At 71.4% G+C, this 57,671-nt stretch carries 49 protein-coding genes, 1 tRNA gene, 1 other RNA gene and 1 pseudogene (2 of these 52 running past the window's edge); 25 read left to right on the top strand and 27 right to left on the bottom strand.

Annotated features, from left to right (window positions below):
• From BKA18_RS20025 to BKA18_RS20015, 3 genes are all read left to right on the top strand, one after another.
• Positions 1-3,145 carry the 3' portion of an nSTAND1 domain-containing NTPase gene (locus tag BKA18_RS20025; RefSeq protein ID WP_366044081.1) on the top strand. It extends 845 nt beyond the left edge of the window, so the window shows 3,145 of its 3,990 coding nt (coding positions 846-3,990); its start codon lies off the left edge, out of view; its stop codon occupies positions 3,143-3,145.
• Between the two features lie 411 nt (positions 3,146-3,556).
• Complete coding sequence (locus BKA18_RS20020) at positions 3,557-4,345, top strand: GntR family transcriptional regulator (protein ID WP_366044080.1); 789 nt, start codon at positions 3,557-3,559, stop codon at positions 4,343-4,345.
• A 5-nt stretch (positions 4,346-4,350) separates the two neighbouring features.
• On the top strand, positions 4,351-5,109 hold the full coding sequence (locus BKA18_RS20015; RefSeq protein ID WP_366044078.1) for a glycosyltransferase family 2 protein: 759 nt from the start codon (positions 4,351-4,353) through the stop codon (positions 5,107-5,109).
• Positions 5,110-5,185: 76 nt separating this feature from the next.
• Here the strand turns inward: BKA18_RS20015 and BKA18_RS20010 are convergent, their stop codons facing one another.
• The gene (locus BKA18_RS20010) at positions 5,186-6,106 is read right to left on the bottom strand and encodes an FkbM family methyltransferase (protein ID WP_366044226.1); all 921 of its coding nucleotides are present in this window, start codon (positions 6,104-6,106) and stop codon (positions 5,186-5,188) included.
• A 231-nt stretch (positions 6,107-6,337) separates the two neighbouring features.
• On the opposite strand from BKA18_RS20010, the gene BKA18_RS20005 reads away from it, so the two are divergent.
• On the top strand, positions 6,338-6,865 hold the full coding sequence (locus tag BKA18_RS20005) for a hypothetical protein (protein WP_366044077.1): 528 nt from the start codon (positions 6,338-6,340) through the stop codon (positions 6,863-6,865).
• A 93-nt stretch (positions 6,866-6,958) separates the two neighbouring features.
• Here the strand turns inward: BKA18_RS20005 and BKA18_RS20000 are convergent, their stop codons facing one another.
• Positions 6,959-8,176, bottom strand: a complete 1,218-nt coding sequence (locus BKA18_RS20000; RefSeq protein ID WP_006604184.1) for an amidohydrolase family protein — start codon at positions 8,174-8,176, stop codon at positions 6,959-6,961.
• A 193-nt stretch (positions 8,177-8,369) separates the two neighbouring features.
• Here BKA18_RS20000 and BKA18_RS19995 point away from each other — a divergent pair, with 193 nt between their 5' ends.
• A complete protein-coding gene (locus tag BKA18_RS19995) occupies positions 8,370-8,822 on the top strand; it encodes a DoxX family membrane protein (RefSeq protein ID WP_366044076.1) in 453 nt (150 codons plus the stop codon).
• A gap of 89 nt (positions 8,823-8,911) precedes the next feature.
• On the opposite strand, the gene BKA18_RS19990 is transcribed toward BKA18_RS19995, so the two are convergent.
• The 5 genes and pseudogenes from BKA18_RS19990 to BKA18_RS19970 form a co-directional block, all read right to left on the bottom strand.
• On the bottom strand, positions 8,912-10,174 hold the full coding sequence (locus BKA18_RS19990; RefSeq protein WP_366044075.1) for a sensor histidine kinase: 1,263 nt from the start codon (positions 10,172-10,174) through the stop codon (positions 8,912-8,914).
• 49 nt (positions 10,175-10,223) lie between these two features.
• The gene (locus tag BKA18_RS19985) at positions 10,224-10,376 is read right to left on the bottom strand and encodes a hypothetical protein (RefSeq protein WP_366044074.1); all 153 of its coding nucleotides are present in this window, start codon (positions 10,374-10,376) and stop codon (positions 10,224-10,226) included.
• A 10-nt stretch (positions 10,377-10,386) separates the two neighbouring features.
• Positions 10,387-10,707, bottom strand: coding sequence for a hypothetical protein (locus tag BKA18_RS19980; protein ID WP_366044073.1), 321 nt, complete (start codon positions 10,705-10,707; stop codon positions 10,387-10,389).
• A 238-nt stretch (positions 10,708-10,945) separates the two neighbouring features.
• The gene (locus tag BKA18_RS19975) at positions 10,946-11,596 is read right to left on the bottom strand and encodes a response regulator (RefSeq protein WP_366044072.1); all 651 of its coding nucleotides are present in this window, start codon (positions 11,594-11,596) and stop codon (positions 10,946-10,948) included.
• A 242-nt stretch (positions 11,597-11,838) separates the two neighbouring features.
• Positions 11,839-12,141 (bottom strand): annotated as a pseudogene (locus tag BKA18_RS19970) (class I SAM-dependent methyltransferase); the annotation flags it as partial.
• A gap of 240 nt (positions 12,142-12,381) precedes the next feature.
• Here BKA18_RS19970 and BKA18_RS19965 point away from each other — a divergent pair.
• A complete protein-coding gene (locus BKA18_RS19965) occupies positions 12,382-14,187 on the top strand; it encodes a S9 family peptidase (RefSeq protein WP_366044225.1) in 1,806 nt (601 codons plus the stop codon).
• Between the two features lie 96 nt (positions 14,188-14,283).
• Here the strand turns inward: BKA18_RS19965 and BKA18_RS19960 are convergent, their stop codons facing one another.
• Positions 14,284-15,258: a cation diffusion facilitator family transporter gene (locus tag BKA18_RS19960; RefSeq protein WP_429638451.1), complete on the bottom strand. Its 975-nt coding sequence runs from the start codon at positions 15,256-15,258 to the stop codon at positions 14,284-14,286.
• 39 nt (positions 15,259-15,297) lie between these two features.
• Between BKA18_RS19960 and BKA18_RS19955 the strand changes: the two genes are divergently transcribed.
• Positions 15,298-15,558 (top strand): hypothetical protein, encoded by a 261-nt coding sequence (locus BKA18_RS19955; protein WP_366044235.1) that lies wholly within the window; start codon positions 15,298-15,300, stop codon positions 15,556-15,558.
• A gap of 58 nt (positions 15,559-15,616) precedes the next feature.
• Here BKA18_RS19955 and BKA18_RS19950 read toward each other — a convergent pair whose 3' ends face one another.
• The 10 genes from BKA18_RS19950 to ffs form a co-directional block, all read right to left on the bottom strand.
• Entirely contained in the window at positions 15,617-16,549 is a 933-nt protein-coding gene (locus BKA18_RS19950) for an SURF1 family protein (RefSeq protein ID WP_366044070.1), read from the bottom strand.
• A gap of 121 nt (positions 16,550-16,670) precedes the next feature.
• Positions 16,671-18,137, bottom strand: coding sequence for a hypothetical protein (locus tag BKA18_RS19945; RefSeq protein ID WP_366044069.1), 1,467 nt, complete (start codon positions 18,135-18,137; stop codon positions 16,671-16,673).
• A gap of 254 nt (positions 18,138-18,391) precedes the next feature.
• A complete protein-coding gene (locus BKA18_RS19940; RefSeq protein ID WP_063827992.1) occupies positions 18,392-18,967 on the bottom strand; it encodes a SigE family RNA polymerase sigma factor in 576 nt (191 codons plus the stop codon).
• A gap of 495 nt (positions 18,968-19,462) precedes the next feature.
• Positions 19,463-20,593 carry an aspartate-semialdehyde dehydrogenase gene (locus tag BKA18_RS19935; protein WP_006604193.1) on the bottom strand — a complete coding sequence of 377 codons (1,131 nt, stop codon included), beginning with the start codon at positions 20,591-20,593 and terminating at the stop codon, positions 19,463-19,465.
• On the bottom strand, positions 20,590-21,861 hold the full coding sequence (locus tag BKA18_RS19930; protein ID WP_006604194.1) for an aspartate kinase: 1,272 nt from the start codon (positions 21,859-21,861) through the stop codon (positions 20,590-20,592). Before BKA18_RS19930 ends, BKA18_RS19935 begins: the two co-directional genes overlap by 4 nt.
• Before the next feature lie 429 nt (positions 21,862-22,290).
• Entirely contained in the window at positions 22,291-22,953 is a 663-nt protein-coding gene (locus BKA18_RS19925; protein ID WP_006604195.1) for a DUF5063 domain-containing protein, read from the bottom strand.
• Positions 22,946-23,545: a recombination mediator RecR gene (gene recR, locus BKA18_RS19920; protein WP_006604196.1), complete on the bottom strand. Its 600-nt coding sequence runs from the start codon at positions 23,543-23,545 to the stop codon at positions 22,946-22,948. Before recR ends, BKA18_RS19925 begins: the two co-directional genes overlap by 8 nt.
• Before the next feature lie 51 nt (positions 23,546-23,596).
• On the bottom strand, positions 23,597-23,947 hold the full coding sequence (locus tag BKA18_RS19915; RefSeq protein WP_078568662.1) for a YbaB/EbfC family nucleoid-associated protein: 351 nt from the start codon (positions 23,945-23,947) through the stop codon (positions 23,597-23,599).
• Positions 23,948-24,106: 159 nt separating this feature from the next.
• On the bottom strand, positions 24,107-26,599 hold the full coding sequence (locus BKA18_RS19910; protein WP_366044068.1) for a DNA polymerase III subunit gamma and tau: 2,493 nt from the start codon (positions 26,597-26,599) through the stop codon (positions 24,107-24,109).
• Between the two features lie 45 nt (positions 26,600-26,644).
• An RNA gene (ffs, locus tag BKA18_RS19905) (signal recognition particle sRNA small type) lies at positions 26,645-26,743 on the bottom strand.
• 131 nt (positions 26,744-26,874) lie between these two features.
• Between ffs and BKA18_RS19900 the strand changes: the two genes are divergently transcribed.
• The 3 genes from BKA18_RS19900 to BKA18_RS19890 all read left to right on the top strand — a co-directional run bounded on the left by BKA18_RS19900 (position 26,875) and on the right by BKA18_RS19890 (position 30,193).
• Positions 26,875-26,962, top strand: a tRNA-Ser gene (locus BKA18_RS19900).
• A gap of 337 nt (positions 26,963-27,299) precedes the next feature.
• Entirely contained in the window at positions 27,300-27,839 is a 540-nt protein-coding gene (locus BKA18_RS19895; protein ID WP_366044067.1) for a hypothetical protein, read from the top strand.
• Positions 27,840-27,946: 107 nt separating this feature from the next.
• Entirely contained in the window at positions 27,947-30,193 is a 2,247-nt protein-coding gene (locus BKA18_RS19890) for an NACHT domain-containing protein (RefSeq protein ID WP_366044066.1), read from the top strand.
• Between the two features lie 305 nt (positions 30,194-30,498).
• Here BKA18_RS19890 and BKA18_RS19885 read toward each other — a convergent pair whose 3' ends face one another.
• The gene (locus BKA18_RS19885) at positions 30,499-31,401 is read right to left on the bottom strand and encodes a hypothetical protein (RefSeq protein ID WP_366044065.1); all 903 of its coding nucleotides are present in this window, start codon (positions 31,399-31,401) and stop codon (positions 30,499-30,501) included.
• Positions 31,402-32,536: 1,135 nt separating this feature from the next.
• Here BKA18_RS19885 and BKA18_RS19880 point away from each other — a divergent pair.
• The 6 genes from BKA18_RS19880 to BKA18_RS19855 all read left to right on the top strand — a co-directional run bounded on the left by BKA18_RS19880 (position 32,537) and on the right by BKA18_RS19855 (position 38,044).
• Positions 32,537-33,835 carry an erythromycin esterase family protein gene (locus tag BKA18_RS19880; protein WP_366044064.1) on the top strand — a complete coding sequence of 433 codons (1,299 nt, stop codon included), beginning with the start codon at positions 32,537-32,539 and terminating at the stop codon, positions 33,833-33,835.
• A 632-nt stretch (positions 33,836-34,467) separates the two neighbouring features.
• Positions 34,468-34,602: a lasso RiPP family leader peptide-containing protein gene (locus BKA18_RS19875; protein WP_107452766.1), complete on the top strand. Its 135-nt coding sequence runs from the start codon at positions 34,468-34,470 to the stop codon at positions 34,600-34,602.
• A gap of 178 nt (positions 34,603-34,780) precedes the next feature.
• On the top strand, positions 34,781-36,604 hold the full coding sequence (locus tag BKA18_RS19870) for a lasso peptide isopeptide bond-forming cyclase (protein ID WP_366044224.1): 1,824 nt from the start codon (positions 34,781-34,783) through the stop codon (positions 36,602-36,604).
• 5 nt (positions 36,605-36,609) lie between these two features.
• Positions 36,610-36,864, top strand: a complete 255-nt coding sequence (locus BKA18_RS19865; protein ID WP_366044063.1) for a lasso peptide biosynthesis PqqD family chaperone — start codon at positions 36,610-36,612, stop codon at positions 36,862-36,864.
• On the top strand, positions 36,861-37,292 hold the full coding sequence (locus BKA18_RS19860; protein ID WP_366044062.1) for a lasso peptide biosynthesis B2 protein: 432 nt from the start codon (positions 36,861-36,863) through the stop codon (positions 37,290-37,292). The genes BKA18_RS19865 and BKA18_RS19860 overlap by 4 nt, the downstream gene beginning before the upstream one ends.
• A gap of 122 nt (positions 37,293-37,414) precedes the next feature.
• Positions 37,415-38,044, top strand: a complete 630-nt coding sequence (locus tag BKA18_RS19855; RefSeq protein ID WP_366044061.1) for a hypothetical protein — start codon at positions 37,415-37,417, stop codon at positions 38,042-38,044.
• Between the two features lie 58 nt (positions 38,045-38,102).
• On the opposite strand, the gene BKA18_RS19850 is transcribed toward BKA18_RS19855, so the two are convergent.
• From BKA18_RS19850 to BKA18_RS19840, 3 genes are all read right to left on the bottom strand, one after another.
• A complete protein-coding gene (locus BKA18_RS19850) occupies positions 38,103-39,758 on the bottom strand; it encodes an APC family permease (protein WP_366044060.1) in 1,656 nt (551 codons plus the stop codon).
• Positions 39,759-39,928: 170 nt separating this feature from the next.
• Positions 39,929-41,737 (bottom strand): ABC transporter ATP-binding protein, encoded by a 1,809-nt coding sequence (locus tag BKA18_RS19845; protein ID WP_429638446.1) that lies wholly within the window; start codon positions 41,735-41,737, stop codon positions 39,929-39,931.
• A 638-nt stretch (positions 41,738-42,375) separates the two neighbouring features.
• A complete protein-coding gene (locus tag BKA18_RS19840) occupies positions 42,376-43,857 on the bottom strand; it encodes an MFS transporter (protein ID WP_366044058.1) in 1,482 nt (493 codons plus the stop codon).
• Positions 43,858-44,125: 268 nt separating this feature from the next.
• Between BKA18_RS19840 and BKA18_RS19835 the strand changes: the two genes are divergently transcribed.
• Positions 44,126-45,139 carry an Lrp/AsnC family transcriptional regulator gene (locus tag BKA18_RS19835; protein WP_366044057.1) on the top strand — a complete coding sequence of 338 codons (1,014 nt, stop codon included), beginning with the start codon at positions 44,126-44,128 and terminating at the stop codon, positions 45,137-45,139.
• Positions 45,140-45,414: 275 nt separating this feature from the next.
• Entirely contained in the window at positions 45,415-45,912 is a 498-nt protein-coding gene (locus tag BKA18_RS19830) for a GNAT family N-acetyltransferase (protein ID WP_366044056.1), read from the top strand.
• A gap of 87 nt (positions 45,913-45,999) precedes the next feature.
• Here BKA18_RS19830 and BKA18_RS19825 read toward each other — a convergent pair whose 3' ends face one another.
• Complete coding sequence (locus BKA18_RS19825; RefSeq protein ID WP_366044055.1) at positions 46,000-46,896, bottom strand: MBL fold metallo-hydrolase; 897 nt, start codon at positions 46,894-46,896, stop codon at positions 46,000-46,002.
• A 328-nt stretch (positions 46,897-47,224) separates the two neighbouring features.
• Between BKA18_RS19825 and BKA18_RS19820 the strand changes: the two genes are divergently transcribed.
• The 3 genes from BKA18_RS19820 (at position 47,225) to BKA18_RS19810 (ending at position 49,538) form a co-directional block, all read left to right on the top strand.
• On the top strand, positions 47,225-47,431 hold the full coding sequence (locus tag BKA18_RS19820) for a hypothetical protein (RefSeq protein WP_366044054.1): 207 nt from the start codon (positions 47,225-47,227) through the stop codon (positions 47,429-47,431).
• Positions 47,418-48,848 carry an amidase gene (locus tag BKA18_RS19815; RefSeq protein WP_366044053.1) on the top strand — a complete coding sequence of 477 codons (1,431 nt, stop codon included), beginning with the start codon at positions 47,418-47,420 and terminating at the stop codon, positions 48,846-48,848. Before BKA18_RS19820 ends, BKA18_RS19815 begins: the two co-directional genes overlap by 14 nt.
• 117 nt (positions 48,849-48,965) lie before the next feature.
• Positions 48,966-49,538 carry a TetR/AcrR family transcriptional regulator gene (locus BKA18_RS19810; protein ID WP_366044052.1) on the top strand — a complete coding sequence of 191 codons (573 nt, stop codon included), beginning with the start codon at positions 48,966-48,968 and terminating at the stop codon, positions 49,536-49,538.
• Positions 49,539-49,640: 102 nt separating this feature from the next.
• Here BKA18_RS19810 and BKA18_RS19805 read toward each other — a convergent pair whose 3' ends face one another.
• Positions 49,641-50,345, bottom strand: a complete 705-nt coding sequence (locus BKA18_RS19805) for a chitin-binding protein (protein ID WP_366044051.1) — start codon at positions 50,343-50,345, stop codon at positions 49,641-49,643.
• 237 nt (positions 50,346-50,582) lie between these two features.
• Between BKA18_RS19805 and BKA18_RS19800 the strand changes: the two genes are divergently transcribed.
• The gene (locus BKA18_RS19800) at positions 50,583-51,140 is read left to right on the top strand and encodes an HAD domain-containing protein (RefSeq protein WP_366044050.1); all 558 of its coding nucleotides are present in this window, start codon (positions 50,583-50,585) and stop codon (positions 51,138-51,140) included.
• A gap of 57 nt (positions 51,141-51,197) precedes the next feature.
• Here the strand turns inward: BKA18_RS19800 and BKA18_RS19795 are convergent, their stop codons facing one another.
• The 3 genes from BKA18_RS19795 to BKA18_RS19785 form a co-directional block, all read right to left on the bottom strand.
• On the bottom strand, positions 51,198-53,441 hold the full coding sequence (locus BKA18_RS19795) for a family 2 encapsulin nanocompartment cargo protein terpene cyclase (RefSeq protein WP_366044049.1): 2,244 nt from the start codon (positions 53,439-53,441) through the stop codon (positions 51,198-51,200).
• A 158-nt stretch (positions 53,442-53,599) separates the two neighbouring features.
• Positions 53,600-54,448 (bottom strand): ATP-grasp domain-containing protein, encoded by an 849-nt coding sequence (locus BKA18_RS19790; RefSeq protein ID WP_366044048.1) that lies wholly within the window; start codon positions 54,446-54,448, stop codon positions 53,600-53,602.
• Positions 54,445-55,413, bottom strand: a complete 969-nt coding sequence (locus BKA18_RS19785; RefSeq protein ID WP_366044047.1) for an ATP-grasp domain-containing protein — start codon at positions 55,411-55,413, stop codon at positions 54,445-54,447. The genes BKA18_RS19790 and BKA18_RS19785 overlap by 4 nt, the downstream gene beginning before the upstream one ends.
• Positions 55,414-55,674: 261 nt before the next feature.
• Between BKA18_RS19785 and BKA18_RS19780 the strand changes: the two genes are divergently transcribed.
• The 3 genes from BKA18_RS19780 to rocD all read left to right on the top strand — a co-directional run.
• Entirely contained in the window at positions 55,675-56,184 is a 510-nt protein-coding gene (locus BKA18_RS19780) for an Lrp/AsnC family transcriptional regulator (protein ID WP_366044046.1), read from the top strand.
• Positions 56,185-56,306: 122 nt separating this feature from the next.
• Complete coding sequence (gene ddaH, locus BKA18_RS19775) at positions 56,307-57,122, top strand: dimethylargininase (RefSeq protein ID WP_234371700.1); 816 nt, start codon at positions 56,307-56,309, stop codon at positions 57,120-57,122.
• A protein-coding gene (rocD, locus tag BKA18_RS19770; RefSeq protein WP_366044045.1) for an ornithine--oxo-acid transaminase crosses the window boundary here: on the top strand, positions 57,122-57,671 show its beginning. The gene runs 686 nt beyond the window's last position; 550 of the gene's 1,236 nt are visible here — the first part of the coding sequence; the start codon lies at positions 57,122-57,124; its stop codon lies off the right edge, out of view. Before ddaH ends, rocD begins: the two co-directional genes overlap by 1 nt.

Genomic DNA, 57,671 nt, shown 5'->3' with positions numbered 1-57,671 from the left:
CTTCACCCTCTGCTCCGACGAGTCGGAACGGCGCACGTTCCTCCAGCTCCTCCATGCCGCGTGCACGCCGGCCTCTTCCGGTGACCCGGCCCCCGTGCTCGTCCTCCTCGGCATCCGCGCGGACTTCTACGAGCAGTGCCTCGGGTATCCCGAACTGGCCGACGCGCTGCAACACCGGCACATGGTGCTCGGGCCGCTGACGACCACGGAGCTGCGCGACGCGGTGACCGGCCCGGCCAAGGCAGTGGGTCTGGAACTCGAACCGGGGCTGGCGGAGCTGATCGTCCGGGAAGTGAGCGCCGACGGCCCCGGTGGGACGCACGACGCGGGGGTGCTGCCGCTCCTCTCCCACGCCCTGCTCGCCACCTGGCAGCGGCGGAAGGCCGGAAGGCTGACGCTGGCCGGCTACCGCGCGGCGGGCGGGATCCAGGGAGCGGTGGCGGCGACCGCCGAGCGGGCCTGGTCCGGCCTCGACCCGACAGCACGCACGGCCGCGCGGCTGCTTCTGCTCAGACTGGTCCGGCTGGGCGAGGACACCCAGGCCACCCGTAGGCGGGGGACGCGGCGCCAGCTGGCGGAGGAGTCGACGGACCCCCTCAAGACGGAGGAATCGCTCGAAGCGCTGGTGCACGCCCGGTTGGTGACGCTCGACGCGGAGGCCGTGGAGATCACCCATGAGGCGCTGCTGCATGCCTGGCCACGCCTGCGCGACTGGATCGACGAGGACCGGAACGGCAACCTGCTGCGCCAGCGGCTGGAGGAGGACGGCAGGGCGTGGGAGGACTCGGACCACGATCCGTCGCTGCTCTACCGGGGTTCGCGGCTGGAACAGGCCCGCACCTGGGCGCAGTCTGCCGGTGACACGTTTCTGACCCGAAGCGCGGTGGCGTTCCTGGCCGCTTCGGTCCGGCTGCGCAAGCGCACGGTCTGGATCAGCCGTGCCGCGGTGTCGGCGCTGGCCGTCCTGGCGATACTGGCCGCCGGTTCGGCGGTGGTCGCCTGGCAGCAGCGGGACGACGCGGTGTTCGGGCAGGTGCTCGCCGAGGCCGATCGCGTCCAGCTCACGGATCCGTCGTTGTCCGCCCAGCTCGACCTGGTGGCACACGGTCTGCGGCCGGACGACGAGGGCACCAACAACCGGTTGATCTCGACGGTGAACGCGCCGCTGGCCACGCCGCTGCTGGGCCACACCGGCGCCGTCTACCTCACCACGTTCAGCCCGAACGGACGGCTCCTGGCCACCGCGAGCTACGACCGCACCGTGCGGCTGTGGGACGTGACGGACCCGACGCGCCCCCAGCCCCTGGGCAAGCCCCTCACCGGCCACACCAGCTGGGTGAGCAGCGCGGTCTTCAGCCCGGACGGACACACCCTCGCCAGCGCTTCGGACGACGGCACGATCCGGCTGTGGGACCTGCGGGACCCCGGCCACCCGCAGCCGATCGGTGCGCCCTTGACCGGCCACCACGGCTCGATCTATCTGGTCGCCTTCAGCCCGGACGGACGCACCCTGGCGTCTGCCGACGAAGATCACAGCGTCGGCCTGTGGAACGTGGGCGACCCGCACCGGCCGAGGCCACTCGGTGACCTGACCGGCCACACCGCCGCCGTGCGCTGCCTGGCCTTCAGCCCCGACGGACGGACCCTGGCAGCCGGTGGCGACGACAACACGATCAGGCTGTGGGACATGGCCGATCCGCGTCGTCCGACGCCGCTCGGCAGGGAGCTGACGGGCCACAAGAGCACGGTGCACTCGGTGGCCTTCAGCCCCGATGGCCGCACGCTCGCCAGTGGCAGTTCGGACGACACCATCCGGCTCTGGAACGTGACCGCCCCACGTCACGCGAGACCGCTCGGTGCGCCGCTCACCGGCCACACCGGCCCCGTATGGTCGGTGGCCTTCAGCCCCGACGGGACCATGCTCGCCGCGGGCAGCGCGGACAGCACGGCGAGCGTGTGGAACGTCAGCAATCCGGCCTACCCCTCGCAGGTCGGCGAGCCGCTCGCCGGCAGCAATGGCGAGATGTACGCCGTGGGCTTCAGCCCCAACGGCCGCACCCTCGCCACCGGGAGTGGCGACAGCAAGGTCCGCCTGTGGTCGATACCGGCGTCGGACATGATCGGCCGGATGGGAGCGTTCCGCCCGGACGGGCGGGTGCTGGCCACGGCCGCGCGCGACGAACGGGTCCGGCTGTGGAGCGTGCAGGATCCCCAACGGCCCGCCTTGCTGGGCAAACCGTTCACGGCCGGGGAGGGAGACGTGCGGACGATGGCGTTCTCCTCCGACGGCCGCACCCTCGCGGTGCGGACGGGCAGCCGCGCCGTGCAGCTGTGGAACGTCAACGACCCGAAGCGGCCGGTCCCCTACGGGCCGCCCGTCGCGCTGCGGACCCGGTACGCGGACGCGCTGGTCTTCAGCCCGGACGGGCGCACGCTGGCCACCGCCTACGACGACCGCACCATTGAGCTGTGGGACGTCAGCGCGCCCTCCCACCTCCGTCCGCTCGGCTCGCCGCTCACCGGCCACACCGGCTACGTCAACTCCCTCGTCTTCAGCCCGGACGGCCGCACGCTCGCCAGCGGCAGTTCGGACGCCACCGTCCGGCTCTGGAGCGTGACCGACCCGCGTCACGCCGCCCCACTCGGCGCGCCTCTCAAGGGGCACCTGGGACCCATCAACATGCTCGCCTACCGTCCGGACGGCCATACCTTGGCCAGCGGCAGCGACGACAACACGGTCCGGCTCTGGAACGTGACCGATCCGCGTCACGCGAGGCCGCTCGGTGCGCCGCTCACCGGCCACACCGAAGCGATCGTGTCGCTGACCTTCAGCCAGGACGGCCGCACCCTGGCGAGCGGCGGCAACGACGACATGGTCCGGCTCTGGAACGTCGCCCAACCCGCCGGGGCCACTCCCATCGGTCAATCCATGAGCCCCAACGCCAAGACAGGCAATTTCTTGTCGTTCAGCCCCCAGAGCCACCTGCTCGGGGTGTCGAGCGGCGCCGATACCGTCCGGCTGTGGAACCTGGATTCCAGCGAGGCGATTCGGCGCATTTGCTCCACGACCCGGGGCGTGCTGACGTCGAAGAAGTGGCAGGAGTATTTGCCGCGGCTCTCGTACGCGCCTTCGTGCGGCGAGTGACGGAGCCCGCGGCGCGACGCCCCGCCTGTCACCCCGGCCTCGGGCGGCGCGCGCCCGGTCGGCTCGGCAGCGCCCTTGGTTCGCTGCTTCTCCGTGTCCTCACCACGGCGGACCACGTTGCGTGATCCCCGTCACAACACGTCATTGCAGCTGGGCAGTTGACTCCCGCCGCTCAAGCAGCCTTGTTAGGCTTGGCCACAGCCCGATCGCTGGTGCATCCCCCGTCGCCAGCGGTCGGGCGCTTCCATGTTCTGAAGACCGCGCCGAGCCCCCGCCATTCCCGACGAGCTGGACGCCATGGGCCACGCCGGAGCACCTCCCCACACGTCAACACCTCTTTATGAGTCATAAGCTGGGGCCATCTGGCCGTCCGGCTGGCCAGCGCGCCGAGCGACGGAACGGTGAGTGCCGATGGCAGTGGCATACGAGCGGATCGCGGACACCCTCCGGCAGTCCATCCGCGCAGGTCAGCTGAAGCCTGGAGATCGCTTGCCCTCGGAGGCGAAGCTCGCCGAGGAGTTCAAGCGCAGCGTGCCGACCGTCCGGGACGCCCTTCGCGTCCTGCGGGACGAAGGGCTCATCGAGAAGCAGCACGGGCGCGGCAATTTCGTCCGGCGCCCGCGCACCACGGCCGTGCGCACGAACCTCCGCCACCAGTGGGAGAAGGGCCGCGCGCGCGAGCCGCTGGCGGAACGGGCCCAGACCGGAGCCACCGAGCAAGACACCGGCCTCCGGGTCAACGACCTCGTCTTTCACGCGTCGTACCGCGAGATCGAGGCGGACAGGCACCTCGCGGAGGCCTTCGCCCTGCCGGTAGGCACCCGCCTCCTCGAACGCAGCTACCGCACCCGGTACGCCGCCGAGAGCGCCCCCTTCAGCCTGGTGACGTCCTATCTCGTCCACGACTTGATCGCGGAGAACCCCGACCTGCTGGACGAGACCAAGGAGCCCTGGCCGGGCGGCTCGCAGAGCCAGCTCTACACCGTCGGAATCGAGCTGGACCGCATCGAGGAACGCGTCACCGCCCGCCCGCCGACGCCCGAAGAGGCGGCGGAGCTGGAGCTGCCGCCCGGGACGTCGGTGCTGGTACTCCGGAAGACCTCGATCGACATCAACGACCGGGTCGTGGGCGTCTCCAAGGTCATCCTGCCTGGCGATCGCACGGAACTGCTGTTCACCACTCACCTGGAAAGGTGGTGAGTGCCGTGCCCCGGCGCATCATCATCGTCACTGCCGTTCATGCGCCGTCAGCGCATTACCTGCCGGAGGCGTACCGGTCGATCTGCCGGCAGGAACTGCCCGAGGGGTGGGAGTGGCAGTGGGTCATCCAGGAGGACGGAAGGAGCGACGAGGTCGCGCCGTACGTCCCGGATGACGAGCGGGTGATCTTCCGGCAGGGACGGCCCGGCGGCCCCGGCGTCGCCCGCACCATCGCCCTGGCGCACGCGGAGGGCGAATACCTCAAGGTCCTGGACGCCGACGACCAGTTGCCGCCCGGCGCGCTGGCGCGCGACCTGGCCGCCCTCGAAGGCGACCGCAGCATCGGCTGGGCGACCTCGCGCGCGCTGGATCTGCTGCCGGACGGCTCGACTGCCGGCTTTCCGGGCGATCCCGAGCCGGGCCCGATCGAGCGTGGCGCCGTGCTCGACTTCTGGAAGGCGAACGGGTTCCGCGCCCAGGTCCACCCGGCGACGCTCTTCGTGCGCCGCGACCTGGTCCTCGCCCTCGGTGGCTGGATGGCCCTGCCCGCGTCGGAGGACACGGGTCTGCTGCTCGCGCTGAACGCCACGAGCCGCGGTTGGTTCACCCCGGAGGTAGGACTCCTCTACCGCAAGTGGCCCGGTCAGGCGACCGGTCAGGCCTCCCACACCGACAGCGCCGAACGCGATGCCCGTATGGCGGTCGTCGAGGCCCGGGCGCGGGAGCTCGCGCGCTTCGCGTGGCGTTATCCGGCTGCCGGGTGATCGTTGTCGGTTGGCCGGTACCGGAGGGGCCGGGCGACCGGCCCGGCCGGGCGAGAGCAGTCCGCAGGCTCACCTGTCACGGCAGCAGTTCGGCATCCACCCGCGAGAAGATGAGATCGCTCTCCTCGCTGACCGGGCCACGCCAGCGCACCGGCACCGCGGTAGAGCGGTGAAGTGCCGCCGGGTAGCTTTCCGGCGCGTAGCTGTTGGCGAGTCGGTAGACGTGGAAGCCGTGCGCGCGCATCGTCTCCAGCAGTTCCTCGGCCGAGTCGCCCAGCCGCTCCATCCGCTCAGGGGTGACTTCCACGGTGAGCTCCGCGTCCGGCCTGAGCCTGTCGAGCACAGGGGCCAGGCCGCGGATCACGCCCCCTTCCGCGCCCTCCACATCGATCTTGATCACTCGGGCCGCGGCGAGCTCTTCCTGATCGAGCACGTCGGGGAGCGGCTGCGCCTCGACATCGAGCCTGAGCTCCGCCCGGCCGTCGTAGGGGACGATGCCGGCCGCGCCCATGTTGTGTGAGCTGGCAAGAATGAAGGAGACCGGCTTCCGCTGGTCAGAAACGGCGGCGTTGACGACACGGATGTTGTCGCAGTGGTTGAGCTCGGCGTGCTGCACGATCCTGCGGTGGAGCGTCGGCGACGCCTCGATCGCCACGACTCCGCCCGCCTCCCCCACGAGCCGGGAGGCGAGCAAGCTGTAGTAGCCGACGTTGGCACCCACGTCGATATACGTGTCCCCCGCGCGGAGCCGGCGCTGCAGCCAGCGCGTCATGTGCGGTTCCCAGACGCCGAACAGGTAGACGAACCGCTGAATGAGGTCCTGCGTATCGACGGCCATCGCGGCGCCGAATCGGGTGGGCACGACCCTTCGCCGAGGGTGCTCTCTGAGCTGCCGGTTCAGGTACCGCGCAGCCGCCTCTTTGCCGAAGGGGACCGGAGCGTCCCGCACGTACCTGCGGGCGAGAGAGACCCACGCCTCCGGTATGGAGTTGCCCATCTGATCGCGTCTCCTGTCGCTCACACCCAGCCGCCTCCAGCGTGGTCCCGTGACCACCGTATCGGCCATGGTGCGGGCGCCTCTCTGGTGTGTTGACGCCCGACGTGCCACCCTGCGCGGCACCCGATGCTCGGCCCCGGCAGGGCCCGGCGCCGAGCCAGTCCGCAGACACCTCATGACGCGGACGCCTTCATTACGCAGCCCCGTCGCTCTGACAGAGAGGAGACGGCATTGAGCGAGGCAAAGGGAGTTGAGCAGCAGGGCCCCGCACAGGCCGAAGTCGCCGTGATCCGGGAAACCCCGGGGGCGAGCCCCGAGGAGGCGCTCAGGAGAACGCACGCCGCCCGGGCGCGAAGTGCCGCTGCCCGCACCACGGCGGCCTGCCGCTGTGCCGGCGTCGAAGCGGATCCAGCCGTAGTGGTGGCCGTACCGAAGGAGGCTGCCGCCAAGGCGGCCAACGCGCTCCGGTTGTCGGCCGACGCCCTCGCCGCGTTGGCCGGGAGTACTCCCGATCCGGCGGCAGACGGCCGGCAGGCCAGGAACGCTGCTGCCGCCGCCGTTCTGGCGGCCCAGATAGCGCAGGCCCACATGGGCGGCGAGCTGTCCGATGCCGCGTACCGGGCGGCCCTTCTCGCCTCCCAGGCTGCGGGAAAGGCCGCCGGCCGGGACGGGTGGGGCAGAAACGCCGCGTTCAACGCCGATGCGGACGCGGCCGAAGCCGCCGCCGTCGCGGCAGCCGAGGCTGCGGGCTGGCGGTAGCGGCCTCGGGACCTGTCCGGCACCCGGACCTGTCCGGCACCGGCCGCACCGGAACACGGTGCCGGACAGGTCCGCTGCGCTCTGCCCGGGAAATCACCCCTGGTCGAAGGGCAGCTCCAGCATGCGGATCGCGTTCCCGCGAAGGATCTTGTACGTCACGTCCTCCGGCAGGCCCGCCACGTGCTCGGCCGCCACCTCTTTCGTGTGCGGCCAGGTCGAATCGACGTGGGGGTAGTCGGTCTCGAACGTCGCGTTGTCGACCCCCACGGTCTCGATGGCCTCGACGCCGTGCTTGTCACGGAAGAAGCAGCAGAAGATCTGCCGGTAGTAGTACGACGACGGCGGCTCGGGGATCAGGTCCTGCACCCCGCCCCATGCCCGGTGCTGCTCCCAGACGTCGTCGGCGCGCTCCAGGGCGTACGGGATCCAGCCCATCTGGCCCTCGCTGTAGGCGAGTTTCAGCCGCGGGAACTTCACGAGTACGCCGCTGAACAGGAAGTCCATCATCGACGCCATCGCGTTGTTGAAGCTCAGGGAGGCCTGCACCGCGGGCGGCGCATCCGGCGAGGCCGCCGGCATCTGCGAGGACGACCCGATGTGCATGTTCACCACGGTCCCGGTCTCCTCGCACGCGGCGAAGAACGGATCCCAGTACCCGGAGTGGATGGACGGCAGCCCCAGGTACGTCGGAATCTCGCTGAAGGTCACCGCCCGTACCCCGCGCGCGGCATTGCGCCGGATCTCGGCGACCGCCAGGTCGATGTCCCACAGCGGGATGAGGCACAGCGGAATCAGCCGGCCCCCGCTGTCCCCGCACCACTCCTCCACCATCCAGTCGTTGTACGCGCGGACGCAGGCGAGACCGACCTCCTTGTCCTCGGCCTCCGCGAAGGTCTGTCCGCAGAAGCGCGGAAACGTCGGGAAGCAGAGCGACGCCTCCACGTGGTTGAGGTCCATGTCCGCCAGCCGGGCCTTGGGGTCCCAGCACCCGCGGCGCATCTGCTCCCGCGTGATCCCGTCCAGCGTCATCTCGTCGCGGGAGAAGCCCACCGCGGCAATGATGCGCTTGTACGGGAAGATCAGCCCCTCGTACTCCCACCAGTCCGTGATCTGACCGTCCGGGTCCGTGGTGAACCGGTACTTCCCGCCGACGTACGCCAGCTCACCGATGCCCGCGGTGAAGGGCTTCGGCCCCTTGTCGCGGTGTTTCTTCGGGAGCCAGGTCTCGAAGAGGTGCGCGGGCTCGATCACGTGATCATCCACGCTGATGACCTTGGGAAGCTCCGCCGTGCCGCTCTCGCTGCCGATCACGCTGTACCCCCAACTGCCCGCCGGTGAGTCACACGCCGGCCCCAATTTCTGACGCTCCATCAGTTTCGAGGTTATGGGCTCACCCTTGCGGCGACAAGCCGAGCTGGACAACTGCACCTCTTGCGGGATCGCGCCATGTCCGGTGAACTGACGCTTCGTCAGTTCAAGCGAGTCGACGAGTCGAGGCGACAGCATGCATACGATCTGGCTCAGCGGTGCCGAGTGGTTCGCCGTCCTCCGCATCGGTCTCGGACTGTGGTGGCTGGAGAGCTGGCGCCACAAGGACAAGAAGTCCTGGTTCGCGGGCGGCGGCATCACCTGGGCGGCCGGCATCGCGGCCGCCCACCGGTGGCCCGCGGTCCGCACGAGCTTCGACCGCCTCGTGAAGCCACACCCTCGGCTGATGGCGTACCTCGTCGCCTACGCGGAGCTCGCCCTCGGCCTCGGCCTGATCATGGGCTTCCTGACGCCGATAGCCCTGGTGGCGGGGGCCGTGCTCAACCTGATCTACCTCGTCCTGATGATCCACGACTGGGCGGAGCAGGGACAGAACCTGATGATGGGGCTGATCTCGGTGACGGGGCTGCTCGGGGTGAGTTGGCAGAGTTGGTCGGTGGACAGCGCCTTGGGGCTGTTTCTGCCCTAGGGCCGGATGATCGACGAACCTCTTGCTTCCGCTTCCGCCGACTCAGCGGGACGGCAACGAGCGCGCGTGCCGCCCGTTCGGGACGCCGGTCAGCCGGGCAGTTCCACGACCAGCCGCCAGGAGCGATGGGTGGCATCGGGGCCCGCCTGGAGGGTTCCGCCGGCCAGGGCCAGGCGCTCCCGCATGCCGGTGAGGCCGTATCCGGAGACCGGCGGCCCGTCGTCGACGAAGGCCGCGGCCCGAGGGATGTCGTTGCGGACCTCCAGCCGTACCTTCCCGTTGCTGTAGCCGGAGTTGGAGCGGTCGGAAGCGGAGTAGTCGGAATCGGAGCCGGAGTAGCCGGAATCGGGATCGTCGGAACCGGGGTCGTCGGAGCCGGAGTGGTCGTAGTCCAGTACGACGTCGACGGTGCCTCCCGGGGCGTGCTTGGCCGCGTTCGTCAGCGCCTCGCGGGTGGCCCGGACGAGGGCGACGACGGGTCCGGACGGCAGCGGACGGGTGGTGCCCGTAGTGGTCAGTCGGACCTCGGTGCGGTGGTCGCGGCGGAAATTCCCGATCAGCTCGGCCAGCATGTCCGGGAGCGGCAGCACCTCGTCGCGCAGCGCGGCGACGGCGGCGGCCGCCTCGGCCAGCCCTTCGTCGGTCAGCCGGTTGGAGCGCCGGATCCGGGCGCGGACGCCCTCGACGTCGCCGCCGTCCAACAGTGCGTCGGCTGCCTTGAGTTGGACGGTGAGTGCGCCCAGGGAATGCGCCAGGACGTCGTGGATCTCCCGCGCGATCCGGGCCCGCTCCTCCAACACGGCGACCTGCGCCTGTTCCTGCTGCATCAGCGTGGTCTGGCGCAGTAGTTGCTCGGCCTGGTCGGCGCGCAGCCGGTACTGCCGCTGGTTCAGGCCGAGCAGGGTGAGCAACAGCATCACCAGGGCGTAACCGACCAGATCGCCGAGCCCCGCGCCGCCGGTCGCCGAGCTGGTCAGGGTCAGTGCGAGGCAGCTGCTGAGCACCAGCCACAGCGCGGCCGCCCGCGGCCGGCTCCAGGCGGCGAACCAGCCGAGCACCACCCCCACCATGATCACCGCGGTGGAGTCATGAGCCCACCCCGCGGCCGCCGCGGGTATTGCGGCGCTGCTCACCAGGGCGAACCCGGCCCACAGCGGGCGGCGGTCGATGAGGAAGTGGGAGGCGAACCAGCAGACGGAACTGACCCCGTAGACCACCCACATGACCGGGGAACTCTCCCGGGCCGTGGCCAGCGTGCCGATCAGCAGTCCGAAGCCGACGATCTGCATGACCGGATTCCCCGACATGAACGAGGCCGGAGCACCGCCCTGACCGCCTGTGGCGTGCACCATCCCTCCCCCGACCGCTCCTCGCCACTACTGCCGGCCCCCACGGCAGCTGTCAGCGGCGGCCTACCTTGCGCGCGACGATAGCCATCATGATCAGCCCGGTGATCACCACGCCGACGATGATGCCCATCTTCCACAGCTTGTCCATCAGCAGATGGTGCAACAGCTCGTCGTCGTCCGCCTTGGCGGCGAGGAACGTCCTCATGACTGCGGGTTCACCTCCGCCGGGCGCGGTCGTTGAGCGCCGCGAGCACCGTGCTCAGCAGACCGACCCGGCGGCCGCGCTGTCCGCCGTACTGCCCGCCGCGTTGTCCGCCGCGCCGGTTTTCGATCAGGGTGCGGGCGATCGGACCCACCTGTTCGCTCGCCCGGCTCACAGTTCTTTTGTCGATCGAACCTTGCCGTTTGAGCATCATCAGCGCAGCGAAACCGATGAGCACGAGTATCAGAACGCCGACCGCGATCAGGGCGAATCGCAACAGCACGACATTCATGAGACCACCGCTGTTCAGCGCCAGATCCAGAGTCAGAGCCATCGTGTTTTCCCTTCCGAAGTCCTTTCGTCGACGCTAGCGCGGCAGTTGCGGCCGCAGGTCCGGTCCTCGGGTGGAACCTGGGTGGAGCTGGGTTGGAGCTGAGGTGGAGTCAGGTGGAACTGGGCTGGTCCCTGGTAGGAGCCAGAGGGAGCGCGGGTGAGCCCTGGTCCGGGGGCGTCAGGTGGATTTCGGCTCCGTCCGGCCGCATTTCGGGATCCATAACGCCGCTGTCGGGTCGTCATTCCGAATATCGGTGTTCCCGCGCATAGTGGATCGCCTGTGCGCGATCCTTACTTTTCGTCTTGGCGAAGATGCGGTTGATATGGGTCTTGACCGTGGTTTCGCTGATGAACAGATGCCGGGAAATCGCACGGTTGTCGTGCCCGGCGGCAATCAGCTTGAGGACGTCGATCTCCCGCGCGGTGAGGCCGTCGTCCGGCGCCGGGGCGGGCCGGTTGCGGGACGCCGCGCGGATGAGGGTGCGCTGCACACCGGGGTCGAGCAGCGCCTGGCCGGCGGCGGCAGCGGTGAGCGCGCGGGCGATCGCGTCCTTGGTCGCGGACTTGGTGAGATATCCCAGTGCGCCGGCCTGCAGTGCCTCCAGGGCGAGGTCGTCGGAGGCGTACGTGGTCAGGACGACCACCTGGGTATCCGGGTGCTCCTGGCGTACCCGCCGAGTGGCTTCCGCGCCCGTGCAGTGGGGCATGACCAGGTCCATCAGGACGACGTCCGGGCTGTGTTCGGCGACCAGGGCCACGGCTTCCTCGCCGTCGGCCGCTTCGCCCACGACCGTGATGCCCGGCATGGTCCCCAGTAGGAGGACGAGCCCTTCGCGCACTGCCGCCTGGTCATCGGCGACGATCACCCGGATACCGGCTTCTGTGGTCACGAGGCCAGTTTCCCCCGCGCCGCTTCCGTAGCGAGGACGTTTCGCCCCGCGCAGCGTCACCTGGCCACCGGGGGTGCCTGCCCACGCGGTGCGGGCCCACGCGCTGCCTGACCACGCGTTGCTCAATGACCTGCGACCGCTGCCCAGCTCGGGCCCACCGGGCACGGCCTGCTCGCAGCCGACGCGGCTCGGGCCCAGCGGGCACAGCGCCGGCCCAGCGGGCACGGCTTGCACGCAGCGCGTACGGAAGCCGGCTGTTCGCGGGCGGCTTCGACGGCCGGTTCGGAGAAGTCCGGGCCGACCACGCGGCCCGCGCCGCGATGGGCCCAGGAGAGGGTGTCCTGGCCGAAGTGACACTGGAGGTGGAGAAGGGACCGGCCGGTGGCATCACCGACCTCCGCGATCTCGAAGTCACGCAGCACATCCCGGAGCCGCCGGAATCGGTCCTGATGGTAATAATCACTCGCGGTGTGGAGGGCGACGCACTCGTCCCACCTCGCACGATTGGCCTCCCGCCAGTCGTCAGGGCCCGTACGTGGTCGCATTCGGCGGAGTTATCCACAGCCTGGTGACCCTCGCCGACGGAATGCCGGTGCCAGGCGCAGAATGGGCCCATGACTGACGAGACGACCGCAGGCCCAGCTCACGCCACCGACCCGAAGCCTTCGACGACCGATACCCGCCATGGGGCCGAGACGACAGGCTCGGCAGGCCCCATAGCGGGAGCGGAGGGTCCGGCGGCGGATTCGGCAGGCACTGCGGACTCCGGCGGCGCGGTCGACGCGATGCCGGACTGGGAGAAGCGCTTCCGTGCGCCGCGGATCGGGCTGCCCGACTGGGCCGAGGACGCCCCGGACCGTTCCCTGTTCGTCTCGAACGCCACCGGCACCTTCGAGCTGTACGCCTGGGACCGGTCGACCGGTCGGCAGCGCCAGGCCACCGACCGGCCGAACGGCACGACGGACGGGACGCTGTCGCCGGACGGCAGGTGGATCTGGTGGTTCTCGGACACCGACGGGGACGAGTTCGGCGTCTGGATGCGGCAGCCCTTCGAGGGCGGCCCGGATGAGCCGGCCACCCCGGGGATCGCCGCCGCGTATTCGGGCGGGCTGGCGATCGGCCGGGACGGGACAGCGGTCGTCGGGTGCTCCACGGACGAGGAAGGCTCCACGGTCCATGTCGTACGGCCCGGAGAGCCCCCGGTGGAGATCTACCGGCACCGCGAGTCGGCGGGCGTCGGCGATCTCTCGCACGACGGCTCCCTGATCGCCCTGGAACACACCGAGCACGGCGATGCGATGCACTCCGCGATCCGCGTCGTCCGGCCCGACGGCTCCACGGTCGCCGAGTTGGACGACACCAACGGCGGGACCGAGGAGCTGGGCCTGTCGGTGATGGGCTTCGCCCCGGTCGACGGGGACGCCAGGCTGCTGGTCGGACATCAGCGCAGGGGTCGCTGGGAGCCGATGATCTGGGACCCGCTGACCGGTGTGGAGACGGCCCTGGAGATCGATCTGCCCGGAGATGTGGGCGCCGACTGGTACCCCGACGGGTCGGCCCTGCTGGTGGAGCACGAATACCAGGCCCGCAGCGAACTGTGGCGCTACGAACTCGGCAAGCCGGGCGGCACCGCCACGGGATCCGCGGCCGGCCGCCCGCTGACCCGGGTCGAGTCCCCGGCCGGCACGGTCTCGGGCGCGACGGCCCGGCCGGACGGAACGGTGGAGTTCCTGTGGTCGTCGGCGGCGCAGCCCCCGGAGGTGCGCTCGACAAGCGGCAAGGTCGTGCTGGACCCACCCGGTATGAAGGCCCCCGGGTCGGTGCCGGTGCGCGACGTCTGGGTGGAGGGCCCCGGGGGCCGTATCCATGCACTGGTGCAACAGCCGACCGGCGAGGGCCCCTTCCCTACGGTCTTCGACATACACGGCGGTCCGACCTGGCACGACAGTGACGCCTTCGCTTCGTCGCCCGCGGCGTGGGTGGACCACGGCTTCGCGGTCGTACGCGTCAACTACCGCGGTTCGACCGGGTACGGCCGCGCCTGGACGGATGCGCTCAAGCACCGCGTCGGGCTGATCGAGCTGGAGGACATCGCAGCGGTACGCGAATGGGCGGTCTCCTCCGGTCTGGCGGACCCGGAGCGTCTGGTGCTGGCGGGCGGCTCATGGGGCGGCTATCTGACGCTGCTGGGACTCGGCACCCAGCCGGAGGCCTGGGCAGTGGGCCTGGCGGCGGTCCCGGTCGCGGACTACATCACGGCGTACAACGACGAGATGGAAGCCCTCAAGGCCATGGACCGGACTCTGCTGGGCGGCACCCCTGACGAGGTGCCGGAGCGCTTCGAGGCGTCCTCCCCGCTGACCTACGTGGACGCGGTGCGGGCCCCGGTGTACATCTCGGCCGGCGTCAACGACCCACGGTGCCCGATCCAGCAGGTGGAGAACTACGTGAAGCGCCTGGAGGGCCGCGGCCATCCCCACGAGGTCTACCGCTACGACGCCGGCCATGGCTCCCTAGTCGTGGAGGAACGCATCAAGCAGGTCCGCCTGGAACTCGACTTCGCCCAGCGCCATGTAGGCGCGAAGGGCTAGAGGGCCAGGAGGGACGGAGGTACGGAGGTACGGACTGAAGAAGGCCCCGGGGGTGGGTGCCCCCGGGGGAGGGAGAGGAAAGCCGTCGAAGCGCGCTCACCGCACCCCATGATGAGCCAACGCCGCGTGAGGGTCCGTGCCGTCGCTGGTGTGGTCGGTGTGGACGGTCGCGGCGGTGAGCCGGGGGACGGCGTGGATGAGGGCGTGCTCGGCGGCGACGGCGAGTGCATGCGCCTGCACCACGGTCAGACGGGAGTCGACGACGATATCGGCCTCGGCGCGCAGGGTATGGCCGATCCAGCGCATCCGTACCTGTCCGACGCCGCGGACACCGTCCACGGCACGTAGTGCGCTCTCGGCGGCATCGATGATCTCGGGGTCGACGGAGTCCATCAGCCGCCGGTAGACCTCCCGGGCCGAGTCGCGCAGCACCATGAGGATGGCAGCGGTGATCAGCAGGCCGATGACGGGGTCGGCCGCCCGCCACCCCAGAGCCGCGCCGCCCGCACCGAGAAGGACGGCGAGCGAGGTGAAGCCGTCGGTACGGGCGTGCAGACCGTCGGCGACAAGGGCGGCCGAGCCGATCCTGCGGCCGGTGCGGATGCGGTAGCGGGCCACCCACTCGTTGCCGAGGAACCCGGCCACGGCGGCCGCGGCCACGGCCCACAGATGTGTGACCTCGCGGGGGTTCAGCAGCCGGTCCACGGCTTCGTACCCGGCCAGGGCCGAGGAGGCGGCGATCGTCAGCACGATGGCGATACCCGCGAGGTCCTCGGCCCGGCCGTAGCCGTAGGTGTAACGGCGGTTCGCAGCCCGCCTCCCGAGCACGAAGGCGATGCCCAGCGGTGCGGCGGTCAGCGCGTCGGCAGCGTTGTGGATCGTGTCGCCGAGCAGCGCCACCGACCCCGACAGCACGACGACCACCAGCTGGATCACGCTGGTCAGGCCCAGGATGCCGAGCGAGAGCCACAGCGTGCGCAGGCCCTCGCGGGAGGTCTCCATGGCGGCGTCGACCTTGTCCATGGACGCATGGCTGTGCGGGGAGACCAGGTGCGCGAGTCGATGACGCATCCGCGACCACCGGCGGGAACCGTGAGGAGGGTGAGAGGGATGCGGATCATGCCCCGGCTCGTGACCAAGGTGACGGTCACCCTGCACGCCATCACTGCGGTCACCATGCACGTGATCAGGACGTTCCCCGTGCAGGTCATCACGGCGGTCACCGTCCACGCGATCAGGACGATCACCGTGCACGTGATCATGGTCGTGGCGAGGGTCACGACGCGCGTGCTCATGGCCGTGCGGGTGGGTGTGATTGCCTGCCATACGGCCTACCGTGGCACGGCGAGCCGATTGCAGCTACTACCGTGATACGCCCGCTGACCAGGTGCAACATCGTTGCAGCAGCGGCGGGCGCCCGGCCTCGGGCCTACCCGGCCCGCGCCGCCTCGCCCTGCTCCTCGCCCCGGCCGTCAGCCGGGCCATCCCCCCGGTCGGCGCCCCCGGACACGGACGCGGACGCCACCACGGACACACCCGCGCCGTCACCCGCGCCGTCATCCCCACCGCCCCCCTCCGGCACGATGCCCAGCGCCGCGTCCTTCGCGGCTTCGGCGTCGCGGCGGAAGAGGCGGAACCACATGAAGACGACGAAGCCCGCGAAGACGAACCACTCGCCGGTGTAGCCGAGGTTCTGGAAGGCCTTGAGGTCCAGCCCGCTGCCCTCGGCGGCGGCCGGCGGGACGGCGTGCAGCGGGGCCTGGGCGTCGGTCTGCGTGATCCAGGCGTCGTAGACCCCGTACGGCACGATGTTGACCAGCGACGCCGCACTGATCATGCCGAGCTGCCCCCGCGGCAGCCCGCCGCCGGCCTGCACACCCTCGGTGCCCTGGTTCTCGGAGGCCTGCAGCGCCCCGGTGACCGTCACCTCGCCCTTGGGCGGCGCGGGCACCTTCGCCGTATCGGCCTTCGCGCCGGCGTCGCCGGGCAGCCAGCCGCGTACGACCGGGAGCGCCTTGCCGCCGTCCGTACGCAGCAGATCGAGGACGTAGAAGCCCTGCCGTTCGCCGTGCTCGTCCTTCAGGGTGCGGGCCGGTACGAGCAGTTGGTGGGCGGTGTCGTAGTGCCCGCGGGCGCTGGCCTGGCGGCCGGAGGTCACCGTGTCGACGGGGAGCAGGCGCTCCAGCGGACGGGCCGCCGCGGCCTTGGCACGGGCGGAGCGGTCCTCTTGCTGCTGGTGGGACTGGACGCGGTCCTCGAAACGGCTCAGCTGCCAGCTCCCCATGAAGATGCAGAGCGGAATCGCCAGTACGGCGAAGACGTTGATCCCCCACCACCGCGGGGTCAGCAGGAACCGGTACACGCCCATAACGGTACGGGGCCCACGCGACCGGGCAGCACCGCCCCCTGCACACACGGCCCACCGGGAGCCGGACCTTCCCCCTCACCGGGCGTCGCCCCACGAACCGCCACCGCCCCAGCCCCTACCGCCGAACCGCCAACGCCTCCGTCCGATACACCGTCCCCGCGCACGCGTCCGCGACCTTGGCGTCTGCCGCGGTGGGCTCGCCGGCCTCCGGGGTGTGGCTGAGGACGATGCCGCCGGCCGCGGCTCCGCTGTCGCCGGCGCCCGTGTCGCCGCCCGTCTGGCCGCCTCCGTCGCCCGCCGCCGTGGCCCCGGCGTCCGGGGACTGGCCGGGGTCCTTGGTGGGTTCGGGGGTCGGTGAGGGGCCGGGGTTGACGCAGCCGCTGGTGCCGCCGCCGGACTGCGGGATCCAGGCGAACTTGACCTCGTACGACTCCCCCGGCTTGAGAACCAGCTGGTCAGGGGTGGTGGCAGGGTCGGGCAGGCCGGTGGCTTCATCGCCGGAGGTGTGGTCGACGACATGGATGCGGTCGGGGTTCGTGGCGCCCTGGGCGACCACGCCGACGGTGCCGCCGCCCTCCACCGAGCAGGCGGCGCTGGAGGTGTTGACGACCCGGAACGCGCCGTAGACGCGGCCCGCGGAGTCCGCCGCGCCGACCGTGCTGGTGCCCTGGCCGAGCTGTTCGCGCCCGCAGACCGGTGAGGTGACGTCCATGGTCTCGTCCGGCGAGGGGGTGCCGGCGCCCGCGCCGTGGCCCGCGCCGTTCTTGCCCGTGGCCCGGCCCTTGCCGCTGGGCAGGCCCGCGCCAGGCTTCCCGCCGATCCTGCCGGACGGCGGGGGTCCGGCCTGCTCGGTGCCCTCGCCGTGGGTGCCCTCGGTGCTGCCCTGGGTCTGCTGGCTGCTCGCCGTATTGGCGGGCCGCTCCCCGGAGCTGTCGGCGAGGTTGGCCACATGGACCATGGCGGGGATCGACGTACCGCCGAGCAGCAGCGCGGCCGCCGCGCCCACCACGGCATGGCGACGGCGCTGCCGGCGGGCGGGCACGGCACGGCGCAGCTGCTCCAGCGCGTCCGGCGCCGGTTCGAGGTTGCCGACGCGGGACTGCAGCAACCGCCGCAGGTCGTCCTCGCCGCCGAAGCCGCCGGTGGGGTGGCCGCGGCCGGGTCCCTCGCCGGAGCCGCTGCCGGTACCGCCGCCGAAGGCGCCGCCGCCGTACGCCGCGCTGTCGTAGGCATGCGTGTGGTCGTCGTCGTAGGTGCGGCTGCCGTGGCCGTCGTAGGCGTGACCGTCGTCGCCGTCGTACGGGCGCCTGCGCTCTTCGTCGTACGCGGAGTGGTCGGTCCCGGCACCGGTGTCTGCGGTGTCCTGTGCGCCGGCCGCGACACTAGTGTCAGCCGGGCCCTGTGCGCCGGCCGCGACACCGATGTCATCGCCGCTGCCGGAGTTTCGGCCGGAATTCGCGCCCGGCCCGCCCGGGGCGCCGCGCCGACCGTCCCCGGGCCCGCCGTCCCCGGGGCCCTGTGCCGTACGCGCCGCGCACAGTCCGCGCACCGTCTCGCCGGGCCTGCCACGCACGCCGGTCACGCGCCCCGGGCCATGCCACCCCTCCACACCGGGTGCGCCAGAGCCCCGGGCCTCGTCAGGGGAGCCGTACGGAGCGCCGGGAGGCCGGGCCTCGGTCGGGGCGGGCAGGTCGGGGTGAGGAGCGCGGTGGTGCATCGGATCAGTCGGGTACGGCGAAGTGCCGGGGTTTTTCAGGGTGATCGGAGTGAGCGGGGTGAGCGCCTCGTGCGCGCCGCGCGAGTCGAACGGGTCGTGCCGGCCAGACGTCGTGCCCTTCATGCCGGAGCCTCCATCGCGACGCGGAGCGCCGCGATGCCCCGCGACCCGTAGGCCTTGACGGAGCCGAGCGATATGCCCAGCGTCTCTGCCACTTGCGCCTCGGTCATATCGGCGAAATAGCGCAGCACCAGCACCTCACGCTGCCGGCGCTGCAGCCCGCGCATCGCCTGGATCAGCTGGTCCCGCTCCAGCAGGTCGTACGCGCCCTCCTCGGCGCTCGCCATGTCGGGCATCGGCTTGGAGAGCAGCTTGAGCCCGAGGATGCGGCGACGCAGCGCGGAGCGCGAGAGGTTGACGACGGTCTGCCGGAGATAGGCGAGGGTCTTCTCGGGGTCCCGCACCCGCCCGCGTGCGGAGTGCACGCGGATGAAGGCCTCCTGGACGACGTCCTCGCAGGAGGCGGTGTCGTCGAGGAGCAGCGCGGCGAGCCCGAGCAGGGAGCGATAGTGCGCGCGATAGGTCTCGGTGAGGTGGTCGACCGTGGTGCCCGCTGCCATCGCGTCGTCAGAGTCCCCGCGTTGCGGAGGAATCTGGGCGGGACGGGTGGTGGGCCAGGGAGCGATCACCGGCATGCTCCCGGCCGTACGGGAACGCGGCGGGCACACTGCTGTGCCGGCCGCTGCGCCCGCTGGGGCGATGGTGAAACCGAGTACCTCTGCCACGCCTGTTGGACACGCTTCCCCCCACAAGGGTTGTACGCGCAAGGCACCGCTTTTGACGATGCATCAAATGCCCTCATGCGTACCAGCTCTTCCTGAATGCCCTAATTGCCCCGACGCGAATGCCCCGCCATCCGGGGACTCACTCTGCAGCCCGTGGATCCCCCGGGCCACCCCTGAAGGCGGCCACAAAGACGCTCCCCGCCCAACTGCCGGTTGCAGTGTGGCGGGGAGCGAATGGTCGAACAGATCGTCAGCCCAGATCAAGAGGCGGGGACTGGCGATTCGCTCACAGGATCTTCACACGCCCCACAAAGTATCTCCCAGGCGGTCGGCGCACGGCGCCCGATCCCGCCAAGTCGCGTACTCCACAGGGCCCTAAGGGCTGTCCCCTAAGCCCGCGCCCCGCTACCTCCGGGACTCCCGCCCGCGCAGCTCCGCCGCCACCAGCTCCGCCACCTGCGCGGTGTTCAGCGCCGCGCCCTTGCGCAGATTGTCGCCGCACACGAACAGCTCCAGCGCCCGCGGATCGTCCAGCGAACGGCGCACCCGCCCGACCCAGGTCGGATCCGTACCGACGACATCGGACGGGGTGGGGTACTCGTCCTCGGCCGGATCGTCGCACAGCACCACTCCGGGCGCCGCGGCCAGGATCTCGTGTGCGCCGGCGACCGTGACCTCGTTCTCGAAGCGGGCGTGCACGGACAGCGAGTGGGTCGTGATCACCGGCACCCGTACGCAGGTCGCGGTGACCGGCAGGTCCGGCAGCCCGAGGATCTTGCGGGACTCGTTGCGGATCTTGAGCTCCTCGGAGGACCAGCCGTCCTCCTGGAGGGAGCCGGCCCAGGGCACCACATTGAGCGCGATCGGCGCCGGGAACGGCCCCAGCGTGTCCCCGGCGGCCCGCCGCACATCGCCGGGCGTGGTCCCCAGTTCCGTACCGGACACCGCGGACAGCTGCCCCCGCAAGGTGTCGACGCCGGCCTTCCCCGCGCCGGAAACGGCCTGGTAGGAGGAGACGATCAGCTCGCTCAGCCCGTACTCGGCATGCAGCGCCCCCAGCGCGACGATCATCGAGAGCGTCGTGCAGTTGGGGTTGGCGATGATGCCGCGCGGGCGCACCCGCGCCGTATGCGCATTGACCTCGGGGACGACCAGCGGCACGTCCGGGTCCATCCGGAACGCGCCGGAGTTGTCCACGACCACCGCGCCCTTGGCCGCCGCGACCGGCGCCCAGCGCGCGGAGACCTCGTCGGGGACGTCGAACATCGCCACGTCGATACCGTCGAAGGCCTCCTCGCTCAGCGCGACGACCTCGACCTCCGCACCCCGTACGGTCAGCTTGCGGCCGGCCGAGCGGGGCGAGGCGATCAGCCGGATCTCGCCCCAGATGTCGGCCCGCTCGGAGAGGATGCCCAGCAGAACGCCGCCGACGGCGCCCGTGGCACCGACGACGGCGAGCTGCGGCCGGGCGGCCGGGCGGGCGTCCGCCCCCGCCGTGTCAGCGTGGGACGGACGGCCCGCCTCGGCCGGAATCATCGCCCGGTGCCGCCATAGACCACGGCTTCATCACTGTCGGTGTCGAGACCGAAGGCGGTGTGGACGGCGCGCACGGCCTCGTTCACGTCATCGGCACGGGTGACGACCGAGATGCGGATCTCGGAGGTCGAGATGAGCTCGATGTTCACGCCCGCGTTCGACAGCGCCTCGAAGAAGGTCGCCGTGACGCCCGGGTTGGTCTTCATCCCCGCGCCGACGAGCGAGATCTTGGCGATCTGGTCGTCGTAGCGCAGCGAGTCGAAGCCGACCGCCGCACGGGTCTTCTCCAGGGCCGCGACGGCCTTGCGGCCCTCCGTCTTGGGCAGCGTGAAGGAGATGTCGGTCAGACCGGTCGACGCGGCGGACACGTTCTGCACGACCATGTCGATGTTGACATCGGAGTCCGCGATCGCACGGAAGATGCGCGCGGCCTCGCCCGGCTTGTCCGGGACTCCGACGACCGTGACCTTCGCCTCGGAGGTGTCGTGTGCGACGCCCGAGATGATTGCCTGCTCCATCGGCTGGTCCCCTTGCGGTTCGTTGCTGACCCACGTGCCCTGCAGCCCCGAGAAGGACGAGCGGACGTGGATCGGGATGTTGTAACGGCGTGCGTACTCGACGCAGCGGTGCAGCAGCACCTTGGAGCCGGAGCTGGCCAGCTCCAGCATGTCCTCGAAGGAGATCCAGTCGATCTTCCGGGCCTTCTTCACGACCCGCGGGTCGGAGGTGAAGACACCGTCCACATCGGTGTAGATCTCACAGACGTCGGCGTCCAGGGCGGCCGCCAGCGCGACGGCGGTCGTGTCCGACCCGCCGCGCCCCAGCGTCGTGATGTCCTTCTTGTCCTGGGACACGCCCTGGAAGCCGGCGACGATGGCGATATTGCCCTCGTCGACGGAGGTCTTGATCCGGCCCGGTGTGACATCGATGATCCGTGCCTTGTTGTGCACGGAGTCGGTGATGACACCGGCCTGGCTACCGGTGAAGGACTGCGCCTCGTGACCGAGGTTTTTGATCGCCATCGCCAGCAGGGCCATGGAGATCCGCTCTCCGGCGGTCAGCAGCATGTCGAACTCGCGCCCCGACGGAATCGGGGACACTTCCTGCGCGAGATCGATCAGCTCGTCCGTCGTGTCGCCCATCGCCGAAACCACCACGACAACCTGGTTGCCGTTCTTCTTGGCCTCGACGACTCGCTTGGCAACGCGCTTGATGCCCTCGGCATCCGCAACGGATGAGCCGCCGTACTTCTGCACGACAAGGCCCACGTGCGCTCCTCGCAACTGTCTCATCGGGAGTTTCCTCCCGGACCCCCGGAAATGGGGGTACTGCGGTCGGCTCAGTCTAACGAGCAAGCGGAATCCGCCCTGCTGATACCGCATCGTGAGACGCGTGACTCACTGTTTGACCACCGTGATCGGCTTGATCACCATGGCCACCTGAACTCGTGAGTTCCGCGTCCCGCGGCGGTATCCACACGGCGCACCGTTGCGCCTGCCCGGCGAGCACATGCCCGCTCCAGCCCGGTACACACGAAAACGTAACCCAGCTCACAGGCTCCGGCCACGGCGCGAGGCATCACGGGGCAGCCGGCATCAGGCGCCTCGTGCGCCCCGGCGGCGGGCGACGGCCGGGGCGGGCCCGGCCGCGGCGGCCGCCCCCGGGCCTCAGCTTCCCGGCGGCGGCCGTCCCCCGGCTCAGCTTCCCCGCAGTCCCAGCGGCGCCGCGATCTCCGCCGCCATGACCTTCCCGGCCTCCTCGGCGAGCTGCTCCTCGTCGCCGGTGACGTTGCTGTCGGTGTCCAGGCCGTCCAGCTCGACCAGCGGCTGGTCGAGGCGTACGTGGGCGACCAGCGACTGCAGCGCGCGCAGTGCGGCCGAGGCGGTCGGGCCCCAGTTGGAGAGGTAGGAGAACTGCCACCACCACAGGGCCTCGCTGACCCGGCCCGCCCGGTAGTGCGCCAGGCCGTGGCGCAGATCGGTGATGATGTCGGCCAGGTCGTCGGAGATCCGGCTGGCGACCGGCTCGCTGCGCGGCACATACGGGTCGAAGACCTCGGAGTAGACGTCCACCGGGTCGAGGAGGGTCGCAAAGCGCTCGCGCAGCTCGTCGACGTCCGGTTCCGGGCCGGTGTCCGTCTCGTACCGCTCGTCGGGGACGAAGTCCTCGTGGGCGCCCAGGCGGCCGCCGGTGAGCAGCAGCTGGGAGATCTCCAGCAGCAGGAAGGGCACCGCACTGTCCGGCTCGTCGCCCTTGGCGACCTCGGTCACCGCGACGATGAAACTCTCGATCGAGTCGGAGATCGATACGGCGAAGTCGTCCGGGTCCTGTGTCGCGTTGTGCAGCGTGGCATCAGACATCGAGAAGTCTCCTCCCTTCGAAGGCCCGCCCGAGCGTGACCTCATCTGCGTACTCCAGATCGCCCCCGACCGGCAGTCCGCTCGCCAGTCGCGTCACTCTCAGGCCCATGGGTTTGATCATGCGGGCCAGATAGGTGGCCGTGGCCTCGCCCTCCAGATTCGGGTCGGTGGCCAGAATCAGCTCGGTGACGGTGCCGTCCGCGAGCCTGGCCAGCAGTTCCCTGATCCGCAGGTCGTCGGGGCCCACGCCCTCGATCGGGCTGATCGCCCCACCGAGGACGTGGTAGCGACCGCGGAACTCGCGCGTCCGCTCGATCGCCACGACGTCCTTGGGCTCCTCCACGACGCAGATGACCGCCGGATCGCGCCTCGGGTCCAGGCAGACCCGGCACTGCTCCTCCTGCGCCACGTTGCCGCAGACGCTGCAGAACCGGACCTTCGCCTTGACCTCCATCAGCGCGTTCGCGAGCCGACGGACATCGGTCGGCTCGGCCTGAAGAATGTGGAAGGCGATCCGCTGCGCGCTCTTGGGACCGACGCCGGGCAGCCTGCCCAGCTCGTCGATCAGGTCCTGGACCACGCCTTCATACACGGAACGTCTTCTTTCTCTTCTGCCGTGCTGCGTACGCTAGTTGGCTACTCCTCAGAAGGGGAGACCTGGGATTCCGCCACCGCCCAGACCCTGGGCGAGCGGACCGAGCTTCTGCTGCTGCAGCTGCTGGGCGCTGGCGTTGGCGTCCCGGACCGCCGCCAGGACGAGGTCGGCGATCGTCTCGGCCGTCTCCTCCGCGGAGTCGGTGTCGATCGCCTTGGGGTCGATGACCAGGCCCGTGAGTTCACCGGAGCCGGTCACCGTGGCCTTGACCAGGCCGCCGCCCGCGGAACCCTCGACGGGTGTCTCCGCGAGCTCCTGCTGGGCGGCCGCGAGATCCTGCTGCATCTTCTGGGCCTGCTGAAGCAGCTGCTGCATATTGGGCTGACCACCGGGGATCACGACGTGACTCCTGCCATACGACAACGATTGGTGCGGTAGCCCGAGCCTACGTGTTTCACGGGCCCCGCGCCCTACGCCGTAGGGAGGAGCACGGGTGTACGCCCGGTGGACATCCGCTGACCTGCTTTGCGGCCCTGCCGGGGCGCTTGTGGGCGCCGTCTACTCGTTGTTGAACTCTTCCAGCACCGTCGCGCCGAGCTCGCGGACGATCAGGTCGTGGCCGCTGAGCGCGGAGTCGACGAGATCGGCGTCGTCCTCGGCCGGCATGTCGTACTCGATCGACGTCGGCGGGGGCTCCGGCGGCGTGTACGAGTGCTCCGCCACGGGCCCGCCCTGGGCGCCGCCCGCGGACGCCGCCGGCGACACGGCCTCCCGGGCCATCCGCGCGCCCTGGCTGCCGCCACCGCCGGCCCCTTCGCCGCCCGCTCCGTACCGGCCCCCGGACGACGGGGGCGCGGCCGGGCCGCTCTGCTGGGGCGGGGGCTGCGGGGCGCCCTGCTGGGGTGCGGCGGGGGCTCCGCCGCCGAAGCCGCCACCGCCACTACGGGGGGCACCGCCGGCCGGCGGACTGGCGCCGCCCGACGGGTCGACGATCGCCTCGACCCGCCACTGCACCTGGAACCGCTCGGCCAGCACGTCCTTGAGGACGTCCTCGCTTCCGCCGTTGGCGAAGCTGTCGCGGGCGCCGGCATTGGGGAAGCCGATCTGCAGCGTCGTGCCGTCGAAACCGGAGACCTGGGCGTTCTGGCTCAGCAGGATCCAGGTGAAGCGCCGGCGGTCCTTCACCGCTTCCAGGATGTCCGGCCACATCTGCCGTACCTGGGCGGCACCCTGCGCCGCTCCCGGGGCCGCACCGGCAGCCTGCGGGGGCTGCGGCGATACGGGGGCGGGCGGGCCGGCCGGGGGTCCGGACGGGGCGGGGGGCGTGGACGGGGCAGAGGGCGCGGAGGGGGCGGGCGCCCCGCCCTGACCCGGCGCCACGGCCGTGGGCCAGCCTCCGGGCTGCCGTCCGGCGCCCCCGCCGGTGCCGGCCGCGCCGCTGCCGCTGTCGGCGCCGTTGCCCCTGCTCGTGCTGCCCGGCCAGGCCCCGGGCCGGGCCGCCGCACCCGCAGGGCCGCCGTCCTGCCCAGGGGGCTGCTGCGCCTCCGCCGGGGCGCCCTGCGGCGCCCCCGCGCCTCCGCCGTGCTGCTCCGCACCAGGCCGGGCGCCCGGCCCGCCGGACGCCCCCGTTCCTGCCGTCTGCGCCCCCGGAGCGGCCGGGGCGGGGGCACCGCCCACCTGGCCGGCGCTCGTCGCGCCCCGCACCGCGGCACGCGCCGCGGCCGGACCGGACGGGCCCCCGGCCGGCATCGCCGGATGAGCCTCCGGCCCCGGTACATAGCCCGCTGCCGGCCCGCCACCGGATGCCACCACCGGCGCGGCCCCGGGCCCGAGCTCTCCCCCGGAGCCCGCACCGCCGCCCGCGCCGCCGGCCCCGCCCAGCAGCGCGGCACCCGCACCGCGCTCCAGGCGGTCCAGCCGCGCCTGCACCGACCGCTCGTCGTCGTACGCCGCCGGCAGCAGCACCCGCGCGCAGATCAGCTCCAGCTGAAGCCGCGGCGAGGTCGCCCCGCGCATCTCCGTCAGGCCCGTATTGACCAGGTCGGCGGCCCGGCTCAGCTCCGCCGCTCCGAAGACGGACGCCTGCGCCGTCATCCGCTCCACCACATCGGCGGGGGCGTCGATCAGCCCCTTCTCCCCCGCGTCCGGCACGGCCGCCAGAATCACCAGATCCCGCAGCCGCTCCAGCAGATCCGCCACGAAGCGCCGGGGGTCGTTGCCGCCCTCGACGACCCGGTCCACGACCTCGAAGGCCGCCGCGCCGTCCCCCGCGGCGAAGGCCTCCACGATCGAATCCAGCAGCGACCCGTCGGTGTAGCCCAGCAGGGCCGTCGCCATGGCATATGTCACACCGTCCGCACCGGCACCGGCGAGCAGCTGGTCCATCACGGACATCGAGTCCCGCACCGACCCGGCGCCGGCCCGCACCACCAGCGGCAGCACCCCGTCCTCGACCGGGATGCCCTCCCGCCCGCACACCTCTGCCAGGTACTCCCGCAGCGTCCCCGGCGGCACCAGCCGGAACGGGTAGTGATGCGTACGCGACCGGATCGTCCCGATGACCTTCTCGGGCTCCGTGGTCGCGAAGATGAACTTCAGATGCTCCGGCGGCTCCTCGACGACCTTCAGCAGGGCGTTGAAGCCCGCCGAGGTCACCATGTGCGCCTCGTCGATGATGTAGATCTTGTATCGGCTGCCGGCCGGCCCGAAGAACGCCTTCTCCCGCAGCTCACGGGCGTCGTCCACGCCACCGTGCGACGCCGCGTCGATCTCGATCACATCGATCGAGCCCCGGCCGTTCCTGGCCAGGTCCACACACGACTGGCACGTCCCGCAGGGGGTGGGAGTGGGACCTTCCTCACAGTTGAGGCAGCGCGCCAGGATCCGCGCACTCGTCGTCTTGCCGCAACCACGCGGCCCACTGAACAGATAGGCGTGATTGACCCGATTGTTCCGCAATGCCTGCTGCAGCGGATCGGTCACGTGCTCTTGCCCGATGACCTCGGCGAAGGTCTCGGGCCGGTAGCGGCGGTACAGCGCAAGGGACGACACGCATACGACGATATCGGGCCCCACTGACAACCGACCGGCCCCGCAAACGCAAGCGCCCCCCACGCACCCGCCAGAGCCGACCTACCCTTGCTGCCTTCCGGCCCTGGGGGAGTTCAGTCAGATAGCGCCACGTGAGGGGCTGCGCACCACACTAGCTGATTCCCCGCCCGAGAAACGACCCGCACCCCCACCCCCGACCCACTCCGCTCCCTCCCGGACCCCCTCCTCCGGATCATGTTCGCGAGCACTCCCCAACGTCTTGTATTGTTTGCGGCGGAGGATTCGCCTAGTGGCCTAGGGCGCACGCTTGGAAAGCGTGTTGGGGGCAACCCCTCACGAGTTCGAATCTCGTATCCTCCGCCAGTGCTCTCACCGGGCACAACGTCGAAGGGCCCCACCGCTTGCGGTGGGGCCCTTCGCGGTTCTCCGTCTCAGTTGGCCTCTCGCCGAGCGAAGCGGGGTCCTGCCGACGTCAGCAGGACCCTCGGGGCCCCGGAAGGCTGCTCCAGCTCGTTTCCGACGAGGGGGATACCGCCGGATGATCGGCGCCCAGCTCAACGTCGCAGAGGCCCATCACCACCTCCGCCACGGCAGGGCCGGGTAGAGCCGGCGAGATCGGACTGTCTTCCGGCAAGCCCCTGCAGGAACCCCAGGTGCGGCGCTACCGTCCCAGCAGCATCTCCGACACTGGGAGGGCAGGATGCTCGATCAGGCGTTGATCGCCCTGGCCGCAGCCGGCGGCACCGCGGTGGTAACAGCGGCGGGAACGGATGCGTGGGCCGGGTTGCGGCGGGCGGTGGCGCACTGGTTCAGCAGAGGCGACGCCCTGCGCGAGCACGCGGAACTGGAACGCCTGGACCAGACCGCGACCGCTCTGCAACCCACCGACCCGGCCGAAGCCGCGCGGGCCCGGATCCGCCAGGAGGCGTCCTGGCAGGTCCGCATCGAGGCCATGCTGGAAAGCCTGGACGACGCCGAACGCGACCAGGCCGCCGATCAGATGCGGAGCCTGCTCGCGCAGCATGTCCCGCAAGGCGGCGTGAGCGCCGGGCCCGGGACGGTCACCGTCTCCGACGGCGGGGTGGCCGTTGGCGGGGACCTCTCCGTCACGGCCAGTGGCGCCGGCGCGATCGCGGTGGGCGGCAGCGTCACCGGATCCGTCGCCAGCAACGCTCCGCCCACGGACCCCAAGGGCGGGGCTTCCGCCTCCCCTCCCGTGCCGGGCCCGCAAGCGAGCTGAGCGGTCCCCCGGACGGCACTTCCAGCTCAGTGCGTGCGGCGGCCAGTGGCGCGGCGTCGACGGCTGTGGGTCGTGACTTCCATCAGCAGACACACCACCATTACTACGTGGGAGTGCCTGCCGGCCCCGTGGTGAGCGGTGTCCCCGACGGGCCCGGCGGTGGCGCACTTCGTGCCGATGGTGTCGATGCCTGGTGGGACCAGGGCCGGGACGCGATGCCGCTGGAGGTGGGTGACGCGCTGGCACGCGCAGTCCGCAGGCAGTGGCAGGAGGCCGCGCGGCAACGGAAGTTGCAGCAGGAGATCCCCGTCCGGTGGCACCGCACCCGACGCCCGGTCGCCGGTGAGGGAGTGGTGTGGGGAGACCCAGATCGGCCGCGTCTGGTCCGGTGGGTGCCGAACGTTGCCGCGCTCGGTGACGGTGCGGCGCGTGAGGGCGGAATCCCCGAACTTCTCTCCGTCTACGGCGGGGTGGCCTCCGGCCGCGTCGTCGTGCTCGGCGCACCGGGAGCCGGTAAGTCCGACGCGGCGCTCCTGACAGTGTTGCGCGCCCTGGACCACCGCGACACGCTGCGCGAGGACACCCGGCGTGCCCAGTGTCCGGTGCCCGTACTGCTGAGCATCGTCGGGTGGGACGGTCGCCGGCTCGATGACTGGCTCGCCGCCCGGCTTGCCGACGACTACCGCGTCGGGCGGAAGCAAGCCGAGGAGCTGATCGAGGGCGGGTGGATCTCGCTGTTCCTCGACAGCTTCGACGAGATGGCGGGCGATCTACGCCATGCCGCTCTCCGGGAGATCGACCGCGCCGCCTACCGCGTGGTGATCTTCTCCCGCCCCGACGAATTCGAAGCTGCCGTCGCCGACGGACATCTGCTCGGGGCCGTCGCCCTGGAGCTCTCCCCGGTACCCACGGCCGAGGCCGTCGCCTTTCTCCGGACCATGCCGGCACTCGCCCCCTGGCAACGGCTGATTACGCATCTGGAGAACGAGCCGGACAGCACGCTCTCGCAAACCCTCAGCACGCCGCTGATCCTGACACTGTTGCGCGACGCCTTCCCCCCACGCCGCATCACCGACCTGGACGACATGCTCGCCGGGCGATTCGTGTCCCGGCACGAGGTCGAGGAATACCTGCTCGGTCGGCTGGTGAAGATCCGCTACCGGCCTGGATCGTCGACGTCCCGGCCGGCGTATGAGCCGCGGAAGGCCGAGCGGTGGCTGGGCTACGTGGCCGGCCGGATGAACGAGCAGGAGACCTACGATCACGGTCGGCCGGCCAACGGGCGGACGTACAGTCTCGATTGGCGGCGGCTGCACTACTGGGCGTCACCCTGGCCCCGCATCGCCGCAACCGCCCTCACGGGTGCGCTCCTCGGCGCGTCCGGCTGCGTGCTGGCGTACGGTCCCGGCAGGCACATTGCGTGGGATGGCTTCCGCGGCATCGAGTTCGGGGCGGTCTACGGAAGCATTGTGGGTATCTCGTTCGGAGCGGGGGCGGGGGCCCTCGCCGAACTCCGCGACCCGGTGCCGCGCTGGCGCAAACGACTGCACGTCCAAGACGCCCCGCACCGACGGCGTTTCCATCCAGCGACCGGCATCCTGGTCGCGATTGCGGTCACGGTCATGGCCCTCCCCGACATCACCAATCCGGTCAGCTGGACCGTCGCGATTGCCGCCGGGCTCTTGACCGGCGCCCTGGCCGGCTTCGCCGCAACGCGCATCCCCGCGGCACCGGGATGGACCGGATGGTCCCGGTGGAGGGGCCTGCACTCCTGGCCGGTCCTTGCCCCCGCGGGCTTAGCAGGCACCTGCGTCGCCCTCTCCTTCTGGCAGGACAACGGCACCCCTGACCGGGGACTGCCCATCGGGATCGTGTCGATGCTCACCGTGGGCATCGTGGGCGTGGTGATCGTGGCCGCACGCCCCGCATCCCTCGCGGACCCAGTGACCGATCCGTACACATCGTGGCGGCAGGACCGCAACTTCGCCCTCGTAACGGGCACGATCTTCGGCTTCTGTATCAGCCTGGCCTTAGGAGTGAACCAGGTGATCGGAGCCACCAGCGAAGGTGCGGCGGCAGACGGCCCCGACTGGGGCACCCTCCCTTTCATCGTGATCGGCTTCGGCCTACCGTTCGCCTATGCAGGCGGGATGGCGATCTCCGATCACTGGCGGACCAGCCTGCTCTTCCTCCAACTGCGGCTGCGCGGCGACTTCCCACTGCTGGGCATGCGCTTCCTCAAGGACGCCTACGACCACCGCATCTTCCGCGCGGAAGGCGCCAGCTACCAGTTCCGCCACGCCCTGCTACAGGACAAACTCGCCCGCGACCAGGAACACTCGCCACCCCTGTGAAGTACCGCACGAGCCGCGCTGCCCGAAGTGGAGACGCCCGGACCGTTCACCGCACACCTGAAGCGGGTGGCAGCCTTCGGCCCGGTGCTCCTGGGCGTCCTGTCCGTCCTCGGCGTGCTCGTACCGCCCGTCGTCGGCCCGACCCCGGTCGAGGGCATCGAAGTCACCCGCCCACTGCGGATGTTCTGGTGGTTCTTCCCCCTGGAGTGCTCACCTCCCCACCCCGGCTCCGGCTGTTTCCAGGGCACAGGGCCCGAGGACCGCGGAGGCGCCCCGGCGGAACGGCGACGCCCCCGCGGCCTTCCTCAGCTCACGTGCAGGGTGATGGCAGCGGTATGGAGCGTGCCCGCGGTCTGGAACTGCAGGAACAGCCGCCAGTTACCTGACGTGGCCAGCTCGGCGTGGAACGACAAGCCGGGTCCGCCGTGGCCCCCGGTGACCTTGTTCTCCGGGTGGAGGTGGGCGAAGGCTTGATCGCCTTCGTGGAAGGCGGTCAGGTGGGCGTAGGAATCCAGGTACGGCTGGAGGTCGGTGACCGGCTTGCCGTCCTTGCTGACGGTCACGGTGAGGGGGTGGGCCATGCCCGCCATCAGCTCACCGTTCACGGTGACGGTGTAGCCGTCCACCGTGGTGGTCGTGGACGCCTTCGGCAGGGCGGTGGGGGCTGCCGGGCCGGGGACGGTGACGGTGCGGCTGAGCACGAAGTCCTGGCCCTTGCCCGCACCCGTCTTGGGCGTGAACTGGGCGAACAGCCTCCAGGAGCCGGGCTGGAGCGCGGCCAGGTCGGCCGTCCAGCTGCCGTCGCCGGCCATGGTGGGGTGGATGTGCTGGAAGCCCGTCAGGTCGGAGCGGACGGCGTAGAAGTGCAGGCGCTTGGTCTGCTCGACGGCGAAGTCGGTGACCGGCCTGCCGTCCGGGCCGGTGAGGGAAAACCGGTAGTCGGTCTTCTTACCGGACGGCAGCTTGGCGGTGTTCGAGGCCAGCTGGTAGCCGCCCTTCTGGGCGGCCAGGCCGTCCCCGGTGTTCATGTTCATGCCGGGCATGGAGGAGGGGTCGTGCCCGGCAGCGGTCGTGGACGCCGAGGCGGACGGCATGTCCATCCCCGGCATCGAGGAGTCGTGCGAGGAGTGGGAGCCGCACGCGGTCAACACCAGCGCAAGAGCACCGCCGAGGGAGGCCGCGACGAGCGTGCGGCGACGCGAAGACAAGCGGGAAACGAGCGACATCACGAGAGTCTTTCCAGGTGAGCGCACCACGCTCGGGCGGTGCGCGGGTGAACAGGACGCCGTATCGGGCCCAGGAGTGATCCCGGGTCCGGGCACGCCTGTCACGTCCGCGCGACGCACACGTGCAGCAGCACTCCTCGCCCTTCTCTGGGCGGTCCTCTCCATCGCGTCACTGCAGCCGCAAGCCGTCGGCCGAGGGGCTCCCACCCCGCGAAGACCACGATGGCCAGCGCGCCGACTGCCGGGAGTGGCAGCGATTGCTGTGCGGGGGTGGAGACGCACAACGTGCCGTCCATTCCGGCAGAGGTCATGGGGGACGCATCGGCGAGGTGCCCGGGGTGCCCTGTCGCCGGGTGTTCCGCGTGCGGACCCACCGCAGCGGGCACTGCGTGTGCCATGGGCATGGAGCCGGTCATCGCCCCGTGGCATCCGTCGGCCGCGGCAGTCGGCGAACCATGCATCAGGAACAACCCGAAAACGACGACGCACACCGCGAGCAGCCGGGCCGTCAGCAGCCGGCTCGACGTTCCGGTGCGGTCCATGGCAGGTGGTCCTTCTCCGACCTTCTGGTCGTCCGGCGGCGGAGGGCGTGAGGGCGTGAGGGCGACCATACCCCCACCCCGTAACCTCGGATCGAGGGACGGGTGGAATGTGACGCCCCTGACGGCTGCGGCCGAGGGACTCTCACTCGGCTGTCTCGATGTGTCCCAGCGCGTGACGACCGCACCCGTGGGCTCCGTGTGACAGCGGCAGGGCGGACAGCGGCCAGAGCGACGGGCAATCCCGGCTGACAGCCTGGACGTGCCAAGGTGGCGAGGCTAGCTCTTAAGACCTTGGGCGGGCTTCTCAGTTTCCGTCCCATTCAGCGCGCCCGGGCGGAAGCGAAGGCCTGCTGTGTGTGGCTGGATTTAATCGCCTGCGTGGGCAGGGGTGGCGACTCTACGCTGCGGTGGTGGCAGTAGGCAGCAATTTCCTCTGACGAGGTTCATCGACAGGCGTAACACGCCGGTGGCCGAGTGGCCCGGCGCCAGTTGCGCGTATGCAGCGTCGCGTTGCTGCGTCCGTTGCGCGGACGAGCAGCTTTTCCGAACCTCTTTGGTAAGAAGTGAGCCTTTCCATGCCTGATCAGCAGTCTTCCCGCAGCGTGCTCGCCGACTGGTTTCGCGGGCACGCCGCCACACTGAGCACCCTTGATCCGCACCATCCCGTCGACGATCTCGAACCGCTCCGGGAGATCGTCGGCAGCGCCCGCGTCGTCGCGGTGGGCGAAAACGCGCACTTCGTCGAGGAGTTCTCGCGCGCACGCCAGCGGGTGCTGCGTTTTCTCGCCGAGCGTTGCGGATTCACCGTCCTCGCCCTCGAATTCGGTTTCAGCGAAGCCTTCCGGCTCGAACCGTGGCTGCGGGGTGAGGGAGACGACGCCGGACTGGCGACGGTGAGTGCGGCCGCGGCCGATTGGGGTGCCGCCGACCTCATGCACTGGCTGCGCCATCACAACCGCACCAGCGGCCATCCCCTCCGCTTTGCCGGCATCGATGTTCCCGAAGCCGGCGGGCAACTACGGCCCGCGCTGGATCCGGTGGCCGACTACCTGCGCGAGGTCGACCCTGACGCCTTGCCCCTCCTGGATACGGTCCTGGAGGTCGGTGACCGGTTCCTCGAAGGATCCGGGTCCGGCGCCGCGGCGGCGCCTGCGTGGGCGCGCCTTGACCCCGCCGAGCAGAACGCGCTGACCGCCGCGCTGGCGCGGCTGCTGTTGCGGCTGCGGGGCGCCGAACCGCTCTACGTCCGCCGAAGCAGCCAACGCCGCTTCGACATCGCCCGGCGCCGGGTGGAAGCGGCGTGCCACACCGACTACCTGTTCCATGCGATGGCCGCCCTGCTGTCCGGCCGAGGCTCGGGTGCCGACCTGTCGGTGCGCGAGATCTACATGGCCGAATCGGTGCGCTGGCACCTGGATCGCGCCGCACCGGGAACGCGCATGGTGCTCGTGTCGCACAATGCCCACATCCAGAAGACGCCCGCGTCGTTCGGCGGCCCGCTCACCGCGCTGCCCATGGGCCACCACCTCCAGCGGATGCTCGGCGAGGACTACCGCTCGGTGGCCGTCACCCACACCACGGATCATGTGCCGGAGATGTATCCCGACGAAAGCGCCAAAGTCGGCTTCACCCTGGCCGACGCTCAGCTTGAGCCGGCTGAGTTCGGTAGCGTCGAGGCCGCGCTCATCGACGCCGGCCTGGGTGACGGGATCACGCTGACCGACCTGCGCCGATCGCCGCGTGACGCCCACGGGGTGCCGCTGCTCAACCGGCTCCGGAGCCAGAGTTCCAGCCTGTGCGCCCCGATCCCCGAGGCGTTCGATGCCGTGCTCGCCGTCCCGACGGTTACCCGGGATCGAACGGTGCACTTCTGACGGTCCCGTTGCCCATTCCGACGTCCCCCATTCCGAGAATTCCGAGAATTCCTGGAGTGGGCTGCCGGCAAACCGTCGAACGGGCTTTCCGGGGGTTCCCGTTCGATGACTGCCCTTCCTCGCCCTGAGGCCGGCCGGGGATATTCCAGGAGGCCGCGCACGCGGCTGACGCTACCTGGGGGGAGGGAATGGCCTGGGGGTTAGGGATGGGTCTGGCGTCTGTGGCCTGAGGCTTGTGGCCGGCCACTTGGGGTCTGGCGGTTGGGGTCTGGCGGTTGGGGTCCGGCGGTTGGGGTCCGGGCGCGAACTTACTGATGACGTAGGTGAGTTGGGCGACCGGCCGTCCTTGCTGCCGACGGGCGCCTGGCCGGCTGCCCTGCGTGTGACGTCTGGGTCGGCACGGGCACACGGACGCATCGTTCACCCACGTGGGGTAGTTCGGTCCCCGGACGGGATCTTTTTTCCATCTTCCGTTTTGTGGGTGGCGGATACAGGGAGCAGGTTTTCTTGCGAACTCGCTGTATTCCACTGGGCGGTGAGTGTGATTCATGCCACAGAGGCGGTGATCGCCCCGGTGCTAGGTTCCGTTGTCAGCAAGTCCGTATTGCTGGTGGCAAAAATCGGAGGTTGCAATGACCGAACAGTCCGAGCAGACACCCACGGAATACATTCCGCCGATGCTCGTCGAGGTCGGCGAGTTCACCGAAGACACGTTGGGCAACTGGCACGGCACGTCGCCCGACTGGTTCTTCAACTACTACTGGTAAATCGTCCGCCAGTAGTGACTGACCGACGGGGGAACCGGGCCTGCCTGTGCGGAGCCCGGTCTCCTTCTCCATTCATGAGGGCTCTGGCCTGCCGCCGCGTCGAGGCATTCGGTGCTTCCCGGCGGCGCGCTTCGGCCAGGGGACCGGCGGGGGGATGGCGAAGTTGAGTGCTGGGTTTGTGGTCCTGCCGGACACCGCCGACGGTGCGGAGATCCGGGCGCTCGTACCGTTCGCGCCTGCCCGAGTGATCACGCACGCCTCCGGGCGGCCGTGGCTGGTCGGCGAGTGGTCTCAGGGTCAGGTGAGGGTGGCCTCGGCGGGTCCGGTACGTCTGGCCGTGAGTGGCACGTGTCCGGTCACCGACGACGGGCTGGCGCGGATTGCCGCCCGTATCTCCCGGCTGCCCGAGGTGGACCGGGCCGTTCCCGCGCTGCTGGGGTCCTGCCACATCGTGGCATCGGTGGACGGGCACGTCCGGTTCCAGGGCAGCGCCTCCGGGCTGCGTCGCGTGTTCCACACCCGGGTGAACGGGGTGCGGGTGGCCGCGGACCGGTCCGATGTGCTCGCGGCGATGACCGGTGCCGGGGTGGCCGAGGAAACGCTGGCGCTGCACGTCGCATGCGGTTTGCAGGTGCCCTTTCCGGCCAACGCGCGCAGCGCGTGGTCGGGCATCGGCACGCTCGCGCCGGAGAACTGTCTGCTGTGGGAGGGCGACCGGGACCGGGAAACGGTGTGGTGGCGTCCGCCCGAGCCGGACCGGCCGTTGAGGGAGGGGACGGCGGCGGTACGGGACACCCTGACTGCCGTAGTGGGCCGACAAGCGCCCGTCGAAGGCCGGTTGAGTGCGGATCTGTCCGGCGGGCTGGATTCGACGTCGCTGTGTTTTCTGGCGGCCCGGCACACACCGGAGCTGCTGACCTTCCGGTGGGGCGAGGCCGACGCGGGCAATGACGACGCGGTCTACGCGGGGCAGGCGGCGCGGCTGCTCGACCGTGCCGAGCACCTCGTCGTGCCGCAGCACGAACTCCCCGACATCTTCGCCGACCCGGCCCTCGCGGTGTCCGCCGAGGAGCCGCTGTCGCTGACGCGGGCGACGGCCCGGATCCGCCGAGGCGCCCGACTGCTCGCGGACCGCGGCTCCCGTCGGCATCTGGCCGGGCACGGCGGCGACGAGCTGTTCTCCCCGATGCCCTCCTATCTGCACCAGTTGATGCGCCGTCATCCGGTGACGGCGCTCAAGCACGTACGGGCGCACTGCGCGCTGAGGCGCTGGCCGCTGAAGGCGACGCTGGCCGAGCTCGCGCAGCCGGGAAGTCTCCCCGCGTGGTGGCGGGAGCAGGCCGGGCTGCTGACCGAGCCCCGGCCGCCGCTGCGGCGCCCGGCGCTGGGCTGGGGTCTGGGACCCGTACGTGCGGCGCCCTGGATGACCCCCGAGGGCGTCGAGCTGGCGCGGGAGGCGCTGCGCCGGACCGCCGAGCGGGCGCAGCCGCTCGCCGAGGACCTCGCCACCCACACGATGGTGCTCATGATCCGTTCGAACACGGCCAGTTACCGGCTGCTGGCGCGGCTGTACGCCGAGTCCGGTGTGGAGCTGGACATGCCGTATCTGGACGACGCCGTGATCGACGCGGTGCTCCGGGTACCGGCGCACGAGCACGCCGGACCGTGGCGGTACAAGCCCCTGCTGGCCGATGCGATGCACGGCATCGTGCCGGACGGCATCCGGGCGCGGTCCACCAAGGGCGAGTTCGGCGAGGACATCAGAAGGGGGCTGCGCCGCAACCTGCCCGCCATCCTGGACCTCTTCGCCGATTCCGAGCTGGCGGCCCGCGGCCTGATCGACACCGGCGCGCTCCGGCTGCGGCTGGGCGGACCGCAGCCGGACAACACCACCGCCCAGGCGCTGGAGAGCCTGCTCGGCTGCGAGACCTGGCTGCGCACCACGTCCGGCCCCGGCCCCATCCCCCGTGCCGGCGACGGCACCGTCCCCTCGGAGGTCTGATCCGTATGCGGCTCCATCCCGACGTCTCCATGACGGACACCGACGACGGCACGGTGCTGCTGCATCAGCGCACCGGCCGCTACTGGCAGCTCAACGTCACCGGCAGCCGCGTGCTGCACCGGCTGCTGGACGGGGACGCCCCCGAGACCATCGCCGACGGCCTCGCCGCCGCGCACGGCATCGACCCGCAGCGGGCCCGGCAGGATGTCGGCGCCGTGATCGAGCAACTGCGCACCGCCGAGCTGACGGTGGCCTCATGAGCCAGTCCATGACACTGGACCAGCGGGCCCGGCTCCCGCTGCTGCGCCGTCTGCTGCCGCTGCTGGCCGTCGGCGCCGCCCGGCCGCTCGCCCGCCTCAAGCCCGCGCGGCTGCGCGCCGTGCTCGAATTCGCCCGCCGTGGTGCGGCGCCGGCGAGTGCCGGGCAGGCGCAGCGGGCGCGCGAGCAGGTCGTCTCGGTGAGCCTGCGCTGTGCGGGGCAGAACTGTCTGCAGCGCTCGCTGGCCACCGCGCTGCTGTGCCGGGCCCGCGGGGTGTGGCCGACCTGGTGCACCGGCGTACGGACGCACCCGTTCACCGCCCACGCCTGGGTCGAGGCCGAGGGCCGGCTGATCGGCGAACCGCACCCCGAGGGCTATTACAAGCCGCTGCTGACCGTCCCGCCCCGCACCGGAGCCGGGGACCGCTGAGCCCCGGCAGCTGCCGATGCCGTCGGCGGCCGCCCGGACGTACCCGTTCCGTCCGCAACGATCGATCGAAGGGCTGATCTCGTGCACCCTCTCCCTCTCCCCCGGCAGGAGGTGGCCGCCCGATGACCACCGTGCACACGGACGGAGCGCCCCGCCCCGCGGCCGGCGCCCTCCGCCTCGTCGAGAGCCGCACCACCCGCCCCACGACGGTGGACTTCGCGGAGTATGTGCAGGCGATGTCCGTCCACTGCCCGTATCTCGCCCCCTCCGTGGAGCACGGGCTGACGGGGTGGACGGTGTACGAGGCGGCCGGGGAAGCGCCGGAGGTCGAGGCGGAGGTGTTCCACGCCGGGGTGCGGGCCGCGGAGTGGGTCCGGACCCAGCTGAACGGGCCCCGCGGTGCGCTGGTCTGCGAGAACATCGCGGTCATCGGCGCCGGCCGGGAGGTGCTGGCGTGGCCGCACTGGGCCCTGAAGAACCTCTACGGCCCCGTCGGGGTGATGTTCGGGAAGTTCCCGGTGGGCGATCAGGTCACCGACCACCGCGGCCGCCTCGTGCCGGAGCCGCCGGTCTCCTTCCTGGCCGTGCGGGTCGCCGTACGGGCCCGCGATCCGCTGTTCCTGAGCCGGACGCCGGACCTCGCCGCCCTCGTGGCGGAGGCGGCGGACGACGGCCGGGACGTCTTCGGGGAGCTCTCGCGCGAGTGGAAGGACGTGAAGCTGTGGGCGCAGCGCCGGCTGCCGCGGCGGTGAGGACGGCAGCCGGCCGCCGGCCGCAGGCCGTGACGGTCGCGTCCCCGAAGTAGTGCGCTCAGCGTCCGGAGGCGGCCGGTGGAGGTACCGACTCGCCCTCCTCCTCGTGTTCGACGGCTTCGTCCACCGCCTCGGGGGGCATGGCGAGGTGCACGGCGGTGTAGTGGATGACGAGGCTGAAGACGATCACGATGACCAGGTCCCACCAGGCGGGGAGGGCGCGGGTGCCGCCGTAGCGGCCGAAGCGGCCGATGAGGACCATGCCGCCCAGCCAGGGCCAGATCCAGGCGGCCGATCTGCCGCGCAGGACGCTGCGTTCGGCCGCCGGGATGCCGCGGCGGGTGAGCGCGAAGACGGCGAAGCCGAGCAGGGCGGCGGTCCCGAGTTTCCAGTCCGCCTCGTAACCGGACCAGTAGAAGATCAAGTTGGCGAAGACGAATCCTGCGGGGGCCATGGCCGTTCCGCGGGGCAGCCGGTAGGGGCGGTTGCGGCTGACGTCGCGTACACGCAGGGCGTGCAGGGACACCGGCGCGAACGCGTACATGATCGCCGCTGCCGAGGTGACCAGGCCGACCAGGGCCTGCCAGCTGGGGAACGGCAGGAAGGCGAGCTCGCCGACCACGAACGCGAGGAGGGTCGAGACGACGGGCACGCGGCTGCGGCCGATCTGGCTGAGGGGTCTGGGCAGCACCCGCTCGCGTCCCATGGCGTACGAGAGACGGGCGGCACCGGCCATGTAGACCAGGCCGGTGCCGGCCGGGGAGATCACGGCGTCGACGTAGAGGATGGTCGCCAGCCAGCCGGCCCCGACGGCGGTGGCGAGGGTGGCGTAGGGGCCGAAGTTGCCCTTGCCGACCGGGTTGTCCCAGCTGTGGGTGAGGGCTGTGGGGTCCAGGGCGGCGATGAAGGCGATCTGCAGCAGGAGGTAGAGCGCGGTGCCGATCGCCATGGCCACGATCACCGCCCGGGAGACGTCGCGCTGGGGATCGCGCGCCTCACCGGCCAGCTGGATGGCCTGCTCGAAGCCCAGCAGCGCGAACACCACTCCGGCGGGCAGCGCCGCGAAGACGCCGTGCGCCCCGTGCGGTGCGATGCCGCCGCCCGCGGTGAAGTTCGATCCGTGGAAGGCCAGCGTCATCAGCACCACGACGGTCAGCAGCGGTACCGCCGTCTTCACCACGGCGGTGACCGAGTTGATCCCGGCCAGCAGCCGTACGCCGAGGACGTTGATGAGCGTGAAGAGCAGCATGAAGAAGGTCCCGATGACCAGGCCCGCGGAGGTGAGGGTGCCGTTGGGATGCAGCAGGTGCACCCGGTCGCGGACCCAGCCGATGCGGTCCAGGTACGAGAGGGTGGCCTCGACCTCGATCGGCGCGATCAGGACCGACCGCAGCCAGGACATCCAGCCCGCCGTGAAGCCCACCAGGGGGCCGAAGGCGAAGAAGGGGAAACGGGCGGTGCCACCAGCGATCGGGTAGGTGGCGCCCAGCTCCGCGTGGGCCAGCGCGAGCACGGCGAGCATCGCCGAGGCGAGCACCCAGGAGATCAGCGAGGCCGGACCGGCGATGACGGCGGTGGTGAGGGCGCCCAGCAGCCAGCCGGAGCCGATGATCGAGCCCAGGGAGATGAACATCAGCCCCCAGAACCCGACCGCCCGGCGGAGGTGGCGGGTTCCAGCGGCGCCGGCATTCCCGGCCGCGGCCGGCCTCGTCACGCGCGCTCCTGGTTCACGCCACCATCTTGGGGCCGGGAGGCGGGCCTGACGGGACCGACGCGCTGGGTGTCACCCTGTGTACTGCGGGTGAGGGAGGGGGCAGGTGCCCTGTGCGTCCCGGCGCACGCGTCGTCTGCGGCGGCGGCTGCCTGCTGTGGGACCCGCGCCCGTCACCGCGGCCTTCGGTTGCCGTCGGCGACCGGCCGCACGGGGGGTGAGGTGTGGACGGCGCCGTTGTGGGACGGCGGGTGGGTGTGGAAGAGCGTGGCGTACAGGCCGCGGTGGGCGAGGAGTTGGGCGTGGGTGCCGGACTCCACCAGGCGTCCCCGGTCCAGGACCAGGATGCGGTCGGCGTCCGCGGCGAGGTCCAGATCGTGCGTGATCACGATGGTGGTGCGGCCCGCGGCGAGGCGCCGTAGTGGCCCGAGGATGCGCTGGGTGGCCAACGTGTCCAGGCCGGTGGTGGGCTCGTCGAGGATGAGCACGGGGGCGTCGCGCAGCATGGCCCGGGCGATCGCGACGCGCTGTAGTTGACCGCCGGAGAGCCGGGAGGTGCCGGGGGCGATGACGGTGTCATAGCCGTCGGGGAGGGCCGCGATGAACACCTCGGCGTCGGCCGCCCGGGCGGCGCGGACGACATCACCGTGGGTCACGTTGTCGCGCCCGCAGGCGATGTTCTCCTCCACGGTGTCGTGCAGGACGAGGGTCTCCTGGGGCAGCAGCGTGATGTTGCGGCGGAGCTGGGCGAGCGGCAGCCGGTTCACGGGGATGCCGTCGAGCCGGATGCTGCCGGCGTCCGGGTCGTAGAACCGCAGCAGCAGGGCGGCGAGCGTCGACTTGCCCGCGCCGCTGGGGCCGGTGATGACCACCAGTTCCCCGGGCACCGCGCTGAACGAGAAGTCCTTCAGGACCTCCTCCGTACTGCCGGGATAGCGGAAGTGCACCCGGCACGCTTCGACGGCGCCGACCGCGCGGCTCGGCGCCCGGACGACGACGGCGGGGTCCGGGTCGGTGACGGCGGGCCGGGCGTCGAGGATCTCCAGCAGCCGCTCGGATCCGGCGGTCGCTTCGGTGACCGTCAGCCCCAGCTGGCCGAGGTCGCGGATCGGCGGGTAGAGATAGCCGACGAAGGCGGCGAAGGCCAGCAGCTGCCCGAGCGTCATCCGCCCCGCGGAGATCTCCCACGCCCCCAGGCCGATGATCGCCAGGACGCAGAGCGTTTCGAGGACCTCGACGATCTGCTCGTACAGCTCGTTGAGGCGGGCGCTGGTCACCGAGGCCCGCAGCCAGCTTCGGGCCTCGCGGCGCAGCCGCTCCTGCTCGTCGCGCTGCCGGTTGTAGGCCTGCGTCAGGACGACGTTGACCAGGCCTTCCTCGACCACCGAGGTGATGGCGCCGTCCGCCGCGCGCTCCCGGCGGGACACCTCCTTGACCCGGCCGGTGAAACGGCGCGTGGCGATCCAGAAGAGCGGGGCCAGGGCGAAGGTGACCAGGGCCATGTCCCAGCGCAGCCAGAACGCGGCGCCGGCGTAGAAGATGACGCCGAAGGTGGCCGTGGCCGCCTGGACCAGACCGGTGACCACCAGCTGCTCGATGGCGTCCACGTCGCCGGTCAACCGCTCGACCAGGTCACCGCGGCGATTGCGCTGGAAGAAGTGCGGCGGCAGCTTTTGGAGATGGGCGAAGACCCGGGCCCGCAGCCGCATCACGAAGCGCTCGGCCGTCCAGGCAGCGAGCGAGTTGCCCAGATACCCCACCACCCCGCCGGCGACGGCCACGCCCAGCCACAGGGCGGCCGGTGCCCAGAAGGCGCTGACCGAGCCCTTCTGCAGAGCGTTGTCGGTGAGTTCGGCGAAGACCAGGATGGCCACGGTCTCCGCGAGCGCGGCGACGATGGCGCAGAGACAGACGAGGACGATCCAGCGCCGGTCGCCGCGGGTCAGCGGCCAGAAGCGCCGCACCGATTCCTTGAACCCCACCCGCCTCGTACGGATCGGGGCATCGGCCACCAGGCCGGCCCGAAGGACCCGGTCCCTACCGGTGTCCGGGGGCGGCTGGGCTGTGCGCCGTGGGCCTGCCGCAGGGAGTGGGGAGGCGGCGACGGGCTCCCTCGACAAGGACGAACCCCGTCCAACGGGCGGTGCTTCCGCGCCTCGTTGAGACGACGCCGCACGGCGCTCCGCGCGCCGGCGCGAGCTGCGGAGGTGCATGGTCGCTACTCACATCGTCGGTGCTCGGGCGAGTTGCCGGGACCGGGAGCGGCCCCTCAAACCAACGAGGCGGACCCGCGCGGAACGCGAGCCAGCCTCGGACTCAGGTTTTTGAGTCAGTAGCCACGACGCCTGCGCAGATACCTGCGTCCACGCCTCCGGCGACGCCGGCGGTTGTGGTCATGGTCGTAGTCGTGATCGTGGTCGTGATCGCGGTGACGCCTTCTCGGGAAGACATTCCGGAAGCTCATTCTCGCCTCCTAGGACTTTGTTCCTTTTTGTCGAACCGTTACCGGTGACGACAACTCCCAAGCTACGACGCTCACCTGTCTCCAACAACCCGATTTGCGTGAAAATTCAGACATACGCCAATATTCTTCGCAAACATCGCAAAGGGTGCTGGGTGGTCACTCTCCGGATACCGTGCCGTCCGCTCCGGCCGCCGGCCGCGGCGTACGCTCCGGCACCCGCGGCGTACGGGCCGCGGCGTGCAGGACGGCCGCGGCGAGGCCGGTGGCGGTGAGGAGGACGACGGCGGCCCGGAAGGCGTGCCGGGCGCCGTCCAGTACGGCGACGGCCGGGGCCGCCGGGGCGGCGGCCGCGGTGTGCAGGAAGACGGCGCCGAGCAGGGCGATGCCGAGGGTGCCGCCCAGTTGCTGGGCGGCGTTGAGCAGGCCGGCCGCCGAACCGGTCTCGTGCGGCCGGACCCGGTGCAGGGCGGTGGTGAAGAACGGGACCGCGAACAGGCCCTGCCCCAGGCCGCAGGCCGCCAGTGCCGCCAGGAGGGGCCACGGATACGAGGCGGCGAGCACGGTGCCGTAAGCGGCGAGGGCGGCCAGGGCACCGAGGAGCAGGGCGGCCAGCCCGGCGAACATCACCCGCGAGCCGTATCGGGGCACCAGTCTGCTGCCTGCGATCCAGGAGGAGATCGCCATGGCGACCGACCACGGCAGCAGCGAGAGACCGGCGGCCAGGACATCGGCGTGCGGCCCGAGTTGGAGCTGCAGCACGACCACCGTCAGCAGGCCGTTGACCACCGCGAAGAACAGCACCGAAGCGGCGAGCGCGGCGGGAAAGCCGCGGTCGCGGAAGAGCCCGGTCTCGACGAGCGCACTGCGGCCGCGCTTGGAGCGGCGGCGCTGGTGGAGCCCGAATCCGGCCAGGACCAGCAGGCCCGCGGCGAGGGTGCCCCAGGTCCCGGGCGATCCCGTGGCCGCACCGCTGGCGATGAGCGGCTGGACGATCAGCCCGGTGCCGCAGACCGCCAGGGCGGTGCCGGTGAGGTCGAGGCGCGGCCGCCGGGCGGAGCGGTCCTCGAGCAGGAGCCGGGCCGCCACCAGGACGCCGAGGGCCAAGGGGAGGTTGACGAGGAACGCCGCGCGCCAGGAGGAGCCGAGCACATCCGCGTGCGCCAACGCCCCGCCGAGGACGGGGCCGCAGACCGCCGCCAGACCCATCACCGGGCCGATGCTGCCCAGAGCCCTGGGCAGTTCCGCGCCGTGGAACATGCTGCGGATCAGGCCGATGGTCTGGGGGATGACGAGGGCGGCCGCGGCGCCCTGGGCGGCTCGTGCGGCGATCAGCAGCCCGGCCGAGGGGGCCAGCGCACAGAGCAGTGAGGCGAACGCGAACCCGGCGACCCCGAGCCGGAAGACCCGCCTGCGCCCGGCGATGTCGCCGAGCCGCCCGCCGGTGATCAGGAGGACGGCGAACGGCAGGGTGTAGGCGGCGCCGAACCACGGGAGGTCCCGGGCGGGCCCGCCGAGGTCGGCATGGATGACGGGCGCGATGACCGTGGTGACCGTGGAGTCGAGGAGATTCATCGCCTCGGCGGTCAGCAGCGTCGCCAGCGCGGCCCACCTGCGGGGATACGGCGCGGGCGGGGCCACAGACGGTGGTGCCAGGGGCGGTGGGGATGCGGGTGCGGGCGGTGAGGACGGGGACGGGGACGGCAGATTCTTCGGCATGGCGGCCCTTCAGCGCGGTCCCGGCGACGGGCACCGGTGTGCGCATGAGTGAGGAGTGGGGTGTTCACCGCGAGCGTGCGGGCCCCTACCGTCGGTGTTCCACCTGCGGAGCCGTGATCGCTGATCTTTTCCATGGGGAGGGGGATGGTGAAGAATTCGTCCGCTTCAGGACACTGCGAAGGGGGCGTTCGTGCTCGATGACGTCGACCGCGGTCTGATCCATGCGCTGCACCTCGACGGCCGGGCGCCCTTCAGCCGGATCGCCGCCGTGCTCGGTGTCTCGACGCAGACCGTGGCCCGCCGCTACCGGCGGCTGTGTGCCGACGCCGGGCTGCGGGTCGTCGGGCTCGCCGATCCGCACCGCGCGGGCCGGGCGCAGTGGCTGGTCCGGCTCACCGCCGCCCCGCACAGCGCCCAGGACCTCGCCGGTGCACTGGCCCGGCGCGCGGACACCTCGTGGGTGAAACTCGCCTCCGGCGGCACCGAGATCATCGCGATCGTGGACACCCCGGCCGGCGGCGCGGACGGGTACGGCCTGCTGCTGCACGACATTCCCCGTACGGCGGGCATCACCGCGGTCTCCGCGCACTGTCTGCTGCACACCTACCTCGGCGGGCCCACCGCCTGGCGCGGACGCACCGCCGTCCTCGACGACCGGCAGCGGCGCCAACTCTCGTCCCATGATGGGGACATGGGTGCTCCGCGGCCTGCCGGCGGGCCGCCGGCAGCCGAAGCCGATGGTGCGCTGCTGGCCGCGCTGCAGGCCGACGGGCGGGCCGGCCAGGCCGAGTTGGCCGCGGCCACCGGCTGGTCGCCGGCCACCGTCGCCCGCCGGCTGGCCGCGCTGCGGGCCGGCGGTGCGCTCTTCTTCGACGTCGAATTCGATGATGCGCTGTTCGGCGCCACCACCCAGGCGCTGTTGTGGATGACCGTCACGCCCGCGCACCTGGAGGAGGTCGCCACGGCGCTGGCCCAACACGACACCCTGGCCTTCGTCGCCGCCACCACGGGCCGCACCAATGTGGTCGCACACGCCCTGTGCCCCGACCCGGCAGCCCTGCACCACTACCTCACCCACCGCCTAGGCGCCCTGGACGCGATCCACACCCTGGAGACCGCGCCCGTGCTGCGTACCGTCAAGGGCGCCGGGCCGGTCGCTCGCGCGGCCCCGGCGCCCCGGCGAAGCCCTCAGCGGCGCCGCTGACGGGGGGCGTGAGTGGCGCCGCGAGGTGCGTCGGCTGGTCGACTGAACGGTCTCCAGCCTGCCGCCCCCCGCCTGCGAGTTGTGAGCGGGGGCTGCGAGCTGGAGAGGGCGGCGGCGCCGGGGCGCGAACCGGCAGTGGGGAGCTGTGAGTTGGAGGTAGGAGCCCCGGCGCGAACCGGGGGCTACGGCCGGTCTGTTGGATCTTGGCTCAGAGGAGGTCTGCTGCGATGTGCAGAGCCTCTCGGTAGATGCGGGCGTCTTATAACCTCCGCCTCATGAGTTGGCTGCCCGACGACTTCGTCCACCCCGTGTACGTGCCCGTGCCCCACACCGCGCTTCATCTGCGGCCGATCCGGGAGGCGGACACCGCGCTCGACTACCCGGCCGTGATGGGCTCCCGAGAGCGCTTGTGGGAGATCTTCGGCCCGGCCTGGGCTTGGCCCAAGGAAACGATGACCTATGAAGAGGACCGCGTCGACTTGCTGCGGCACGAGAAGGAGATAGCAGAGCACAAGTCGTTCAACTACGCGCTGCTGGACGAGGAGGAGACGGCGATCCTCGGCTGCGTCTACATCGATCCGCCCGAGCGCACCGGCTCCGACGGAGAGGTCTCCTGGTGGGTGGTGGACGACCTCGCCGGCGGTGAGAGGGAGCGCGCGCTCGACGCGCTGGTGCCGCAGTGGATCGCCGCCGACTGGCCTTTCCAGCAGCCCCGTTATCTGGGCCGCGACATCACCTGGCAGGACTGGCTCGCGCTGCCGCGCGCCTCGTGACCCGTCCGCGGCGGTGCCTGGATCGTGCCTCTTCCTCTGGACCAAGTGATCCAGTGAGCAGGCCCCAGGCGCGGCCGCGGGGCACAGCTACTCCGGAGCCACGGACAACAGCCGGTAGCCGTCGCCCTCCGGGATCACCCGTCCCGCCGTGGGCGGCGGGAAGTGGCTGCCCAGGAGCAGGGTGTCCGTATCGGCGAGCGAGGTGAGCAGGGCGCGGCGGGTGTGCTCGGCCTGTACGGGGTCGACGTCGACGCAGCTGCCGATGCCGGGGCGCAGCAACTGGACCGGGTGGTGGATGCAGTCCCCGGTGATCAGGGCCGTCTGTCCGGCGCTGCGCAGCTCCACGGCGACCTGGCCGGGTGTATGCCCGGGGGTGGGCAGCAGACGCACGCCGAGGGCGATGTCGGTGCCCTCGGCGGGGACCTCGACGAGGTCGAGCAGTCCGGCGTCGCGGATCGGGTGCACCGAGTCCCGGAACATCTGGCGGCGGGCCTCGTCCATCTCGACCCCGGCCCAGTGGTCCCACTCCGCGCGGGAGGTCAGATAGCGGGCGCGGGGGAAGGTGGGAACCCAACTCCCTTGGTCGGCACGGGTGTTCCAGCCGACGTGGTCGGTGTGCAGATGGGTGAGCACGACCAGGTCCACCGTCTCCGGGGCGAATCCGGCCGCGGTCAGCCGCTGGAGGTAGTCGGTGTCGAGGTCGTGCCAGGCGGGGTTGGCCCGGGGTTTGCCGTTGCCGATTCCGGTGTCGATGACGATGCGCAGGCCCTGCACTTCCACGGCGAAACTGTGGCCGGCCAGGCGGAGGGCGCCGGCGTCGTCGGCGAAGTCCGGCCGGAGCCAAGGGGCTTGGGCCACCACCTCTGGGGTGGCGTCGGGCAGCAGCCAGCGTCCGGTCTGCGCGGGGAAGGCCACCTCGTCGATGCGGCGGACGGTGAGGTCGCCCACCGTCCAGGCGGGGGTGGTGTCACGGAAGGCGGGCATGGATCATCCTCTCACAGGCAAAAGCGAACCCTTTGCGTTAAGTCACGCTAGCCGCTATGCTGAGTTAACGCAAACAAATAGCTTTTACTGTTGTCGACGCGGCACCCGATGCGGCTGCCGCACCCCAACCCCCTCGCCCCCTCACCCCCTCGCGCTCCCCACCATGCCCCCTTCGCTCCGTTGTCGGCATGCGCGGACCGGGAAGAGATGCGCAGACCACGAAGGGATGCGCAGGACCACGCAGTGCCGGACCACACAGCGCCGGACCACGAAGTGCAGGACGACGCTGTGCAGGACCACACAGCGCCGGGATCACGAAAGGCCGTGCATGACCACCGCAGAACTCACCCCGCAGGAAAGCGCCCGCTGGGCGCTCCGCGCCGGACTCCCCCTGGGGGACGACCGCCTCGCCCCCGTGACCGACACGGCGAACCACATCCAGTCCGTCCTCGGCGTCCTGCGCGAGCTGGACTTCCGGCAGACACCCCCCGCCCCCGTCTACCAGGCAGGAGGGTCCGCCGGTGCAGCCGTATGAGTTGACGCTGGCCGGCGCGGCCGTGGCCATCCGGGCGGGAGAGCTCTCCCCCGTGGACCTGACCGAGTCGGTGCTCGGCCGGATCGGCGCGGTGGAGGACCGTCTGGGGGCGTACGTCACCCTCGCCGCGGACTCCGCGCGCCGGTCGGCCGTACGGGCGGAACGGGAGATCGCGGCGGGCCGCCACCGCGGCCCCCTGCACGGCATCCCGTTCGGGCTGAAGGACCTCATCGATGCCGCCGGGCTTCCCACGACGGCCAGTTCGCGGGTCGGGGCGCCGCACCCGCCGGCCACGGACAGCGCCGTGGCCGCCCGGCTGTCGGCCGCCGGTGCCGTCCTGCTGGGCAAGACCCACACCCATGAATTCGGCTACGGCCTGACGACACCGCAGACCCGCAATGCGCGGGACCACGGCCGTATCGCCGGCGGATCGAGCGGCGGCTCGGCCGTCGCGGTGGCCGCGGGAGCCGCCACCTTCGCCCTCGGCACGGACACCGGCGGCTCCATCCGGGTCCCCGCGGCGCTGAACGGCGTGGTGGGCCTCAAGCCCACCTACGGCCTGCTCCCGCTGCACGGCGTCACCTCGCTGTCGTGGTCGCTGGACCACATCGGCCCCCTGACCCGCACCGTCGAGGACGCCGCCCTGGTGCTCACCGCCCTGGCCGGCCACCAGGGCCCGCCCGGCACGGCGGCCGCCACAGCCCCCACCATCCGCAGCGGCCCTCCGGCCGCGCCCGGGGCGGACCTCCTGCCCCCGGAGAGCGCCGATCTGACGGGGCTGCGCATCGGCATCCCCCGTCAGCACTACTTCGAGCGGGTCGACCCCGGCGTGGAGGCCTCGGTACGGGCCGCCATCGACCAACTGCAGGCATGCGGCGCCGAGCTCATGGACATCGACATCCCGATGGCCCGCTACCTCCAGGCGACCCAGTGGGGGCTCATGGTGCCCGAGGCGACCGCCGCCCACGAACAGACGCTGCGCTCGGTGCCGGAGCTCTACGGCGAGGACGTCCGGGTCCTGCTGGAGGCCGGCGCACTCGTCCCGGCGGGCGACTATCTGCGCGCCCAGCGCTCCCGCGCCCTGATGCGCGAGGCCTGGACCGAGCTCTTCCAGCAGGTCGATGTGGTCGCCGCACCCAGCGTGCCGATGGCCGCCGTCAGGGCCGGAGAGGAGAGGGTGGAGTGGCCGGACGGCACGGTGGAGGCCGTCTCGGACGCCTACGTCAGGCTCTGCGCACCGGCCAACATCACCGGCATCCCCGCGCTGTCCCTGCCCGTCGGCCCGGATGGCACAGGGCTGCCGGCCGGCCTCCAGCTGATGGGCCGGCCCTTCGACGAGGCCACCGTGCTGCGGGTGGGCCGTGCCTACGAAACCGCGTCCGGCAGCGTCGGCGGACCGGTTCCGGTGGCCGCCTGATGCGCCCGCCCGGCCACCCGGCGTACGTGAAGCGCCACCCCCGCGGTGGGCCTCCGAGAGGCCCTCCCCCACTCCCCCTTGAAGCAACTCCTTCGCCTTAAGCCGTAAGGTGGAGCCATGAGCCCCAGGCCGATGACCCGCCCCGGGGGACGCAGCGCCCGCGTCCAGGAATCGGTGCACGCCGCCGTGCGTGCCCTTGAGGCCGAACAGGGCCGCGACGCGCTGACCGTGCCCCTGATCGCCGCCCGCGCCGGTGTCACCCCGTCGACGGTCTACCGCCGGTGGGGAGACCTCCAGGAGCTGCTGTCCGACGTGGCCGTCGAGCGCCTCCGCCCGGAGACGGAGCCCGCCGATCACGGAGCACTGCGCACCGACCTGGAGGCCTGGGCGGAGCAGTTCCTGGAGGAGATGTCCTCGCCCCCGGGCCGTGCGTACATCCGCGATGCGCTCGCCGGTGATCCGGACGGCAGCCATGCGGGTCAGTGCTCGGCCTACGCCGCCGAGCAGGTGGACATCATCCTCGCCCGCGCCGCCGATCGCGGCGAACAGGCCCCGGATGCCGAGGTGGTGATGGACCACATCGTGGCCCCGATGATGTACCGGCTCGTCTTCCGGCCGGGCCCGCTGGACGCGTCGTACGCCCACGGCCTGGTGGAGGCGACGCTGTCCAGCCTGATGCCACCCGGCTGACCGCAGGGCGCTAGGGGGTGACTCACCGATCTCCGTGGGCCTGCGACGCCTGGCACCGCAGGCTGATCCACGGAGATCGAACAGACACCCCCTGGGCCCGACTCACCCAGCGGACCGCCCGTGCCCCTGCCCGTGGACCTGCCCCTGTCCGCGCCCGTGGACCTGCTTATGTCCGTGGACCTGCCCCTGCCGCTGCCCCTGCGCACCGTCCGCCGCATGTGTGCCATCCGGGTCGTCCGGGTTCTGCGGGCTCTCCTGGTTGTCGGACGGCTCGGCGCTGTCGGACGGGTCGCCGTTGTCCGACGGGCCACTGTCCGACGGGTCGCCGTTGTCCGACGGGTCCCCGTTGTCGGACGGCTCGGCGCTCTCGGACGGGTCGGCGCTGTGCGAGGGGTCCGAGGTGTCGGACGGGTCGGCACTGTGGGACGGGTCCGGGTTGCCGGAGGGCTCGGGGCTGTCGGAGGGGTCGGGGTCATCGGAGGGCTCCGGTTCCCGCGGGCCGTCCGAGCTGAGCTGGAGGCTGCCGAACCGTGCGTTGCGCCAGTCGCGGCTGGGCACGACGGTGACCACGGAACCGGTGCAATCGCGGCCGTTGTACAGCACGAGGTCGGTGGGGGTGTCGTTGTCCACCGTGCCGTAGCCGTCCCCCACTCCGTAGCAATGGTCGTCGCCGGGATCGAGGATCTCGTGCATCCGGTTTTCCGGGCGGGTGTGGTACGTGATGACGCCGGTGACGGCCTGGGCGCCATGGGGGCTGAAGGCCACGAACGCCCCGGTGAGGGCCAGGGCGCCAAGGAAAGCGGTCATGCGTCGCACAGTCGGAACTCCTCGTCAGCCACGGGCGGCGGTCCGAACGGCCCGGGTCAGGCCCTTGCGGGATGTCGCCATGTGGGGTTCCCGACGCCCCATCAGGATATTCCCCTCATAAGGGATATTCACCGTGCAGCGGGACATGCCGGGAGGCGTCCGGCGGCTGACCGGCGTGGCTCCGCGGGCCGGGGAGCACACCGTACGGATACCGCGCGGAGCGGCTATCTTGCGGCGGTGACCGGTTCCGCGGCGCGCCCGCTGCTCTTCCTCGACGTCGACGGCCCGCTCCTCCCGTTCGGGGGAGCTCCGGAGGACCTCGCGGGCGGGCATCCGGCGTACCCGGCGGACCACCTGCCCCCGGGCGCCGGTGCGAACCCGCTGCTGGGCCGGATCAACCCCGCGCACGGGCCCAGGCTGGCGGCGCTGCCGTGCGAGCTGGTCTGGGCGACCACCTGGATGCACGAGGCGAACGAGTACCTCGCGCCGCTGCTCGGGCTGCCGGAACTGCCGGTGCTGAGCTGGCCGGAATCGTCCGCCGAGGAGGAGCGGGATGTGCGCGCCGGGCTGCACTGGAAGACCCGGGCGCTGGTCGACCGGGCGGCCGGGCGCGCCTTCGCCTGGGTCGACGACGAGATCAACGACCGGGACCGGGCCTGGGTGGCGGCACACCACGGCCCCCGGGCCCTGCTCCTCCGCGTCGATCCCCGGTGCGGCCTCACCGACGCGGACTTCGGCCTCCTGCACGACTGGTTGCGCAGAGCGGGAGGGGAGGGAGGGGCAGGAGGAACATGAGGGGCCGCGCAAGCCGGAACTGCCCCCGGCCCCGCGGCCCCAGCCCCGCCCCGCGCTCTACCCCACGCCCACCCCCACCGCCGACCGGAAGAGCCGCGCCGCCGACGTCCCCAGCCCGCTCGGTGCACCCAGCCGGCCCGGCGCCCCCGTCGGATGGCGCAGTTCGGACTCGATGTAGCGGCGGCAGCCCCGGTGCCAGGTGAGGATGCCGGCCATCCAGTTCTCCAGCTCGTGGACGTATCCGTCGAGTGCCTTGCGGGCCTCCGGCGAGAGGTCGAAGTCGTCGTAGACGACGGGGAGTTGATGGGCCGCGACGTGCCGGAACTCGTTCATGCGGGAGGTCATGAGGTCATTGATGATGTGCAGCGCGGTCGGGTAGTCGCAGTCGAAGAAGGTCTGGACGACCAGGATGCCGTTGTGGACCTCGCCCTCGTACTCGATCTCCTTCTGGTACGAGAAGACGTCGTTCATCAGGCAGGCGAAGTCGGCGGCGGAGTTCTCCAGTGAGCGCAGGGCGCCGGTGCGGTAGACCTCCGGCGGGACCCGCCGGCCGTGGCCGATGCGGCTCAGGCTCATGGTGAGGTCGGAGCCGAAGGTCGCCCGGCGCATCTCGATGTAGTCGACCGGGTCGGGGATCCGGTTCTGGATCTGGTTGTCGAGCTCCCAGAGCCAGCTGGCCGTCATCGTGTCGACGGTCTGCCGGAACGCCCGGCGCGCCTCGGGGGTCATCGGTTCCGCCGTACGGGACCACAGGTCCGCCAGCCCGCGTTCGAGGGCGTTGACCGGCTCCGGGGTGGGGGCCGCGGGGTCGAGGGGCATGAAGGACGACAGCCGCTCGGTGCACACCTTGGCGGCCGGCAGGTCGCGCGGCCGCCCGAAGACCTGCGGGTAGTAGTCGTCCGCATAGGTGCCCCAGGCCAGCCAGGCGGCACTGAGGTCCAGTTGTTCGGGGGTGGCGTCGGGGTGGATGCCGGCCGCGCACAGCGCCAGGTCGTGCCGGATCATCGCGGGCTCGTCCCAGACGTCGGACAGCGGCACGCCGGGCTGCGGCCGGAGGATGCCCATCCGGTGCGCCCACTCGACGACCCGGCGGCGGGCGCCCGCCAGATGCGGGCTGAGAGTGGTGGTGAACGGCATGTGGATATCGGGGATGCGGGACGGACCGACCTTCCGGTGCGGCACATGCGTGGTGCTGCGCAGACGGTGCGCACCGGCCGTGGCCAGGGCGCGCCGCAGATCCGCGGCCGAGGTGCCGAGTCCGCCGAGGGGGTACGGCGACCAGGCGGGCGAGGTGCGCGCCGCGGACCCGCCGCCGTTCATGTAGCGGCTGGAGCGCATGTGCCATTCATGGCCGCCGGACTGCCAGTCCTGGAGCCCCTTGGCGTACGCCAGCACGTCCGCGCAGGACTTGGGGTCCAGACCCTGCTCGGCGAAGAGCGTGGGGAGTTCCCCGACGACGGTGTTCTCGAACTGCTGCAACCGCGAGGTGATGAGGTCGTTGACGGAGTCCGCGGCCTCCTGGGTGGTGCACTGCAAGAAGGTCTCCAGCACCAGGACGCCGTTGCTCAGCTCGCCCTCGTCCTCCGTCTCCCGCTGGTAGGAGAAGAGGTCGTTGCGCAGATGGACACCGTCGGCGAAGGTGTCGCGCAGCACCCGCAGCGGCCGGGACCCGGCGACGGCGGCGGGGACCTCGGCGCCGGTCGCGTACTCCACCAGGCCCGCCGACCAGGGCGCACCACCGACCTTGCGGCGCATCTCGATGTACTCGACGGGGTTGGGCACCCGGTGGATGTCGATGTTGGACAGTTCCCAGAGCGACTCGTTGAGCAGATGCTCGGTGCTCTCGGCGAACCGCCGCCGCCAGTCCATGGACATGTGCGGCACGGTGCGCGCCCACAGGTCGGCCAGCCCCGCCTCGACGGGGTTGACCGGCTCGGGCACGGGCGCGGTCAGGTCCATCGGCATGAAGGCCGGCAGCCGGTCGAGGTAGGCCTTGCCGCCCTCCCGGTCCAGCGTCCGCTTGAACTTCTCCAGGAAGTGGTCGTCGAAGAAGAAGACCCAGACGTACCAGTCGGTCACCAGCGAGAGGGCGTCGGCATCACAGTCCGGGTGGGTGTAGGAACACAGCAGGGCGTAGTCGTGGGCATCGAGGTCCGGCTGCTCCCAGATGCCGGAGCCCTCCAGCATTCCCATGCTGCGCGCCCATGTCCTGGAGTGCGTACGGGCCGCCTCCAGATGCGGGTTCAGCCGCGCCGGATGGGGCGTGTAGAAGGTGGGCAATTCGAATGGCTGCTGCGACACCGTTGCTGGCCTCTTCCCCTGTGTACGGAAGGGCGGCGCGCCGAGCCACGCCCCCCTTGAACGGGGGCAGCGCTACCCCGGTGGTCGGCGGCTTAGGCCTTATGGAGGAGGAGCTTCCGCCTCCACGCCGCTTCGGTTCGGACTGCGCTGAACTGGGCTTATTTCTGGCTGACTTCTGGCAGCTTTGTTTCGCCTGTGGCGGGCGTCCGGCCGTTCGCCGCCGTCCGCAGGGCGAGTTCCGCGAGCGCCTCCGGGGCGCCGGCCTGGCCGCGGATGCCGGGGAAGGCATTGATGTCCACGAGCAGCGGCGCGCCGCCGCCGGCGTCGAGGACGTCCACGCCGTAGACCTCCAGGCCGAAGACCTCGCCGGCCCGCAGCGCGGCGTCCCGCCAGCTCGCGGGCAGTTCGCCGGCCGGCAGCGACCGGGTCGGTCCGCGGCCGCCCGGGGCCAGCTCCGAGCGGCGCAGCCCGGCGAAGAGCCGGCCGTCGACCACCCACAGCTTGTGGTCCCAGCCGCTGTTCGCGGTGAACTCCTGGACGACCACCGGCTCGGTCGCCCAGTCCGCGGCCAACTCCCGCAGCCGGGCGGCGCTGTCGGCACGGGCCACCAGGTCGTGGCGCCGGCTGAACCGGCTCTTGAGCACCAGCGGAGTGGCCGGTTCGCCGGCCGCCGCCAGCCGGCCGACCGTGGTCAACGCGGTGGTGGCGGCGAACGGCAGCCCGGCCGCGCGCGCCACGTCGGCCATCGCGACGCGGTCCTGGCAGCGCGCGGTGGCCGCCGCGGAGTTGAGCACCGGGGCGCCGTGCTCCTCCAGGAAGGCGGCGAGCGCCAGCGCCCGCGGGGTCCGCGCCTTGAGCAGATAGACGTCGGCGAGCGGGAAGAGGCCGGGGCCGGCGGTGGCACTGCCCGGGTCCAGGGAGACGACCTCGTGCTCCGGGGCCAGCAGCGCGGTGACGGCGGCCAGCAGCGGATGGCCGGGGTCGGCGGTGAGCAGACAGACCCTCATCGGCCGCCGCCGAGGGGCGCGGTGGGCCGGGCGGGGCGCGGGAGAGGGGTCACGGAGCGCGTCGTGGCGGCCCCCGCCTTCGGCTGCCCCGTCGCCCGTCCGGCCTCCGGCATGGCCACCCGGCCGGCCGCCGGAGCCGCGTCCCGCCCGCTCGTCCCGCGCCGGGCGAGCTCCAGTACGGCGGCCGACACCCGGGCGACCGCGTCCGGCACCTGACGGAAGCTGGGAAAGTCGTTGATGTCGACGACCACCGGGCCGTCGGGCCCGAGCAGGATGTCGACGCCGTAGAGGTCGAGGCCGAAGACCTCGCCGATCCGGGCGGCGATCCGGGCGACCTCGGCGGTGAGCGGCACCTGACGTTCGCGTACGTCGTGCGCGGGGTGCAGGGGCGAGCACCGCTCGGTCGCGTACAGCTCACCGGCGACGCTGTAGACCTTCAGATCCGTACCGGAGTTGGGGACGTAGGGCTGGGCGATGAGCAGTCCGCCCCCGTCGCCCGGGGCCACGGGTTCCCGCAGCCGGTCCGGCGTCGCCACCAGCCGGACCGCGCGCCCGGAGCTGCCGTCCGCGGGCTTGACCACGAGCGGGAACTCCGCCTCGGGTATCTCCGCGAGCTCCTCGGGCCGGGCCGCCGCATACGTCACGGGGACGGGCAGCCCCGTACCGCGGGCGATCACCGCGGCCAGCGCCTTGTCGCGCACCCCGCGGATCGCCCGGACATCGTTCACCGTCGTCAGCCCGGCGGACGCCGCGGCCTCCAGCAGGGTCAGGCCCGGGCCGCCGGAGACGGTCTTGAGCACCCACGCGTCATGGCTGCCCGCCTGTATCGCATCGGACAGGGATATCAGCGAGCGGCCGGGCCACCGCACGTCCACCTGGTGGCCCCAGGCGCCGAGTTGGCGGATCACATCCAGCGGCATGCCGTCGTGGCGGTACTGCTCCTCCACCAGGAAGCAGAGTCTCATGGGGCACCCTCGTCATCGCCGCACGTCCCGTCCACCGTCCGTCCGGCAGATCCATGACGTACCAGGGTCCCATGCGGGGATCAGGCAGCGCCGTGGGCCCACCGCAGCCGGCAACCGGGACCGCGCGCGGGCGGCTGACCTCTTGGCGCACGTCGAGGCGGGCCGAGCGGCCCCGCGCGCCCGGTGTCGCTACCGTGAGGCGACCGCGACCGAGCGGCAGCAGGCAGGACGGAGCAGGACCGGGATGCAACGGGAGACCCAGTGACCAGCAAGGCCGCGCCCTTCGACGAGCTCGACCGCAAGATCATCGCGGCGCTGATCGACAACGGCCGGGCGAGCTTCTCGGAGATCGGTGGCGCGATCGGACTGTCGGCCACCGCGGTGAAACGGCGGGTGGACCGGCTGCGGGAGAGCAAGGTGATCACGGGGTTCAGCGCCACCGTCCGGCCGTCCGCGCTGGGCTGGCTGACCGAGGCGTACGTCGAGGTGTACTGCGACAGCGCCGCCCCGCCCCGCCGGCTCGCCGAGGTCGTACGCAACCATCCGGAGATCGCCGCGGCGATGACCGTCACCGGGGGCGCCGATGCGCTGCTGCATGTGCGGGCGACCGATGTCGAGCACTTCGAGGAGGTACTCGAACGCATCCGGGCCGAACCGTTCATCCGCAAGACGATCAGCTACATGGTGCTGTCCCACCTGCTGCCGGAGAGCCCGGAGGCCGGCGCCCGCGGATCCTTCGAGCAGAGTGGCGCAGAAATCGTGCAGAAATAGCGGCTGACACGCAGTATTGCTGCGCCGATACGCAGCATTTGTTGCTTGTTGCCGGAATCCCTCGCTCCGTACCGTGGAAAACACGAGGTGACAACCCTTAACGGTCTGTCATGACAGGAGGGATGTCCGTGCTGACGAGTCGTGTGCCGCGCCCGCGGCGCTTTCTGGTGTGCGAACCCCGGCACTTCGATGTGCACTACGCCATCAACCCCTGGATGCGGACGGACGCACCGGTCGACACCGCGCTCGCCGCCCGCCAGTGGGAGGCCCTGATGTGCGCCTACCGCGCGCACGGACACACGGTGGAGACCGTGCCGCCGGTGCCCGGACTGCCGGACATGGTGTTCGCGGCGAATTCGGCGCTGGTCCTGGCGGGGCGGGTCTTCGGCTCGCTCTTCCACGCCCCGCAGCGGCGGCCGGAGTCCACCGCCTACGAGACGTGGTTCAAGGCCGCCGGCTTCGACGTCTACCGGCCCGAGTCGGTGTGCGAGGGCGAGGGCGATCTGGTCCCGGCGGGCCCGTATGTGCTGGCCGGCACCGGCTTCCGCACGACGCGCGCCGCCCACCAGGAGGTACAGGAATATTTCGGGGTGCCGACCATCAGCCTCCAGCTGGTGGACCCGCACTTCTACCACCTCGACACCGCACTCTTCGTGCTCGACGAGGAGAACATCGCGTACTACCCGGAGGCGTTCTCACCCGGCTGCCGCGAGGTGCTCGCCCGGCTCTTTCCCCGTGCCGTGCTCGCCACCCGGGCCGACGCCATGGCCTTCGGGCTCAACTCCGTCTCCGACGGCCGCCATGTGTTCATCGCCCCCCAGGCGACCGGCCTCATCGGCCGGCTCACCGCCGAGGGCTACGTCCCCGTCCCCGTCGACCTGTCCGAGTTCCACAAGGCCGGCGGTGGCATCAAGTGCTGCACCCAGGAGATCCGCTGATGACCGCTCCCACTCGCATTGCCCCGGTGCTCGCTCCCCGTTCGTCCGCGGAACTGATCCAGGCCGAGGGCCCGGTTCTCGCGCACAACTACCACCCGCTGCCCGTGGTGGTCGCGCGCGCGGAGGGCGTCTGGGTCGAGGACGTCGAGGGGAACCGCTACCTCGACATGCTGGCCGGCTACTCGGCGCTCAACTTCGGCCACCGGCACCCGGCGCTGATCGAGGCCGCCCACCGCCAGCTGGATCAACTCACCCTCACCTCCCGCGCGTTCCACAACGACCGGCTCGCCGGCTTCGCCGAGGGCCTCGCCGAACTGACCGGCCTGGACATGGTGCTGCCGATGAACACCGGCGCCGAGGCGGTGGAGAGCGGCATCAAGGTCGCCCGCAAGTGGGCGTACGACGTCAAGGGCGTCCCGGCGGACCGGGCGACGATCGTGGTGGCCGGCGGCAACTTCCACGGCCGGACGACCACCATCGTCGGCTTCTCCGACGACGACGAGGCCCGCGCCGGCTTCGGCCCCTTCGCCCCCGGCTTCCGCACCGTCC

It is taken from the genome of Streptomyces auratus, from assembly GCF_050433025.1.
In the GTDB taxonomy this organism is placed as follows: Bacteria; Actinomycetota; Actinomycetes; order Streptomycetales; family Streptomycetaceae; genus Streptomyces; species Streptomyces sioyaensis.
This window is presented reverse-complemented; position numbering and strand designations above follow the sequence as displayed.

Coding starts and splice junctions, on each gene's coding strand:
- BKA18_RS20020 (WP_366044080.1), top strand. CDS start 3,557: ATGGCAGTGGCATACGAGCGGATCGCGGACACCCTCCGGCAGTCCATC.
- BKA18_RS20010 (WP_366044226.1), bottom strand. CDS start 6,106: ATGGGCAACTCCATACCGGAGGCGTGGGTCTCTCTCGCCCGCAGGTAC.
- BKA18_RS19995 (WP_366044076.1), top strand. CDS start 8,370: ATGCATACGATCTGGCTCAGCGGTGCCGAGTGGTTCGCCGTCCTCCGC.
- BKA18_RS19990 (WP_366044075.1), bottom strand. CDS start 10,174: ATGGTGCACGCCACAGGCGGTCAGGGCGGTGCTCCGGCCTCGTTCATG.
- BKA18_RS19985 (WP_366044074.1), bottom strand. CDS start 10,376: ATGAGGACGTTCCTCGCCGCCAAGGCGGACGACGACGAGCTGTTGCAC.
- BKA18_RS19980 (WP_366044073.1), bottom strand. CDS start 10,707: ATGGCTCTGACTCTGGATCTGGCGCTGAACAGCGGTGGTCTCATGAAT.
- BKA18_RS19965 (WP_366044225.1), top strand. CDS start 12,382: ATGCCGGACTGGGAGAAGCGCTTCCGTGCGCCGCGGATCGGGCTGCCC.
- BKA18_RS19960 (WP_429638451.1), bottom strand. CDS start 15,258: ATGCGTCATCGACTCGCGCACCTGGTCTCCCCGCACAGCCATGCGTCC.
- BKA18_RS19955 (WP_366044235.1), top strand. CDS start 15,298: ATGCGGATCATGCCCCGGCTCGTGACCAAGGTGACGGTCACCCTGCAC.
- BKA18_RS19940 (WP_063827992.1), bottom strand. CDS start 18,967: ATGCCGGTGATCGCTCCCTGGCCCACCACCCGTCCCGCCCAGATTCCT.
- BKA18_RS19935 (WP_006604193.1), bottom strand. CDS start 20,593: ATGATTCCGGCCGAGGCGGGCCGTCCGTCCCACGCTGACACGGCGGGG.
- BKA18_RS19925 (WP_006604195.1), bottom strand. CDS start 22,953: ATGTCTGATGCCACGCTGCACAACGCGACACAGGACCCGGACGACTTC.
- BKA18_RS19895 (WP_366044067.1), top strand. CDS start 27,300: ATGCTCGATCAGGCGTTGATCGCCCTGGCCGCAGCCGGCGGCACCGCG.
- BKA18_RS19880 (WP_366044064.1), top strand. CDS start 32,537: ATGCCTGATCAGCAGTCTTCCCGCAGCGTGCTCGCCGACTGGTTTCGC.
- BKA18_RS19875 (WP_107452766.1), top strand. CDS start 34,468: ATGACCGAACAGTCCGAGCAGACACCCACGGAATACATTCCGCCGATG.
- BKA18_RS19865 (WP_366044063.1), top strand. CDS start 36,610: ATGCGGCTCCATCCCGACGTCTCCATGACGGACACCGACGACGGCACG.
- BKA18_RS19860 (WP_366044062.1), top strand. CDS start 36,861: ATGAGCCAGTCCATGACACTGGACCAGCGGGCCCGGCTCCCGCTGCTG.
- BKA18_RS19855 (WP_366044061.1), top strand. CDS start 37,415: ATGACCACCGTGCACACGGACGGAGCGCCCCGCCCCGCGGCCGGCGCC.
- BKA18_RS19830 (WP_366044056.1), top strand. CDS start 45,415: ATGAGTTGGCTGCCCGACGACTTCGTCCACCCCGTGTACGTGCCCGTG.
- BKA18_RS19825 (WP_366044055.1), bottom strand. CDS start 46,896: ATGCCCGCCTTCCGTGACACCACCCCCGCCTGGACGGTGGGCGACCTC.
- BKA18_RS19820 (WP_366044054.1), top strand. CDS start 47,225: ATGACCACCGCAGAACTCACCCCGCAGGAAAGCGCCCGCTGGGCGCTC.
- BKA18_RS19810 (WP_366044052.1), top strand. CDS start 48,966: ATGAGCCCCAGGCCGATGACCCGCCCCGGGGGACGCAGCGCCCGCGTC.
- BKA18_RS19805 (WP_366044051.1), bottom strand. CDS start 50,345: ATGACCGCTTTCCTTGGCGCCCTGGCCCTCACCGGGGCGTTCGTGGCC.
- BKA18_RS19790 (WP_366044048.1), bottom strand. CDS start 54,448: ATGAGGGTCTGTCTGCTCACCGCCGACCCCGGCCATCCGCTGCTGGCC.
- BKA18_RS19785 (WP_366044047.1), bottom strand. CDS start 55,413: ATGAGACTCTGCTTCCTGGTGGAGGAGCAGTACCGCCACGACGGCATG.
- ddaH (WP_234371700.1), top strand. CDS start 56,307: ATGTCCGTGCTGACGAGTCGTGTGCCGCGCCCGCGGCGCTTTCTGGTG.